The organism is Hymenobacter antarcticus (assembly GCF_039539545.1).
GTDB lineage: Bacteria > Bacteroidota > Bacteroidia > Cytophagales > Hymenobacteraceae > Hymenobacter > Hymenobacter antarcticus.
Genome location: NZ_BAABDI010000011.1, coordinates 1 through 56855 on the forward strand (window position 1 = coordinate 1; position 56855 = coordinate 56855).

A 56855-nucleotide genomic window follows, 5' to 3' on the forward strand; every position below is an offset into this window, starting at 1 on the left:
GACCCCGGCCCAGGCCACGGCCGCCGTGCGCGACCACTGGGCCATTGAAAACAAGCTCCACTGGCACCTGGACGTGACGCTGGGCGAAGACGCCCACCGCTTGCGCCAGGCCCAGGCCGTGGAAAACCTGGCCCTCGTGCGCAAAATGGCGCTTAACCTGCTGCAACAGGACCCCACACGGGTCAGCATCAAGAAAAAACGAAAGCGGCTCGGATGGAACGATGCCTATTTAGAAGAGCTGCTGACCCAGATTTGCCACCAACTCGCATAGTGCGGTTAGTCTGTTGTTGACATGTATCCTTGTCCCTTTTGAGTATAGATTTTCTTCGCTCATGCCACTCAACAGTGTTAAGAAGGTGTTGGTATGCAATGTAATTTCCATTACATTTCGCTAGCAAATCGCTGAAGCTTACTATTGGCTCTTTCATAAGCTCCTATTGTGCAAGAGAACGAGCATATTCTAACTCGAAACCTAAGCTATATAAACCATAATTCCCAAGCCAAAGCTAAGCTCTGACTTGGGAATTAAAATTTTACAGCGAAAAGCCTAAACTGGACTACCAGCTCGACTTGGTCACGCCGGGAATTTTCCCGGCGAGCGCCATTTCGCGGAAACGCACGCGGCTGATGCCAAACTTGCGCATGTAGCCGCGGGGGCGGCCGTCAATCATGTCGCGGTTGTGCAGGCGCACGGGCGAAGCGTTTTTGGGCAGCTTGTCGAGACCTTCGTAGTCGCCGGCAGCTTTCAGAGCCTTGCGCTTCTCAGCGTAGCGGGCCACGGTGGCAATGCGCTTGCGCTCCCGTGCTTTGATGGATTCTTTAGCCATGAGTTCGGGAGATTAAGCTTCTTTTTTAGCGTTAGCGAAAGGCATACCGAACGCCTTGAGCAGCTCGTAGCTCTGCTCGTCGTTCTCGGCGCTGGTCACGAACGTGATGTCCATGCCCGAGATGCCTTTGATTTTGTCAATCGAGATTTCGGGGAAGATGATTTGCTCCTTCACGCCAAGCGTGTAGTTGCCACGACCATCGAAACCTTTGTCGTTGATGCCTTTGAAGTCACGTACGCGGGGCAGGGCCACCGTCAGCAGACGGTCCATGAACTCGTACATTTTCTCGCCGCGCAACGTCACTTTCGCACCGATAGGCATGCCTTCGCGGAGCTTAAAGTTCGACACCGATTTCTTGGCGATGGTGGCAATGGCTTTCTGGCCGGTGATAACCGTCAGCTCTTCCACGCCGTTGTCGACCAGTTTCTTGTCAGCTACCGCAGCGCCAATGCCGCGGTTGATGCAAATTTTGGTGACACGGGGTACCTGCATAACGCTCTTGAACTGGAATTTCTCCTGGAGCGCGGGTACGATGTCTTTTCTATAAATGTCTTTGAGACGGGCCATGATGCGGGGGGCTGCTTAAGCCGTTTTGGCAGTGGCACGCTTGGCCTTAGCAGGCGCAGCCGGAGCTGCGGCCGCTGCGGCGCCTTTGCGCACCCGCTCACCGGTGGTGGGGTTGATAGCCTGCACGTTGCTCACGTGCATGGGCGCCTCCATCTTGGTGATGCCGCCCTGGGGCGATTTGGCGCTCGGCTTGTTGTGTTTCGTCACCAGGTTCAACCCTTCAACGGTTACGCGCTGGGTTACCCGGTTTACCGACACGATTTTGCCGGTTTTGCCCTTTTCGTCGCCAGCAATCACCTTCACGGTATCGCCCGACTTTACGTGCAGCTGCACGGGGTCTGCTTTCTTGATAGCCATGGCTTAGAGTACTTCGGGTGCTAGGGATACGATTTTCATGAACTGACGCTCGCGCAGCTCACGGGCCACGGGGCCGAAGATGCGCGTGCCGCGGGGCTCGTCGTTGTTGTTGAGCAACACGGCGGCGTTGTCGTCGAAGCGGATGTACGAACCGTCTTTACGACGAATCTCCTTCTTCACACGCACCACTACAGCCTTGCTCACGGTGCCTTTCTTGGCGTTGCCGGAAGGGATAGCCGACTTAATGGCTACCACAATCTTGTCGCCAACGCTGGCGTACTTCTTGCCCGTGCCACCCAAAACGCGGATGCAGAGGACTTCCTTGGCGCCGCTGTTATCGGCCACCGTCAGGCGGGATTCTTGCTGTATCATCGAATTAGATTATTTAGCGCGTTCAACAATTTCCACCAGGCGCCACCGCTTGGTTTTGCTCAGCGGACGGGTGCTCATGATGAGCACCGTATCGCCTTCGCCGCACTCGTTTTTCTCGTCGTGGGCGTGGAATTTCGTGGTTTTGGTCACGAACTTGCCGTACTTGGGGTGCTTCTGTTTCTGCACCACAGCCACGGTGATGGACTTGTCCATCTTGCTGCTCGTCACCTTGCCGGTGATTTCTTTGCGCATGTTGCGCGAAGCTTCATCAGCAGCGGTTTGGTCTTGGGTTGTTACGTCGGTTGCCATCGGAATTAAGCGGGGTTAGCGGCCTGCTCGTTGTTCCGACGAGTCTGCTCGGTGAGCAAGCGGGCGACGTTTTTACGGTTGGCCTTGAGGCGGGCGGGGTTTTCGAGGGGCGAAATCGCATGGGCGAAACGCAGCTGCTGGCCCGTAGCCTGCTCGGTTTTAATTTGCTCTTTCAGCGCGTCGGCGGAAAGGCCTTTGTTATCGGTCTTGTTCTTCATGACTTAGGCGGCGTCCGTGTAGTCGCGGCGAACCACGAATGAGGTACGAACCGGCAGCTTCTGAGCCGCGAGACGCAGCGACTCTTTGGCTACTTCCAGCGTAACGCCGTCCGACTCGAACATGATTTGACCCGGCTTCACGCAGGCTACCCAATACTCGGGCGAACCTTTACCCTTACCCATCCGCACTTCAGCAGGCTTCTTGGTAATGGGTTTGTCGGGGAAAATGCGAATCCATACTTGCCCTTCGCGTTTCATGGCGCGGGTCATTGCAATACGGGCAGCCTCAATTTGGCGAGCCGTAATCCAAGACACTTCCAGCGACTTGATAGCGAACGAACCGAAGTCTATGGAGCTGCCGCGGTAGGCGAGGCCTGTCACGCGACCCTTTTGCATCTTGCGATACTTGGTCCTTTTCGGTTGTAACATTTTATTGAAATTTTAAAGAATTCAGAAGAGAATAGAACGTCAAAACCAGAACGTCATGCTGAGCTTGCCGAAGCATCTCTACCACGAGAGTAATCAAGCTGATTCAACGAAGCGGTAGAGATGCTTCGGCAAGCTCAGCATGACGTTCTTTTATTTGAGAACGTTCATTTGAAATGGTCTAGCGACGCGGGCCGCGAGCGGCACCACCGGCAGCGCCACCACCAGTGGCGGGGCCATTGCGGCGGGGACCAGCGTTGTCGCCACGGGGGGCACCACCGCCGGCGTTACCGCCACGGTCGTTGCCACCACGGCCACCGGCACCACCAGCACCACCGTCACGACGCGGGCCGCGGTCGCCTTCACGACGCTCGCCACGGGGGCCACGGTCGTCACGACGTCCACCGGCATCGCCACCGGGGTTGGTGAGCTGCTGGTTGGGCGAGAGGTCGGGCTTGCCGAACACCTCACCGCGCATTACCCACACCTTGATGCCGATTTTGCCATACACAGTCTGAGCTTCCGACAAAGCGTAATCGATATCGGCGCGCAGCGTGTGCAGCGGCGTACGACCTTCTTTGTACTGCTCCGAACGGGCAATCTCCGCACCGCCGAGACGGCCACCGCACTGAATCTTGATGCCTTCAGCACCAACACGCATCGCAGCCTGAATCGACATTTTCATGGCGCGACGGAAGGAGATACGAGCGGCCAGCTGCTGGGCGATGCTCTCGCCGACCAGCTTGGCATCCAACTCCGGACGTTTGATTTCGAAGATGTTGATTTGAACGTCTTTGCTGGTGATTTGCTTCAGCTCGTCCTTAATCTTGTCAACCTCCTGGCCGCCTTTACCAATTACCACCCCCGGACGAGCCGTGTTGATGGTGATGGTGATGCGCTTCAGGGTGCGCTCAATCACAATGCGGCTGATGCCGCCTTTCTGAATGCGAGCGTTGATGTACTTGCGGATTTTCTCGTCCTCCACCAATTTCTCGGCGAAGTCCTTGCCGCCGTACCAGTTCGAGTCCCAGCCTTTGATGACTCCCAAGCGGAAGCCAACCGGATTTACTTTCTGTCCCATATTAACTTAGGATTTGGCGTCGGCCTTAGGGGTTTCTTCAGTGGCGGCGGCTGCTTTAGCGCCTTTGCTGCCGAGCTTCTCCACTTTCGTGTCAATTTTCAGCGTCACGTGGTTGCTGCGCTTGCGGATGCGGTGGCCACGACCCTGGGGGGCGGGGCGCAGGCGCTTCAGCTGGCGTCCTTCGTCCACGAAGATTTCGCTGATGTAGAGGTTTGCGTCCTCAATCCGCTCTTCTTCGTTGTGCTGCTGCCAGTTGGCCAGGGCCGAAAGGAGCAGTTTCTCAATCTTCTCGGCGCCGATATTGGCTTCGAAGCGCAACAGGCCGAGGGCCTGGGTCACTTTTTTGCCGCGCACGAGGTCGGCCACCAGACGCATCTTGCGAGGCGAGGTCGGCACATTGCGGAGTTTTGCTACTGCTTCCATCTTAGCGCTTGCCTTTATCTTTTTTGGCGACGTGACCACGGAAGTTACGCGTCGGGGCAAATTCGCCCAACTTGTGTCCTACCATGTTCTCGGTCACATACACCGGGATGAACTTATTGCCGTTGTGAACAGCGAATGTGTGGCCAACGAAATCCGGGGAAATCATCGAGCGGCGCGACCAGGTCTTTACCACCGATTTCTTACCCGCCGTTTCGAGTGCCGTGACTTTCTTTTCCAGCCGGAAGTCAATGTACGGCCCTTTTTTGAGTGAACGTGCCATATATTACTTCTTGCCTTTGCGGCTCACAATCAGGTTCTCCGAATACTTGTTCTTGTTACGGGTCTTCTGGCCCTTAGCCAAAATGCCGTTACGGCTACGCGGGTGACCACCCGACGATTTGCCTTCGCCACCACCCATGGGGTGGTCGACAGGGTTCATGGCCACACCACGAACGCGGGGACGACGACCAGCCCAACGATTCCGGCCGGCTTTGCCCATGCGGACGTTCATGTGGTCACCATTGGAAACGGTACCAACCGTGGCCATGCAGGTAACGAGTACCATGCGCATTTCGCCGGAAGGCAATTTCAACGTGGCGTACTTCTCTTCGCGGGCTACGATTTGGGCGTAGGTACCGGCCGAGCGAGCCATGGCCGCGCCCTGGCCGGGCTGCAGCTCAATGTTGTGAAGGATGGTACCGAGGGGAATCTCGCGGAGCGGCAAGGTATTGCCAACTTCGGGAGCTACACCCGTGCCCGATACGACCGTCGTGCCAACCTGCATGCCGGCGGGCGCGATGATGTAGCGCTTTTCGCCGTCAGCGTAGCTGAGCAGAGCGATGCGGGCGGTACGGTTGGGGTCATACTCGATGGTCTTCACCGTGGCGGGCACACCGGCCTTGTCACGCTTAAAGTCCACGATACGATACTGGGTTTTATGACCACCGCCGATGTAGCGGTTGGACATTTTACCGGAAGAGTTCCGGCCACCCGATTTGGGGAGGGAAGTCATCAATGACTTCTCCGGGGTCGACGAGGTAATCTCGTCGAACGCCGGCGCAACGCGGAAGCGTTGCCCTGGGGTTGTTGGTCTGAGTTTTTTAAGTGCCATTACTAGCTAGTTGTGCTTTTGCGGCGGAAGAATTGAGGCGAAGCCTAGAGGTTGCTATAGAAGTCGATTACATCGCCTTCTTTAACGGTCACAATGGCTTTTTTGCCGTGGGCACGACGACCGGAAACCTGGCCGCCTTTGGTGCCTTTCGACTTCATTTTGCCAATCGTGCGCATCGTGTTGATGTCGGTAATCGTTACGCCGTACAGCGTTTCGATGTCCTTCTTGATTTGCACTTTGTTGGCGGTGCGCTCTACTTCAAAAGTGTAGCGACCTTTCTCGTTGAGGCCGGTGGCCTTTTCAGTGACGATGGGGCGTTTCAGCGTGCTCATTATTCGGCGGTGCTATAGAGTTCAACCAATGAAGCCATGCCGTCTTCCGAAATCAGCAGCGTGTCCGTGTTCAGCAGGTCGTGGGTGTTGAGGCCGATAGGCGTCGACACTTTCACTTTCTGCAGGTTGCGGGCGCTGAGGATGACGTTCTTGTTTACCTCAGCGGTAACAAGCATGGTCTTTTTGCCATTGTTCAGCTTGAGGCCGTCGAGGATGGCAACGAAGTCCTTGGTGCGGGGAGCATCCATGGCAATGTTCTCCACGAGGGAGATTTTGCCATCCTTCGCCAGGCTCGACAAAGCCGAGAGGCGAGCTACGCGCTTGGTCTTCTTGTTCAGCTTGAAGTTGTAGTCGCGGGGCTGCGGACCGAACATCCGGCCACCACCTACGAACACACCCGACTTCATGCTGCCGGCGCGGGCACCGCCCGTACCTTTTTGCTTCTTCAGTTTCTTCGTGGTGCCGTGCACCTCGTTGCGCTGCTTGGACTTGTGCGTGCCCTGGCGCTGGTTGGCCAGGTACTGCTTCACGTCCAGGTACATCACGTGCTCGTTTACTTCGAGACCGAAGATGGCGTCAGACAGGGTCACCTTGCGGCCGGTGTCTTCGCCTTTGAGGCTGTATACTGCGAGTTCCATTGGTTCGTCTATTTCTCGATTACCACGTAAGAATTCTTAGCACCGGGAATCGAGCCGCTCACCAGAATCAGGTTCTTGTCGCCTACTACGCGCATCACCTTCAGGTTCTGCACTTTCACGCGGTCGTTGCCCATCCGGCCACCCATGCGCATTCCTTTGAATACGCGCGAAGGCCAGGAGCACGCACCGATAGAACCGGGGTGACGCAGGCGGTTGTGCTGACCGTGGGTCTGGCCACCAACACCCTGGAAGTTGTAACGCTTCACAACGCCCTGGAAACCCTTGCCTTTGGAGGTACCAACGACGTCCACAAACTCGCCTTCGGCGAAAAGGGTAGCGTCGATGATTGCGCCCGCGGCGTAGGTCGATTCGGCGTCGAGGCGGAATTCAACCAGTTTTTTCTTGGGGGTAGTACCAGCTTTCGTGAAGTGACCAACCAAGGCTTTGGTGGTGTTCTTCACTTTCTTCTCGCCGTACCCAATTTGAATGGCGGTGTAGCCGTCATTCGCGATAGTCTTAACCTGCGTCACTACGCACGGACCCGCTTCAATGAGCGTGCAGGGAATGTTTTTCCCATCCGGAGTGAAGAGGCTTGTCATACCGATTTTCTTACCGATGATGCCAGGCATTCTGTTAATGATTAAATGACACAAAAAGAAAACGACCGAGTGCCGTTTTCGCTAAGGGAGTGCAAAGATAGGAAAAAAGCCTCGGGAATCACAAGAGAGGTTGGAAATATTTTCTCAGTGAGGCTGTTAGCTCGCCGTTCTGACGTAGGGCCTCACCCCCGACCCCTCTCCGCAGGAGAGGGGAGCCAGACGCTACTAGGCGGGCCGCCAGGTCGGGTCGGGGTCGTCGCTGGGCAATGAGCCTTGCAACGCCAGTAGCAGGAAGAAGACCACGAAAGCCAAGCCTATCTGCGTTTCCAGCGTGTACTCCACTAAGAAGGAAAGGCTAATGCTCACATATTGAGCCAGCAGCAGCGGCGCGTGTTTGCGGCGGGCCCACCATGCGGGATAGAACATGCCGATGCAGAATACTAGCAAGCCGAGCGCGCCGTAGGCAGCCAGGTTATAGAGGTACTGATTATGGGGCTGGATGTAGAATTTGGCGCCCATCTCGGGGTAGAGCATGGCGTAGCGCTTGGCCATTTCGCCTTCCAGGTCAGGCTTCCCCACTCCTACTAGCTTGTTGTCGTTCCACACCGCCAAGGCAGCCTTATAGGAATACACCCGCGCGGCAATGGAGTAATTCTTGCCCTCTGCGCTATTGGTTTGCTTAACCTTGCCGACGTCTTCCTGCGTGTTATAGGCCTTGTTGCGAAATGTAGGGAAAGCGACGAAGCTGAGCACCGGCAGCAATACCAACACTGCCGCCAGCGCCCCCGCCTGTTTCCATTGCCGCTTGCGAAGCACCAGCCACAGGATGGCCAAGCCGCCCAAGGCGTAGAAGGTCATTTCCCCGCTGCGCACCGCAAGCAGGTGTAGGAAAAGGGCAAGTACTACAATGCCCCCAATCACCCAACGGCGCCATACAACCTGCACGGCATTGTGCGCCAGCAACAGCGCGCCGGCCGCGATGGCTAGGGTGATGATGAGACTGAAGCGGATGTGGTCCGGCTCTGTAGGCATCACCTTGGAGTGGAGGTAGCTTTCGTTGATTTCGCGGGCGTGCAGCAGGTAGTTGATGGTAGCACCGGCAGCAGCCAGCACCGTCATACCTATCAGCAGCAGCCACAGCCACCGCAGGTAGCGACTTGGCATTGCCGGAAGCAGCCAGAAACCCAACGGCAACGAGAGAAACGGCAGTTGCAGCACTACGTCCCGGCTGTAATCACCCATGTTAGCGGCATCCGTGTTGAAGCCTTGGAAAAGGTGCAGCAGGAACAATAGAAATAAGCTTCCAAACACCGGCCACAAGCTCCGGTTGGCCACCCGGCGGTACACCGCTGAATACACCAGCCCTGTCAAGGCAATGCCCGCCATCCCAATACTGGGTAATACCCGAAACCAGTTGGCGATGAAAATGCCGACGATAATGCAGCCGCAGAAGAACAAGGCGGCCCGGTGTAGGCGAGCTAAGGTGAAAGTGGATTGCATCAGAGTCATTTTCTTATGCGAACAACTCCAAATCCTCCCTCATCCATTTGCATGGTCTACCAGCGAAATGGTCCCGCAGTCTATCTTCTACATGGTTTGCATCCCACACTGCGCATCTCTCAAGTCCCTCACATGCTTCTTTTGAAGCTGGCCGAATCTCTCCACTATTCGGATAGTAGAGTTCGAATCTATCCAGGTGTAATGCGTCTTGAATGAATTTTGTCGGCAGTATTTGTAATGACTGCGGCAATGGTTCAGAACCGATTTTCACCCAACGTCCCGAAGAAACGACATCGTTGTAAACTGCTATGATGAACAGGATAGGCTTATTAGTTATTTTACTAATGTCCTTTTCCTGTTTGGTCACATGAATATCATAAAATGCAAAGCTTGCGAAATCTAGTATTCTCCCGTATGAAAAATGACCTTCGCCTAAGTCGATTTCGATAATGCTTCCTACCGTCCGTCTTTGTCTCGCCATTTCAATATCGATTCGATTAAAGCTTTTTCTGTCATCCCTAGTGCCGCAAGTTCTAAAGAAAAAGCCCCACAGCATTCCTGCAGTGGGGCTTTGACTCAATTAACACTGAAATCGAATCCTCAGACTTTGATTTCTACGTCAACGCCGCTGGGCAATTCCAGCTTCATCAGGGCATCCACAGTCTTCGACGAGGTCGAGAAGATGTCCACGAGGCGCTTGTAGGTGCAAAGCTGGAACTGCTCCCGGCTCTTCTTGTTCACGTGGGGCGAGCGCAACACGGTGAACTTCTCCTTTTGGGTCGGCAAAGGAATCGGGCCGCTTACGATGGCACCGGTGGCCTTCACTGCTTTCACGATTTTCTCGGCCGATTTGTCTACGAGGTTGTGGTCGTAGGACTTCAGCTTAATGCGGATTTTCTGGTTCATTGGGGGTTTTGGTCCGATTGACCAAGTTAGTGACCGGTATTATTTACTTCCTTTTACTTTGGCGATGATGGCTTCGGCCATGTTGGTCGGCACCTGCTCGTAGTGCGAGAACGTGAGCGAAGCCGAAGCCCGACCCGACGAAATCGTACGGAGTGCAGTTACGTAGCCGAACAGCTCCGACAGCGGCACGTCGGCCTTAATCAGCTGGGCACCGCCTTTGGTGTCCATGCCTTTCATCAGACCACGACGACGGTTCAAGTCACCGGTAACGGGACCCGTGTACTCGTCGGGGCACACTACTTCCACGCTCATGATGGGCTCGAGCAATTTCGGGCCAGCCTGGCGGGCAGCTTCGCGGAAACCACCACGGGCGGCAAGTTCGAACGACAGGGCGTCCGAGTCAACGTCGTGGAAAGAACCGTGATAGAGACGCACTTTCATGCCCTCAATCGGGAAGCCGGCCAACGGACCTTGCTTCATGGCTTCTTCAAAACCCTTCTGAATCGGGGCAATGAATTCGCGCGGGATAACACCGCCCACAATGGCGTTGTCAAACTCGAAGCCGGGCTTTTCCGGGTCGGTCTCTTTCGGACCGAGCTCAAACACGATGTCGCCGAATTTACCACGGCCACCGGTCTGCTTCTTGTAGGTTTCGCGGTGGTCGACTTTCTTGGTAAGAACCTCCTTGTATGCCACCATTGGGGCACCTTGGTTGATTTCCACTTTGAATTCGCGACGCATGCGGTCGATGATGATTTCCAAGTGCAGCTCGCCCATGCCGCGCAACACCGTCTGACCGGTCTCGGGGTCGGTGTTTACTTTCAGCGTGGGGTCTTCCTCGATGAGCTTGGCGATGGCCATACCCATTTTGTCAACGTCGGCCTGCGTTTTCGGCTCGATAGCGTAGCCAATTACCGGCTCGGGGAAGCTCATCGACTCAAGGACGATGGGGTGCTTCTCTTCGCTCAGCGTATCGCCGGTACGGATGTCTTTAAAACCAACGCCGGCGGCAATGTCGCCCGCCTGGATTTTGTCAATCGGGTTCTGCTTGTTGGAGTGCATCTGCATCAGGCGCGAGATACGCTCCTTCTTACCGGTGCGGTTGTTGAGCACGTACGAGCCAGCATCCAGCACGCCGCTGTAGCAGCGGAAGAAGCACAGACGGCCTACGAACGGGTCAGTAGCAATTTTGAATGCCAGCGCGGTGAACGGCTCCGAGTTGTCGGGGTGACGCACGATTTCCGCGCCGCTGTCCGGGTCGGTACCGATGATGGCGGGCATGTCGAGGGGCGACGGCAGGTAAGCCATAACGGCATCCAGCATGGTCTGCACACCCTTGTTTTTGAAGGCCGAACCGCACAACACTGGTGAGAACTTCATGTCGATTACCGCCTGGCGGATAACGACCATCATTTCCTCTTTGGTGATGGAGTCGGGGTTGTCGAAGAATTTCTCCAGCAACGCGTCATCATACTCAGCCACGCTCTCAACGAGCTTCTGGCGCCATTCGGCAACGGTTTCTACCAAGTCCTCGGGCACGGGGATTTCGCTGTATGACTTGCCTTCGGTGGCATCGTCCCACACAATGGCTTTGCCGGTGAGCAGGTCAACTACGCCTTTGAAGGTATCCTCAGCGCCAATCGGAATCTGGAGGGGAACGGGGTTAGCACCCAGCTTCTCCTTGATTTCGTTAACAGCTTTGAAGAAGTCGGCACCCGCGCGGTCCATCTTGTTCACGAAGCAGATACGGGGCACGCTGTACTTGTCAGCCTGACGCCATACCGTCTCCGACTGCGGCTCAACACCCGACACGGCGCAGAACAGGGCCACGGCACCGTCCAGCACGCGCAGCGAGCGCTCCACTTCCACCGTAAAGTCTACGTGACCGGGGGTGTCAATGAGGTTGATTTTGTAGAGCTTGGTATCCTCCGTTGGGTCACCCTTAACGTCGGTAGGATAGTTCCAGAACGTAGTGGTAGCAGCCGAGGTAATCGTGATGCCGCGCTCCTGCTCCTGCTCCATCCAGTCCATCGTGGCGGCACCATCGTGCACTTCCCCGATTTTGTGGGTTTTACCCGTGTAATACAGAATACGCTCCGACGTCGTGGTCTTACCGGCGTCGATATGCGCCATAATCCCGATGTTGCGGAGGTATTGTAGTTCTTTGTTGACGGCCATTTTACAATGAGTGAGTTAGTGAATGAGCGAATGAGTGAATGAGGTAAATAGTTCAGCTTGTAAACCATTCACTCATTCACTCATTCGCTCATTCGCACTTGTTTAGAAACGGAAGTGCGAGAAGGCTTTGTTAGCCTCGGCCATGCGGTGGGTATCGTCTTTTTTCTTGACGGCAGCACCTTCACCTTTGGCGGCAGCAATGATTTCGCCAGCCAGCTTGTCCTTCATGGTCTTTTCACCACGACGACGGGCGTACTGAATCATCCACTTGGCACCCACCGAAATGCGGCGGTCGGCGCGCACTTCAATCGGAACCTGGAAGGTAGCACCACCTACGCGGCGGCTTTTCACTTCCACGGTGGGCATCACGTTGTTCAACGCTTTGCGCCACATTTCGAGGCCACTCTCCTTGGTGCGCTGCTCCACGAGGTCGCAGGCGTCATAGAAGATGGTGTATGCCAGGTTTTTCTTACCGTCGTACATCATGTAGTTCACAAAGCGGGTTACCAGCGTCTCCTTGTACTTAGGGTCCGGCAGCAAGATGCGCTTTTTTGGTTTTGACTTTCTCATGAGTTTATTTAGTTGTCAGTTGTTAGTTGCTAGTTGTCAGTTGCTTGGAGGCCCTAAATGGCCTGACAACTGACAACTAGCAACTGACAACTAATAAATTACTTTTTCTTCTTAGCGGGTGCACCCTTCGCTGCTGCGGCGGGCTGACCGGGCTTCGGACGCTTGGCACCGTACTTGGAACGACGCTGGGTCCGGCCGCTTACACCGGCGGTGTCCAGGGCGCCACGGATAATGTGGTAGCGAACACCTGGCAAGTCTTTAACCCGGCCGCCACGAATCAGCACGATGCTGTGTTCCTGGAGGTTGTGGCCTTCACCGGGGATGTATGCGTTTACTTCCTTACCATTGGTAAGGCGCACACGGGCCACTTTGCGCATAGCCGAGTTCGGCTTCTTAGGCGTGGTGGTATACACGCGAGTGCATACGCCCCGACGCTGCGGGCACGAATCAAGGGCGGGCGACTTCGACTTGGTAGTCAAAGCCTCACGGCCTTTCCGTACTAACTGATTGATGGTTGGCATTTAAGGAATGGTTTGTTTGGAGCCGTTTGCCCCTAAAATTTGGCTTGCAAAGGTATGATTATTTCGCCGCAATAGCAAACAGGGTGAGGAGGTTAATTTTCTGATTCCCTGCTGACGCCCTCCGAGCTAACCTCACCCCCGGCCCCTCTCCAAAAGAGAGGGGAGCCTGACGACCTCATGCGCCGAACCGGTGCCCCCTCTCTTTTGGAGAGGGGGTCAGGGGGTAAGGTTGACGCAAGGACAATAAAAAGCGCCTCCACTGAAAATGAAGGCGCTTTCGCAGCTACAGCTTCTATTTAAGCCTACGCCTCCCCTACCGCGCCACCGAAGTTCATCGGGTAGCTCGGGGCTTCATTCTGCATCTTGATGGGGCCGAAGGCGGCTTCAAACCGCTCAATGTTCTCGGTGAGGGCTTGCAGCAGGCGCTTGGCGTGCTCGGGCGTGACGACGATACGCGCCTTCACCTTGGCTTTCGGCAGGCCGGGCATCATGCGGATGAAGTCAATCACGAACTCGCTGTTGCTGTGCGCAATCATGGCGAGGTTGGCGTATTCGCCCTCGGCCATGGCTTCGGAAAGCTCGATGTTGATGGCGTTCGGGTCCGGGTTTTGGTCGTTTGGTTGCATATGGTGGTTATTAGAACATCAACCCGGAACGTCATGCTGAGCTTGCCGAAGCATCTTTACCGCTTCGTTGTTAGCCCTGCCACGTTTCTAAATCAATGTCAGTCCAATCAGGATTTAGGGTGTTGATTAAGGCGTCTTTCTTGGCCCTCGTCCAGCCTTTCAATTGCTTTTCACGAGCAATGGCTTGTGTTGCAACAGGCGAAAGCTCAAAGTAAACCAACAAATCGGCTTGGTAGCGCCCGGTGAATTTGCTGGCATCGCCATTGCCAGCGCGGTGCTCATACAAGCGCCGGCTGAGGTCGTTGGTTACACCGATGTATAGAACCGTACGGCCGGTGTTGGTGAGCATGTAAACGTACATGAGGGATGTCAATGGAACTACGCAAAAGAACGTCATGCTGAGTTTGCCGAAGCATCTTTACCGCGCAACGCAATTATTTACTATTGCGGTAAAGATGCTTCGGCTACGCTCAGCATGACGTTCTGGATTGACGTTCTGGATTGACATTCTCAATAACAGAAAAAGCCGACCGGGTTACCCCAGTCGGCTTTTCCATTACAAACCTACGGCAGATTACTCAGCCGACACTTCGCGCTTGCCAGCACGGCTGGGGCGCTTGGCGGGAACGGCGGCTTCGGCAGCTTGCGCGGCTTGAGCAGCCTCCATCTCCTCTTTCGAGCCGACAATCTGGCGGGTGTATTCGCGCAGACCGGTACCGGCCGGGATGAGGTGACCGACGATTACGTTCTCCTTCAGGCCCAGCAGCTGGTCGGCCTTGCCACGGATGGCGGCTTCGCTCAGCACCTTGGTAGTCTCCTGGAAGGAAGCGGCCGAGATGAACGAGGCAGTGCCCAGCGAGGCCTGCGTGATGCCTTGCAGCGTGGGGCGCGAAACCGAAGGCTGCGCGTCGCGCACTTGCACGAGGGCAAGGTCGCGACGTTTCAGGCTGCTGTTCTCGTCGCGGAGGCGACGGGCCGTCACAATCTGACCGGGCTTCATGTTGCTCGAATCACCGGCTTCGGTCACCACTTTCATGTCGATAATCATGTCGTTCTCGGCCATGAAAATGATTTTATCAATCACCTGATTTTCGAGGAACGACGTGTCACCAGCGTCCAGAATCACAACTTTCTGCATCATCTGGCGAACAACCACCTCGATGTGCTTATCGTTGATTTTCACGCCCTGCAAGCGGTACACTTCCTGAATCTCGTTCACGAGGTACTCCTGCACGGCACCGGGGCCCTGAATGCTCAGGATGTCGGAAGGCGTGATGGCACCATCCGACAGCGGCATGCCGGCGCGGATGAAGTCGTTATCCTGCACCAGAATGTGCTTCGACAGCGGCACCATGTACTTCTTCTTGACCCCGTCTTTCGACTCAACGTAGATTTCCCGGTTACCGCGCTTCACGGTGCCGTAGGTTACTACGCCGTCGATTTCCGATACCACGGCGGGGTTCGACGGGTTCCGGGCTTCGAAAAGCTCCGTTACCCGTGGCAGACCACCGGTAATGTCGCGGGTTTTGCCCACCGAACGCGGAATCTTGGCGAGGATGTGACCAGCCTTAATTTTGTCGTTGTTCTCCACGTTCAAGTGCGAGCCCACGGGGATGCTGTAGCCCTTCTGACCTTCAACATCGCCCTTTTTGCCGGGACGGATAATGATGGACGGGTTCTGGTCCTTCGCCTTCGACTCGATGATAACCTTCTCGCGGTGACCGGTCTGTTCGTCCGATTCCTCGCGGAAAGTAATGCCTTCGGTGATGGCGTCGAACTGCACCGTACCATCAAACTCGGCCAGAATGACGGCGTTGTAGGGGTCCCAGTTGTTGAGTTCCGCACCTTTTTCCACTTCCTGACCTTCCTTCACGAGCATGAATGAGCCGTAGGGAACGTGGTTAGAAGTGAAGACGCGACCGGTGCCTTTCTCCACGATGCGAACTTCGCCCGAGCGGCCCATTACCACGGCACCCTTCACGCCCTCGGCGGTAGTGGTAGTCACGATACGAACGTCTTCGAACTCCACCACACCAGCGAATTTGGCTTTGATGTTCGACTCCACGGCAATGTTGGAAGCCGTACCACCTACGTGGAAGGTCCGCAGGGTCAGCTGCGTGCCGGGCTCACCAATCGACTGAGCGGCGATAACACCGACCGCCTCACCGCGCTGCACCATACGGCCCGAAGCCAGGTTGCGGCCGTAGCACTTGGCGCAAATACCGCGCTTGCTTTCGCAAGTCAGCACCGAGCGAATTTCCACCGATTCAATGCTCGTAGCATCGATGCGGCGGGTGGTGTCTTCCTTGATTTCGGAACCCGAAGTCAGGAGCACCTCCCCGGTCAGCGGGTCGATGATGTCGTGCACCGTTACGCGACCCAGGATACGCTCAGCCAGGGGCTCCACGATGTCCTCGTTGTCTTTCAACGCGAAGGTTTCGATACCGCGCAGCGTACCGCAGTCCGGCTCGTTCACGATTACGTCCTGCGAAACGTCCACCAGACGACGGGTCAGATAGCCGGCGTCAGCCGTCTTCAATGCCGTGTCGGCCAGACCTTTACGGGCACCGTGCGTCGAGATAAAGTACTCAATTACGTCCAGGCCTTCTTTGAAGTTCGACAGAATCGGGTTTTCGATAATCTCACCAATCGAGCCTTGCAGCGACTTCTGGGGCTTGGCCATCAGACCACGCATACCACCCAGCTGACGAATCTGCTCGCGCGAGCCACGGGCTCCCGAGTGCATCATCATGTAGATGGAGTTGAAGCCCTGGTTTTCGCGCTCCAAACGACCCATCAGCGTTTCCGTGATTTGGTTGTTGATACGCGTCCAGATGTCAATAACCTGGTTGTAACGCTCGTTGTCGGTAATCAGACCCATCTGGTAGTTCTGAGTAACGGCCTTCACGTCGTTCTGGGCTTGCAGAATCAGCTCATCCTTCTCTTTCGGAATCTGGATATCACCCAGACCCATGCTCAAGCCACCTTTGTAGGCCGACTGGAAGCCGAGGGTCTTGATGTCATCGAGGAATTGAGCCGTGCGAGCCATGCCCGTGCGCTTAAATACCGTCGAGATGATTTGCTGGAGCTTCTTCTTGGTCAGCAGCTCGTCGATAAAGCCTACTTCCTCGGGAATCATCTGGTTGAACAGCACGCGGCCGGCCACAGTGTCCACGATTTTGGTGACCAAATCGTCGTTCTCGTCGCGAATCTGCGTCCGTACCTTAATGTAGGCGTGCTTCGAGAGCTGGCCTTCATTCAGAGCAATAACAACCTCTTCGTCCGAGTAGAACACCCGGCCTTCGCCCTGAATCTTCTCATCGTCGGTGCTACGCTTGCCTTTGGTCACGTAGTACAGACCCAGAACCATGTCCTGCGACGGCACCGCGATGGGCGCGCCGTTGGCCGGGTTCAGGATGTTGTGCGAAGCCAGCATGAGCATCGAAGCTTCCAGGATTGCAGCCGGCCCGAGGGGCACGTGCACCGCCATCTGGTCACCGTCGAAGTCAGCGTTGAAGGCCGTACAAACGAGGGGGTGCAACTGGATAGCCTTGCCCTCGATGAGGCGCGGCTGGAACGCCTGGATACCCAGACGGTGAAGCGTAGGAGCCCGGTTGAGCAACACGGGGTGGCCTTTCAGCACGTTCTCCAGGATGTCCCAAACCACGGCGTCCTTGCGGTCCACGATTTTCTTAGCCGATTTCACCGTCTTCACGATGCCGCGCTCGATGAGCTTGCGGATAATGAACGGCTTGAACAGCTCGGCCGCCATGTTCTTGGGCAGGCCGCACTCGTGCAGTTTCAGCTCAGGACCCACGACGATTACCGAACGACCCGAATAGTCGACACGCTTACCGAGCAGGTTCTGACGGAAACGGCCCTGCTTGCCTTTCAGCATGTCGGACAGCGACTTCAGGGCGCGGTTGCCTTCGGCGCGCACGGCGTTCACCTTACGCGAGTTGTCGAACAGCGAGTCAACGGCTTCCTGCAGCATCCGCTTCTCGTTCCGCAGAATCACCTCGGGCGCTTTGATTTCAATCAGGCGCTTGAGACGGTTGTTGCGAATGATAACGCGACGGTACAGGTCGTTCAGGTCGGAGGTGGCGAAACGGCCACCGTCGAGCGGAACGAGGGGACGCAATTCCGGGGGAATCACCGGTACCATGCGGATTACCATCCACTCGGGGCGATTCTCCACGCGGGTCGCCGCATCACGGAAAGCTTCCACTACACGCAGACGCTTCAACGCTTCAGCCTTACGCTGCTGCGAGGTTTCGTGGGCGGCGGAATCACGCAGCGAGTAGCTCAACTCATCCAAATTGATGCGCTCCAGCAGCATGTGCAGGGCATCGGCACCCATGCGGGCGATGAACTTGTTGGGGTCCTCGTTGGGCAGCATCTGGTTCTCCCGGGGAAGCTTGTCGATGATGTCCAGATACTCGTCTTCGGTGAGGAAGTCGAGAATCTGCACGCCTTCTTCAGCCAGGGTGCCGGGCTGAACCACGACGTACCGCTCGTAATAGATAATCTGGTCGAGCTTCTTGGTGGGCAGGCCCAGCAGGTAGCCGATTTTGTTGGGCAGCGACTTGAAGTACCAGATGTGCGCAACGGGCACCACCAGTTCGATGTGGCCCATGCGCTCACGACGCACCTTCTTTTCAGTCACCTCCACGCCGCAACGGTCGCAGATAATGCCCTTGTAGCGAATGCGCTTGTACTTACCGCAGTGGCATTCCCAGTCCTTCACAGGGCCGAAAATCCGCTCGCAGAACAAGCCACCCATCTCGGGCTTGTACGTGCGGTAGTTGATGGTTTCAGGCTTCACCACTTCGCCGGTGCTGCGCTCCAAAATTGCTTCGGGCGAGGCCAGCGAAATAGTGACTTTGGAGAAGTCCTGAACTATTTTCTTGTTTTTTGCGAAAGCCATTTGATTGGGGTTAAGCTAGTAGCTGTTGGCTTTGAGCTGCTTGGCGCCTCATTCTTCGCCAGAAGAATGCAAGAGTTCCAAACAGTTTGACTCTTAGAAAAGTGCCTTTGCGAAACAGATAGGTATGTTGAGCAAAAGCACTTTCAAAAGGTCTATTTATTACATCTGACGGCGGGGCGGAACGGGGAGAAGGCCTTCGATTAAGTTGCTTAGGGAATTTTGATGCTGAACTGACCATATCTCGGAACAGCTTCCCCAGCTTCTTTCATCGAAGCGTTTTCTCACCTTTCGTTACCAGAGCCGCTCAATTAGCGCCTCCTGTTGCCTGCCGGCGGCCTTTTAGTTATCAGCTGTTTGTTGTCAGTTGTTAGTTTCAAACGAGCCTAACAACTGACAACAAACAGCTGATAACCAATTACTCCATCGTGATTTCAAGTGCCAGACCACGGAGTTCGTGGAGCAACACGTTGAACGACTCGGGGATATTCGGCTTGGGCAGAATGTCACCTTTTACAATGGCTTCATATGCCTTCGCGCGGCCCACCACGTCATCCGACTTCACAGTCAGGATTTCCTGGAGCACGTTGGAAGCACCAAAGGCTTCCAATGCCCACACCTCCATCTCGCCGAAGCGCTGGCCACCGAACTGCGCCTTACCACCCAGCGGCTGCTGCGTGATGAGCGAGTATGGCCCAATGGAACGAGCGTGCATCTTGTCGTCCACCAAGTGACCAAGCTTGAGCATATAAATCACGCCCACGGTTACCGGCTGGTCGAAACGGTCGCCCGTCAGGCCATCGTGCAGGTAAGCCCGGCCCCAATCGGGCAGGTTGGCAGCGGTCAGCTCGTGCGCCACTTCGTCTTCGGTAGCACCGTCGAAAATCGGGGTAGCATAGGTGCGACCCAATTTCAGACCGGCCCAGCCGAGTACGGTTTCGTAAATCTGACCGATGTTCATCCGGCTTGGTACACCAAGCGGGTTCAGCACGATATCCATCGGCGTGCCGTCGGGCAGGAAGGGCATGTCCTCATCGCGCACGATGCGGGCTACTACACCCTTGTTACCGTGGCGGCCGGCCATTTTATCACCCACCTTCAGCTTGCGCTTCTTGGCGATGTAAACTTTGGCTAGCTGCACGATGCCGGCGGGCAGCTCATCCCCTACTTCCAAGGTAAAGCGCTGACGCTTAAACTTCGCAGTGATGGTGTTGCGGCGCTTGGCGTAATTACGCACCAGCGTCAGCACCAGGCCATTCACGCGGGCGTCAGCCGTCCAACCTTCCAGAATCAGGTCCTTAAACAGGTTCACCTCTTCCGGAACGGCGTAGTTGCTTTCGTCCTTGTAAGGATTCTTCTCGGGGAACATCCCCTCGTTGATGTTCTTACGGTTGAACTTAACGCCCTTGGAAATCATCTCCTCGCCGAAGCGGTGTTTGATACCCTGGCTCGTCTTGCCTTCCAGCAGCTGCACCAGCTTATCAACCATGATGGCCTTCACGCCGCGCAGCTCCTGCGCGTAGGTCGCCTTCAGGTCTTCCACTTCCTTCTTCGACTTGGCCCGCAGGTTTTTGTCTTTCTTCGGACGCGAAAACAGCTTGGTGCCGATAACCACACCCTGCAAGGAGGGCGGCGCTTTCAGCGAGGCATCCTTCACATCGCCGGCCTTATCACCGAAGATGGCGCGGAGCAGCTTCTCTTCCGGAGTGGGGTCCGTCTCACCTTTCGGCGTGATTTTACCAATCAGAATGTCGCCTTCTTTCACCTCCGCGCCGAGGCGGATGATGCCGTTGTCATCGAGGTTACGCACGGCTTCTTCGCTCACGTTCGGAATTTCCGAGGTCAACTCTTCTTCGCCGCGCTTAGTCTCGCGCACTTCCAGCTCAAACTCCTCAATGTGAATCGAGGTGAAAATGTCGTCACGAACCACGCGCTCCGAGATGACAATGGCATCCTCGAAGTTGTAACCCTGCCACGGCATAAAGGCCACCTGCATGTTACGGCCCAAGGCGAGTTCGCCCTGATTGGTGCCGTAGCCTTCGCAGAGGGCCTGGCCTTTGGTCACCCGCTCGCCGCGCTTCACGAGCGGCGTCAGGTTGAGGCAGGTGTCCTGGTTGGTGCGACGGAACTTGATGAGGTCGTAGGTAATCCGCTCCGCGTCGAAGCTCACCATGATGTCGTCGTCCGTGAGGTCGTACTTCACCACAATTTTGTTGGCGTCCACGTAGTCAATCACGCCTTCGCCTTCCGACATAATCAGGGTACGCGAGTCGCTGGCAATCCGTGCTTCCAGACCCGTGCCCACAATCGGAGCCTCAGGACGGAGCAGCGGCACTGCCTGGCGCTGCATGTTCGAGCCCATCAGGGCCCGGTTGGCGTCATCGTGCTCCAGGAACGGAATCAGCGAAGCCGCGACCGATACAATCTGGTTCGGGGCCACGTCCATGTAGGAGTACTCCGACGGGTTCACCACCGGGAAGTCACCTTCAAAACGGCCTTTCACCAGCTCCTGAGTCAGGTTGCCCTTCTCATCGAGCAGGGAGTTGGCCTGGGCGATGTGGTGGGTATCCTCTTCTTCAGCAGTCAGGAACTTCACGTTCGTGCTCATGTCCACCTTGCCGCCTTTTACGTCGCGGTAAGGGGTTTCGATGAAGCCCATGGCATTTACGCGGGCGTGCACGCACAGCGACGAAATCAGACCAATGTTTGGTCCTTCCGGCGTTTCAATCGTGCAAAGACGACCATAGTGGGTGTAGTGAACGTCACGTACTTCGAAACCCGCGCGCTCCCGCGACAGACCTCCCGGCCCGAGTGCCGATACGCGACGCTTGTGCGTCACCTCAGCCAGCGGGTTGGTCTGGTCCATGAACTGCGACAGCTGGTTCGTACCGAAGAACGAGTTGATAACACTGGACAGCGTCCGGGCATTAATCAGGTCCACCGGCTTGAAATCCTCGTTGTCCCGCACGTTCATGCGCTCCTTGATGGTACGCGCCATACGGGCTAGGCCCACGCCGAACTGGGCGTAAAGCTGCTCGCCCACGGTGCGCACCCGGCGGTTGCTCAAGTGGTCAATGTCATCGACGATGGCCTTCGAGTTAATCAGGCCAATCAGGTACTTCACGATGAGAACGATGTCCTCAGTGGTCAGTACCCGCGACTCCTGCGCCATATCAATCTGGAGCTTCTTGTTAATCCGGTAGCGGCCCACCTCACCGAGGTCGTAGCGCTTATCCGAGAAAAACAGCTTCTGGATGATATCACGAGCAGTTTCTTCGTCGGGAGCCTCCGTATTCCGGAGTTGACGGTAAATTTGCTCAACGGCTTCCTTCTCCGAGTTGGAGTTGTCTTTCTGCAGCGTGTTGTAGATAATCGCGAAATCCGCGATGTTCACATTCTCGCGGTGCAGAATCACCGACTTCACGCCGGCCTCCAGGATTACGTCGATATCAGCTTCCTCAATCATGGAGTCACGCTCCAGCAACACCTCGTTGCGGTCGATGGAAACCACTTCGCCGGTATCCTCGTCCACGAAGTCTTCCGTCCAGGTGCGCAGCACCCGGGCCGCCAGCTTGCGACCAACGGCTTTCTTGAGGTTTTTCTTATCAGCCTTCACTTCCTCCGACAGCCCGAACAGGTCGAGAATGTCTTTGTCGGTGCCATAACCGATTGCGCGAAGTAGCGTCGTCACCGGGAATTTCTTCTTCCGGTCGATGTACGCGTACATCACGTTGTTCACGTCCGTAGCGAATTCAATCCACGAACCTTTGAACGGAATAATCCGGGCCGAATACAGCTTGGTACCGTTCGTGTGCTTGCTCTGGGCGAAGAATACGCCCGGCGAGCGGTGCAGCTGCGATACAATAACGCGCTCGGCGCCGTTGATAACGAACGAACCCTTCACAGTCATGTAAGGGATGTTCCCGAGGAACACCTCCTGCTCAATCGTCTCGAAGTCCTCGTTGTCCTTATCATTGCAAATCAAACGCAGCTTGGCCTTCAGCGGAACCGAATAGGTCAAACCACGGTCGATGCACTCGTCGACCGAATATTTCGGCGGGTCAACGTGATAGTCGATAAAGTTGAGTACGAAGTTTTCGCGCGAGTCCGAAATCGGGAAGTTCTCGGCGAACACTTTGAACAATCCTTCGTTAGAACGACGCTCAGCAGCGGTTTCCAACTGAAAGAATTCCTGGAACGAGCGAACCTGCACGTCCAGAAAGTCCGGGTACTCGATAACCTTCTTAATCTTGGCGAAATTGATTCGCTCGGCGGCCGTTTTCTTCAGGGCGGCCGTCTTTGCTTTCGGTGTAGCCAATGCGATGGGGATTAAAAGATGGACACAGAAGCGTAAAAAGGAGGCCAGGGTGGCGGCCCGTCAACAACACGGGCCAGGCCCGCACTCCTTAACAAACTGATAACAGTATAGTTAGCTGACGCAAAGAAGCGCGAACTGGTTGGCTCGCGCTTTTGACACGCTACAAACAGGAAAAGACCTGGCTAAGTTGCCAGGTCTATCCTTATTCGAAGCGGGTCCGGAGATGCTTCAGGAGCAGAAATTACTTAACCTCTACTTCAGCACCGGCTTCCTCGAGCTGCTTTTTCAGCGACTCAGCCTCGTCCTTGGTTACGCCTTCTTTCACGGCCTTGGGAGCACCGTCAACCAGTTCTTTGGCTTCTTTCAGGCCCAGACCGGTCAGGTCCTTCACCAGCTTCACAACAGCGAGTTTAGCGCCGCCGGCAGCCTTCAGGATAACGTCGAACGACGTCTTCTCCTCGGGAGCCTCGTCAGCAGCAGCAGCGCCACCACCGGCCATCATTACGGGAGCAGCAGCAGCGGGCTCGATGCCGTACTCGTCCTTCAGGATGGTTGCCAATTCGTTTACTTCTTTCACCGTCAGGTTTACAAGCTGCTCAGCGAATGCTTTCAAATCTGCCATTTCTGTAGATTGTTAAAAAAATGTGTTGTTGAAAATTTATTGTTGAAGTCGAAAAAGAAGATTGGCGCTTAGGCGGCCTCTTTTTCGGAAAGCGTTTTGAGGATACCGGCCAGTTTGTTGCCGCCGCTCTGAAGAGCCGAGATAACATTTTTGGCGGGCGACTGCAGCAAACCGATAAGCTCGCCGAGCAATTCCTGCTTGCCTTTGAGGGTCGTGAGACCTTCGAGCTGGTCGGAGCCGATGTAGATGCTGGCATCCACATAAGCGCCTTTCAGCACAGGCTTGGGGGTAACGTTGCGGCCGTAGGCCTGCGATTTGTAGAAGTCACGCAGCAGTTTGGCAGGAGCCGAGCCGCTCTCCGAGGAGAACAATACGCCCGACTGGCCTTTCAGTGCGGCATCCATCTCCGAGGTGTCGTGGCCCAAAGTGTCCAGCGCTTTCCGGATAAAGGTGTTTTTGTACACCTTGTATTCCATCCCGCGGTTGAAGCACAGACGACGAAACTCGTTGATTTTCGCTACCGACATCACCGAAGCATCGACAATGTAGAACGAGTTGTGCGATTGAATCTTTCCGCTCAACTCATCCACGAGGGTTTGTTTTTCTTCCCGAGTCATGTTTGGTTGGTTTAATTAGCTAGCGGAATTTACCTGGCTGTCCACCGGAACGGCGGGCGACATCGTGCTGCTGAGCGTGATGCTCTTGATGTAGGTGCCTTTCGACGAAGAAGGCTTCAGGCGACCCAACGTCTGGATAATCTCCAGGGCGTTTTCGGCCAGCATCTTCTCATCAAACGATACTTTACCCACCGAGCAGTGAATGATACCGGTTTTGTCAACTTTGAAGTCGATTTTACCAGCTTTCACTTCCTGCACAGCCTTGGCTACGTCGGTCGTTACGGTGCCCGACTTCGGGTTCGGCATCAGACCACGGGGACCGAGTACACGGCCCAGGCGACCTACCTTAGCCATTACGGCGGGCATGGTGATGATTACGTCGATGTCGGTCCAACCTTTTTCGATTTTGGCGATATAGTCGTCCAAACCCACGAAGTCGGCGCCGGCGGCCAGGGCTTCGGCCTCCTTGTCGGGAGTAACCAGGGCCAGAACGCGAACGGTTTTGCCGGTGCCGTGGGGCAGGGTGGCCACGCCACGAACCATCTGGTCCGCTTTGCGAGGGTCCACGCCGAGGCGAACGTCAATATCTACCGAAGCATCAAATTTGGTGTAGGTAATGTCCTTCACCACGATTGCGGCTTCCACGAGGCTGCGCATTTGCGTCAGGTCGTGTTTGGCAAGGGCTTCCTTGCGCTTTTTGCTTACTTGTGCCATGTGTCGTTTCTCCGTTTAATTATTCAGCAAAAGGAGAAGTGCCACTAACGGTAATACCCATGCTGCGGGCCGTACCAGCTACCGACCTCATAGCTGCTTCCACCTTGAAGGCGTTCAGGTCAGCCATTTTAGTTTCGGCGATGGTGCGAACCTGGTCCCAGGTTACCGAGCCAACCTTGTTCCGGTTCGGCTCTTTCGAACCGCTCGTCAACTTAGCAGCTTCCATGAGCAACACCGGAGCCGGTGCCGTTTTCACCACGAAGTCGAACGACTTGTCGGTATACATGGTGATTAGTACAGGACAAACCTGGCCGGCTTTATCTTGGGTGCGAGCATTGAACTGCTTGCAAAACTCCATGATGTTCAAGCCTTTGCTACCAAGTGCAGGTCCTACCGGCGGCGAAGGATTCGCTGAGCCTCCCTTTATCTGCAAGCGCAGATAACCTCTGATTTCTTTGGCCATTTGATTGGATAGTCTGGGGCGCCTACGTCGTAACTCGTGCTAGCCTCAGTTTAGTAAACTCCTGTTTGGAAGCCCCGCCGACTCGGAGCAATTAATCGGCGTGGTTGTTTTGATTATGAATCAGCTAGAACGTCATGCTGAGCGAAGCCGAAGCATCTCGCGTGTGTTACTAACTAAATCGTCAGACAGTGCGAGCGAGATGCCTCGGCTTCGCTCGGCATGACGTTCTACACTTCTTTTTCTACTTGGGTGTAGCTGAGTTCTACCGGCTGCGAGCGGCCAAAGATTTTCACTACTACATTGAGCTTCTTACGTTCTTCAAACACTTCATCAACGTTGCCGGAGAAGCCATTGAAGGGACCATCTACTACTTTCACGAGTTCGCCTACTACGTAAGGTTTGTCGAGAGTAGCGGTGGTCTGCTGCTCAGCTTCGTCCACAATGCCGAGGATGCGATTCACCTCGGTGATGTGCAGCGGAACGGGCTTATTGTTCGAAGCGTCTTTCTTGTCTTTATCGCCGAGGAAACCAATTACACCAGGCGTGCTGGTGATGATGTGGTCAACTTCGCCATGGCCGAGGTCGGCGTGGATGATGATGTAGCCGGGGTAGAGGTTCCGCTCGCGAACGCGCTTCTTGCCGTTGCGCATCTCAAACACCTTCTCCACCGGAATCAATACCTGCGGAACAAGCTCGGTCAGGTTGTGCCGGCCGAGCTCAGTTTCGAGGTAGTTTTTGGCTTTCTTTTCCTGGCCGCTCACCGAGCGCACCACGTACCATTTCAATTCGCCCATCTTGACTGTTGATTAGCGAAACGAGTTGTAAAACGCTTTAAGCACCGACTCAAAGCTGATATCCATAACGCCTACCACTACGGCAAACACGAGCGAACCAATCAGCACGAGGCCGGCGCTTTTCTGCAGCTCGGTCGTGGAGGGCCACGTTACGTTGTAACGCATTTCCTCGATGGTGGCGCGGAAATAATTGCTCAGTTTGTCCATTGGGTGAAAGAAAAACAGCATCGCTGCTGATAACGACATGGAGCGGGCCAACTGGCCCTAATTGCACGAGTGGAGAGATTCGAACTCCCGTCAAGGGTTTTGGAGACCCGTATGCTACCGCTGCACCACACTCGTGTAAAGACACTTCCCGCCAACGCATTTCGTCAAAGGGAGTGCAAAGGTAAGAGAAACAGTGGAGAAAACAAATATCCCATTCTGTTTCAGCGTAAAAAAGCCGCCCCCGAAGAGTCGAGAGCGGCTTTTTTTAGTGATTAAGCCGGAGCTTAGTCGAGAACTTCGGTTACCTGACCGGCACCTACCGTACGGCCACCCTCACGGATAGCGAAACGGAGGCCTTTCTCCATAGCCACCTTGGCGATAAGCTCCACCGTGATGGTGATGTTGTCGCCGGGCATTACCATTTCAACGCCCTCGGGGAGGGTGATGATGCCGGTAACGTCGGTGGTACGCAGGTAGAACTGCGGACGGTAATTGTTGAAGAACGGCGTGTGACGGCCACCTTCCTCTTTCGAGAGAACGTAGACTTCAGCCTTGAACTTCTGGTGAGGAGTTACCGAACCGGGCTTGCAGATAACCATGCCGCGACGGATGGCTTCTTTCTCAATACCGCGGAGCAGCAGACCTACGTTGTCACCAGCTTCGCCACGGTCGAGGATTTTGCGGAACATTTCCACACCCGTAACCGTCGACTTCAGGCCGGCAACTGCACCCATACCGAGGATGTCAACTTGCTCACCCGAGTTGATGATGCCGCGCTCGATACGACCGGTGGCAACAGTGCCACGGCCCGTAATCGAGAACACGTCCTCAACAGGCATCAGGAAGGGCAGGTCGGTGAGACGAGCAGGAATCGGAATGAACGAGTCAACCGCGTCCATCAATTCTTCGATTTTGGGAACCCAGTTGGCATCGCCGTTCAGGCCGCCGAGGGCCGAACCCTGGATAACCGGAATGTTGTCGCCGTCGAAGTCGTAGAACGAGAGCAGCTCACGGATTTCCATTTCCACCAGCTCGAGGAGCTCGGGGTCATCGACCATGTCTACTTTGTTCATGAACACCACCAGCTGAGGCACACCTACCTGACGGGCGAGCAGGATGTGCTCACGGGTCTGGGGCATCGGGCCGTCGGTGGCAGCTACCACGAGGATAGCACCGTCCATCTGGGCAGCACCGGTTACCATGTTTTTCACATAGTCGGCGTGACCGGGGCAGTCAACGTGAGCGTAGTGACGGAGCACCGTCGAGTACTCTACGTGCGAGGTGTTGATGGTGATACCACGCTCTTTCTCTTCGGGGGCGTTGTCAATCGAACCGAAATCGCGCTTTTCAGCCAGGCCCTTGCCGGCCAGCACCTGCGTGATAGCAGCAGTCAGGGTGGTCTTGCCGTGGTCGACGTGGCCGATGGTACCGATGTTTACGTGCGGCTTGGACCGGTCGAAATTTTCTTTAGCCATTGTAAAGAGTAAAAAAGAGGTGGTGAAGTGAATTTGAAGGATAAATGCGACCCTACAACAAGAAAGCGAGACTCAGCCCCTAATACTAGAAAACTGTGCGTCGCTTACCTGAGAGAACCGCGCCCACAACCCGATGATATGGCCTGTAGGACTTGTGTTGTAATCTGAGCCATTTATGGGATTTGAACCCATGACCTCTTCCTTACCAAGGAAGTGCTCTACCACTGAGCTAAAACGGCTTATTCTTTCAATTAACATTTATCAGTTAACATTTAACAGATGTTCATCGGGCAGCCTGACGGTCTGTTAGATGTTAACTGATAAATGTTAAAATGAGCGGGAGACGAGGTTCGAACCCGCGACCTGCAGCTTGGAAGGCTGCCGCTCTACCAGCTGAGCTACTCCCGCAGTTGGCCTTCAAAAAGTGGGGAGAGAAGGATTCGAACCTTCGAAAGTTTACACTAACAGAGTTACAGTCTGTCCCATTTGGCCGCTCTGGAACCTCCCCAATTTGATGCTGACCGGCCGATTGCCGGAAAGCGGACCCTCATGATGCGACGGCTACCGAAGTAGTATTGTTTCGTAAGGAGTCGCAAAATTAGGGCTTTTCTGACACAAGGCAAGCGTTGGGGCAAAAAAAGGCAATTCTTTTTTTGCCCAAAATCGGCATCATGCTCTTATATAAGGTTATAAGCAGCTTTGAGGCGGTCATCGGTTTCCTTGTCGCGGATGTTTTGCAGCACGGCTTTGAGCGCAGGCATGGTGGGCAGCAACAGGACCAGGCCGCGGTAGGCCCCCAGCCGCACCTCGTAGCGCGGGGCCGTGCGGGCGTATTCTTCCAGCATTTTGAGGCCCTTGTCGCGCTCCACGGGTGGGATATGGGTCATGAGGGTGCCGAAGGACTGGAAGTAGGCGTAGAGGTCGGCTTCGGCTACATCGGGCAGGCGGCGCAGGAACCAGGGGTACTGGTCGAGGCCACCGTTGAGGGAATAGTAGTTGGCGATGGAAACAAGGAGTGGGCTGCTGGTGGTGTTGTCGATGGCCGCTACCTGCTTGCGGGTATTGATTTCAGGCTTTTTGGCCAATACTTCGATGGCCGCGGCCGCGACCAGCACGGAACTGTCGCCCACGGCGGCCCCGTAGATGGGACCGAAATTGCCCTCGTGTAAAGTGGCCAGGGTTTTGATGGCCTGGGCCCGGACGCGGGAATTGGGGTCGGTGGTGGCGAGGCGCTGAATGTCTTTGCGCATGCCTTCGGGCTCGGGGCCTCGGTAGCGGCGAAGGTGGTCGAGAGCGAGGCGGCGTGTGTTCCAGAATTTGTCGTTGAGGGCATTGCGCAGCAGGCTGCTCACGGCCAGTTCGGCCGTTTTGTTTTGGAGCAGGTCCAAGACTTCGGATTTTTGCTGGTAGCCCCGGGCGTGGTAGTATTGGAATAGCAGCTCGTCGGTGGTGCGGGACTCATCGAGTTGGGCCAGCAGCTGGCTTTCGTTATCGAATTTGACCAGCACCGGTTTCTGGCTGGCGGGCAGCTGGAAGGTCTGGTCGGCTTTGGTGACGGTGATGCGGTGCTCGGTGGGCTGGTTGCTGCCGGTCCAGACGGCGACGGTGACGGGCAGGCGATAGACGGGCTGAAACAGGGTATCCTGGGTTTGCTGCACGCGCAGCGACACCTGACCGTTGGTGTAGGTGTGCGTGATGCGCAGCTCGGGGTGGCCGCGCTGCATGAACCACTGGTTGAAGAACCACATCAGGTCTTCGCCGGTGGTTTCTTCGAAAGCCGTGCGCAGCTTGGAGATTTCGACGGCCGAGAGCTTGTTCTGGGTGAGGTAGCGATTGAGAGAAGCGAAGAAAGCGTCATCGCCAACGTACTTGCGCAGCATGTGCAGCACGCGCCCGCCCTTGTCGTAGGAGTGGCGGTCGAGCATGTCCTCCCGGTTCACGTAGCGGTAGCGGATGAGGGGCTCGCGCTTACTGTTGGCTTCTTCGAGGTAGTTATTGATTTTGATTTCCTGCACCAGGCCGGCCTCATCGGCCCCGTACTTGTGCTCGGCCCAGAGGAATTCAGAGTAATCGGCAAATGACTCGTTCAGGGGCAGGTTGGCCCAGGACTCGCACGTCACGTAATCCCCAAACCACTGATGGAACAGTTCGTGCACAATGACGAACTCGCTGGTCTGGAAATTGGCGTCGCGCAAATCGCGGCGAGAGCTTTGCACGAAACTGCCGAAGGTTGACGCAGTGGTGTTTTCCATGGCCCCGCTCACGTAGTCACGCACCACGATTTGCGAATACTTCTCCCAGGGGTATTCCACGCCCAGCTTTTTGGAGAAGAAATCCAGCATTTCGGGCGTACGGCCGAATACGGCCCGGGCGGTGGCGGCGTACTGGGGTTCGACGTAATAATCGACGGGCTTGCCGTGCCAGGAATCGCTAACCAGGGCAAAGTCCCCCACCACCATGGTGGCCAGGTAGGGCGCATGCGGCTGGCTCAGCTTCCAGGTATCGGTACGGGTGCCGTCAGAATTGGCGTGCGAGGCCGTGAGCAGGCCGTTGGAGAGCGTTTTGAACTGCTTCTCTACGGTCATGCTGATTTCCTGGGTCATCCGCTGGTTGGGCTTGTCGATGGTGGGAAACCAGCAGGAGCTGGACTCCGTCTCGCCCTGCGTCCAGATTTGGCGGGGCTTGTTCTTTTCGAGCCCCAACGGGTTGATGAAGTAGAGGCCTTTGTCGGAAGTGATGGCGCTGGAGCCGCCTTGGGGCAGCTCGTTGGGCTTGGCCACGTACACGATGCGCACCTGGTAGGACGTGCTGCGCGGGTACTGCTGGCCGAGGGCGATGACGAGCTTGCGACGGTTGTAATTGTAGTTGAGGCCCTTGTTTTTCTTGTCGCCAACCAGCTCTACTTTCTGAATGTCGAACCCTTTGGCATCGAGCACTACTTCCGACTGCGGGTAGAAATGCGAGCGCAGCGTGAGGATAGCCGTGCCCAGCAAGTGCTGCTTCTTGTAGTCGAAGCGGACGTCCAGCCTGGTGTCGAGCACATCAGTCAGAATGGTGGCAGCGGGCTGCACCGGGGCATCCGACGGCAGCCACGAAGGCACCACAATGCTGGCCGCCGCCGGCGCGGGAGCAGGCAGCACCACGGCTTTTTTATGCACGGGGGTTTTAGCCGAATGCTTGGGCGCAACCTGAGCAACGGCCACTAAATGAACGAATAATAATAGGCTGGTAAGGCCCGGAACCAGATACTTCATGCCAACAACAACGGGCGAAAAACGCCTCAATTTCCGAATTAATTTGAGATTTGGGCTACCTTTAACCCCGGCTCTCGCCCCACCCTATCCGCTCCAGATGATTCAAATAAGCACCAGCCCCGGCCAACTCTGGGAAGTTGACTACCGCGCCGCCGATTCTATCGACCTCAACGGCGAGCCTTTTGCCTGGGACATCGCCGATTTGGGGCAGGGCCGCTTTCATGTGCTGCACGAAGGTCGTTCTTATAATGCAGAAGTTGTAGAAGCCGACTACACCACAAAAAGTATCGTGCTTAAAATAAATGGTCAGCGGGTGGAGCTGGCTGCTAAGGACCGGTTCGACCTGCTGCTAGAGCGCCTGGGCATGAGCAATGCCGCCGTCGCCAAAGTCAACGAGCTGAAAGCCCCCATGCCGGGCCTCATCGTTGATATTCGGGTGGAGATTGGGCAGGAGGTGCTCAAAGGCGACGCGCTGCTAGTGCTGGAAGCCATGAAAATGGAGAATATTCTGAAAGCGCCGGCCGATGGCACCGTGGCCACTATTAAAGTGGTGCTGCGCGACAACGTGCAGAAAGGGCAGGTGCTGGTGCAGTTCGCCTGATTTTTAGAATCTTGTATTTTCCGTCATTTCCCATTGCACCATTTATGACTACCGAAGAAAGATTCAAGCAACTGGAAGAGGTGATGGTCGAAATGCTGCGCAAGCAAGACCGCACGGTGGAAGAACTCGCTCGCGTGCGCGAAGGGCAAAGCGAGTTGAATACTAAAGTAGTGCGCGTAGAAAACCGCATCGAACGCGTGGAAGGCAAGTTGGAAGACGTTAGCCGAAACGTATTGGAGTTGCGCCGGGATACAGAGAAATTTCAGCAGGAAACAACAGCTGGCTTGACTCAAATTATAGATTTAATCCGCGGCCTTAAATAAAGGGTTTGCCTGAAAACCAAAAAAAATTGAAATACCACCGTATCCTCCTCAAGCTCAGCGGCGAAGCGCTGATGGGCCAGCAACAGTACGGCATCGATGCCGAGCGGCTGATGCAATACGCCTCCGAAATTAAGTCGGTGGCGGCGACCGGTGTGCAGGTAGCCGTGGTGATTGGCGGCGGCAACATTTACCGCGGTGTGCAGGCCGAAGCCTTTGGCCTCGACCGCGTGCAGGGCGACTACATGGGCATGCTGGCCACGGTCATCAACTCCATGGCCCTGCAAAGCGCCCTGGAGAAGCTCGAAGTGAGCACACGCCTGCTTTCGGGCCTCACCATTCAGCGGGTGTGCGAGCCGTATATCCGGCGGCGCGCGGTGCGGCACCTGGAAAAGGGCCGCGTGGTGATTTTCGGGGCCGGTATTGGCTCGCCCTACTTCACCACCGATTCGGCGGCTTCGCTGCGGGCCATTGAGATTGAGGCCGACGTGGTGCTGAAAGGTACCCGCGTAGATGGCATCTACACGGCCGACCCGGAGAAGGACCCCACCGCCACGCGCTACCCCGAAATCACCTTCGACGAGGTGCTGAGCAAGAATCTGAACGTGATGGACATGACGGCCTTCACGCTGTGCAAGGAGAATAACCTGCCCATCATCGTATTCGACATGAACACGCCGGGCAACCTGGAGCGCCTGCTGAACGGCGAGCCGATGGGCACGCTGGTGAGCGCGGCCGGTGCCGGTGTCGGCCGCGATGGCCGCAAGGCTACGCCCGCCCCGAAGCAGAGCCTGTTGCAGCCGGTGGTGGGCGACCAGCCGGAGCAAGCGTAAGGCAGTTAAAAGTTAAAAGTTGAGAGTTAAAAGGCATATGATATTCGTTTAGCGACGAATTTTGCCCCTCTCAGCTTTTCCTTTAACTCTTCACTTTTAACTTTTAACTCTCTTCAAATGGACGAAGAAATTCAGTTTTACCTCGACGAGCTTGCGGAATCGATGAGCAAGGCCCTGGCCCACGTAAACGTGGAAATGAGCCGCATCCGGGCTGGCAAGGCTTCGCCGGCTATGCTCGACGGCCTGCGCGTGGATTACTACGGCACCCCTACTCCCATCGGCCAGATTGCGACAGTGACGGCTCCTGATGCCCGCTCGCTGCTCATCAAACCCTGGGAGAAAAACATGGTGAGCGAGGTAGCCAAGGCCATCAAAAACAGCGACCTGGGCCTGAACCCGGTGTCGGATGCCGATGGCGTGCGCCTCAACATCCCGGCCATGACCGAGGAACGCCGCCGCGAGCTGGCGAAACAAGCCAAAAACGAATCGGAAGCGGGTAAGGTGCGGGTTCGTGGCATTCGCAAGGACGTGAATGAGTCGCTGCGCAAGCTGCTGAAAGAAGGCGCATCGGAAGATGCGGTGAAGAGCGCCGAAGAAAAAGTGCAGAAAACCACCGACTCTTTTATTGCCGAGGTTGAAAAAACCCTCAGCAAGAAGGAAACGGAGATTATGACCATCTGATTTGGTCTTGTTGAAAAAGAAAGAGCCCGGCGAGTTATCGTCGGGCTCTTTTTCTGTTCGGGAAGTTACCGCAGAGGGACGCGGAGGAAAACCGCGGAGGTACGCGGAGCCGTTCTAGCGTAGCAGGGCAGCTTCGACGGCGGCGGGCACCAAGTAGCGGATGGACTTGCCGGTACGCAGGCTTTCGCGGATGTAGGTAGCAGAAATATCCAGCAGGGGCGCGGCTATGACCTGGACGCGGGGGCATTGCGCTAAATCGGGCAGGGTGCTGTTGGGGCGGGGATAGACGTAGATATCGACCTCGGCCAGCAGCCGGGCCGATTCCTGCCAGCGCGGCAGGCCGGGCACATTGTCGGCCCCCATCAGGAGCACGAACTCGTGGCCGGGGTGGCGCTGGCGCAGGGCATCGAGCGTGGCGATGGTGTAGCTGGGGCGCGGCAAGCCGAATTCAATGTCTTCGGCGCGCAGGCGGGGGTTGCCGGCAATGGCCAGCTGCACCAGGTGCAGCCGCTGCGCATCGGGCAGCAGGTCGGCCACGGCTTTGAAGGGGCTGTGGGGCGACACTACGAACCAGACCTCGGCCAGGTCGGTGCGGGTGGCGAAATGCTCGGCCAGAATGAGATGGCCGACGTGCACCGGATTGAAGGACCCGAACAGCAGGCCGATGCGGGTTGTCATCCTGAGCGGAGCGAAGAACCTTATCACAGTGGAATAACAAACCAAGCGGTGCGAACGTGATAAGGTCCTTCGCTCCGCTCAGGATGACAGCTACACGATGGCCGGCTCGGCGCTGATGAACTGCCGTACCAGATGCTCGGCGTGGGCGGTGGCTTCGTCGAGGTCGTCGTTGACGACGGTCACGTCGAACCGGTCCTCAAACGCGAGCTCGAAGTTGGCTTTATACACCCGCGAAGAAATGCTGGATTGCGAGTCGGTGGCACGGGCCTGCAGGCGCTGCTCCAGAACTTCGATGGACGGCGGGCGGACAAAAATCGCCAGGGCACGGTCTTTGTAAAACTCTTTGATGCTGAGGCCGCCTTTCACATCGACATCAAGAATGGCGTGCTTGCCACTCTCCCAGATGCGGTCAATTTCGGACTTCAGCGTGCCGTAAAAAGCACCTTCGTACACTTCCTCCCACTCCACAAATTCGTCGTGCCGAATCTTGTCCTGAAAGTCCTGTACGGAAATGAAGTGGTAGTCTTTGCCGTTGGCTTCGGTACGGCCGCGGCGGTCGCGGGTACAGGCCGAGATGGAAAAGCTGAGTTCCGGCAGCCGCTGCATGAGCCGATGCACGATGGTGGTTTTGCCCGCGCCCGAGGGCGCCGAGAAAACAATGATTTTGCCTTGCATCACGCAAAGCTAGCCAGTCGCAACCGGTATCAGGCCATTTGGGCCCCTACCCGAGCCAAAATGGCTTCGTGCAAGCTAGCCGGGATGGGCCGGCGGGATACGCGCTGGTTCAAAAAATTAATAAAAACGCGCTGCTTCTTGATGTCGTCGAAGCAAGGCGAGCAGTCCGACGCGTTGTCGTAGAGGAAGTCTTCGTCTGCGGCATCCACGGGCTGGCCTTCGATGAGTTGTTCTAGTACAGTGTTCACTCGTTCACAGTCGGGGCCATTGTCGAGGGGAATGGCAACGGGAGCCGACGTATTGGTTTGTGTAGTAGCAGATTGGTTCATAAGTGAAAATGCGTGAAACTCGTGGAAGACAACGGTGAGCCGAGCCATCGGTGTGGCCCCCTGCTGGGGAGGTTAATTATTATCGAGGCCGGTTAGTTCCGCATCGTCTTCTATTGCTTCATTGCCATATCCCATTGACTGGGCGTATCGCTCGAGCTTATCCTTGAGGAAATTACGGGCCCGGTGCAGGCGTGACCGTACCGTACCTATCGGAATATCAAGCACTTTGGCCATTTCCTCGTAGGTAAAACCCTCGAGGTCACAGAGGATAATGACGGTGCGAAAATCGACCGGCAAAGAATTTAGCGCACTGGCCACTTCATCGCCAATCAGGTCGCGGGTCGACTGCTGGCGCATGTCGGACGACGAGGCTCCGATTTCGCCCTCCGCTTCTACATCGTCGGGGTTATAATAGCCCTCAATCTCGCTGTAATCAACCTTTGCGGGCTGCTTGCTCTTCTTGCGAAAGTCGTTGATGAACGAATTCTTAAGAATGCGGAAAAGCCACGCCTTGGCGTTGGTGCCGGGTTCGAAATACTCAAAAAAGCGGTATGCCTTGAGGTAGGTTTCCTGCACCAGGTCGTTGGCGTCGTCCTCATCGAGGGTGAGGCGGTAGGCAAAGTTGTAGAGCGGGTCGAGCACCGGCATGAGCTCGGCCTGAAAGCGCCGGTCTTTCTCCTCTTTGCTCAGTTTTACCCGTTCGGGGGAATCGCTCATACAGGTGGGCGGGGGAAATTGCAGGTCGAAACCTACGAAATATTGAGGAATTAGAAGATGTCTGGCTTAATCAGCTACTCGGAGGTGGTGGGTAGCTGGGTTGCCGGGTTGCCTCAGGGCGCTGCTGTGTGCCAGGCGGCTACCCGGCGGCGAACCGTCAAAAGTAGCTGTATGGCACGCTTTATATTGCCCGATGTACGGATTGCAATGCAGAGTAGGTTGCGCAACCAGACCAGCGGTAGCTACCTAACCGGGCAAATTCCCGCTTGTTCGCTAGTTAGAGGGCATTTATTCTTTGCCGGGCAAAGGCTCCCAGGCCAGCACGCGGGCCGCCACGGCGAGGGGTTCGATGGCCCGAATGCAGGTACAGGCGGCCGGCTGGGCGCGGCAATCGGCACAATCAGGTTTGTCAAAAACCATGTAATCGGCGTGCGGGCCCAGCGGCCCCCAGCGGCCGGGGTGCATGGGCCGGATGGGCGGATACAGGCCCAGCGCGTGCCGCCCCAGCGCGGCGGCCAGGTGCAGCGGGCCGGTGCTGCCGGCTACCAGCCCATCGGCGGCGGCAATGAAGGCGATGAACTGCGGCAGGCTGAGCTGGCCGGTGAGGTCGGCGGCCAGGAAAGCCGCATTCGCCTGCCGCCAGTGGGCCAGCTCCTCCCCTTCTGCCGCCGTGCCGGTAACGAATACGCGGTGGCCGGCCTGGTGCAGCAGCCGGGCAAGGTGCACGAAATTATCGAGGCCCCATTCGCGGGCGCTGCCCCGGCTGCGCGGATGCAGGATTACGTTGAGCTGGCCCGGCTGGCGCTCCTGAAGCAGCAGCTGGAACGGCGCGGGAAGCGGCTGGGCAGGTTGCAGGCGCACCAAGCTAGCTACTTCCGAAAGTGGCATTTCTGGCGCGGCCCCGAGCGGCTGGAGCAGCTTCAGGTTCAGCTGGGCTTCGTGCAGGGGCGAATGGCGGCGGCTGAGGGCTACGAGCCGGTTGCAGGTGAGCCAGTGCGGCCAGCGGTTGCGGGTACCGATGCGGATGGGAATCCGGGCCTTTTGGGCGAGGCGGGCGAGGGTTTTGTTGGGAAAAACGTGGATGATGGCGGCGGCTTCACAGGCTCGCAGCATGGCCACTTGTTCAGCCTCGGGCTGTTTCAGCAGGTCGTCGAGGTTCAGGAAATCATCGACCCACGGGCAGGCGGCGGCCACCGGAGCGGTGTAGGTGCGGCCGATGAGGACGACCCGGCAGCCGGGAAACAGCTGCCTGAGCCGGCCGCACACCGGCAGGGTCAGCACCACGTCGCCAATGGCATCGGTGCGCGACACGAGGAAGGTTTGACGAATTTCCGGGCTCATGCTTCGGCGCGTTCGGTGCGGGTTTTCAGCTTGGCGAATTTCAGGAATACGCCCCAGGCCGAGATGCCGGCGATGCACAGGCCCGCGAAGCCGTCGAGCAGGCCCAGCCGGAATACGTAGCCGTGCGTGAATTTCCAGAGTGGCTTGAGCAGCAGGTGAAACAGCGTGACGCGGGTACGGCCGCGCAGGGCCAGCTCCTGGGCCGTGATGCTGGTGAACTTGTTGAGCTGGCTGACGTGCTGCGCGATGGAATGGTAGCTGTAGTGCAGGGCGTGGCCGGCGAGCTGGCCAGTGGTCTGACCGGGGTCAACCTCGAATTTCTCGTGCAGGAGCAAGCCGGTCCAGCGGCCCAGGCGGCGGTCGTAGAGGCGCAGCTTACGGTCGGGGTACCAGCCGCCGTGGCGCACCCAGTGGCCGCAGTAGTTGGTGAGGCGGGCCAGCGAGTAGGCCGCGTGCTGCCAGTCGGCCCGGGCGGCGCGGATGGCCTGGCGCAGCTCATCGGTCAGCACTTCGTCGGCATCGAGCTGGAGAACGTGGTCGAATTGCGCTTGCGCGGTGGCGTAGTTTTTCTGCTCCACGTAGCCGGCGAAGGCGTGCTGAATAACGCGCACGCCGTGCTGCCGGCAGATGTCCACGGTGGTATCGGTGGAGAAGGAATCGACCACTACCACGTCATCGGCCACGTCGCCCAGCGCCTGGAGGCAACGGCCAATGTTGGCGGCTTCGTTGAAGGTGATGATGACGACGGAGAGGGAAACCACGCGGAAAAAAACCAGCTTAAAGGCCGGCCCGAGGCAAAGGTAAGCCGACAGCCGGGCCAGTCAATTTACACGCCGCTCCCACGGAACTTGCGGATTTGTCGTAGCAATTGCACCCTTTGCCCGTGTGCCAAACCACACTCGGTGCGTAACTTGCGGCCAAATTCGTTTCCCCAAACATGAAAAAAACGCTTTTACCCGGCCTGTTGGCCGCTGCCCTGCTTTCGCTCACCCTGCCCTCGTGCGGCCCCTCGGTGGCGGAGGACGAGGATAATGTGGCCACCGCCACCCTGCCGCCCCTGCCTGCCGCTCCTGACACCACCAAAGGGGCCAAGCAGCCCGAGCAGTCCCGCGAGCTGAACGCGGTGAACGCCGTTGAAGACATCAAAAAAATGCAGCCCCAGATGTAGACCACGGATTAGCCCGGATTTTAGCGGATTTCACGAATTTTGTGGATGCGTAAAATGGGGCTTCCCTGCTTTTGATTCATTGGGCCGTTACTGCTGAGGCGGTGGCGGCCCAATTTCTTTTTCTTCCGATTTGACTATTATGGAAACCAACATTGTGCTGCGCCGCGGCGTCGAAACGGACCTGCCGCAGGTGCTGGCCCTCATTCAGGAGCTGGCCGAATATGAGCGGGCCCCGGAAGCCGTGACCAATACCCTGGCCGCCATGCAGCGCGACGGGTTTGGCCCGGACCCCATTTTCGGCTTTTTCGTGCTGGAAGACGCGGCGCAGAAAATCACCGGGCTGGCCCTGTTCTACACCGCCTACTCCACCTGGAAGGGCCGGATGCTCTACCTGGAGGACCTGGTGGTGACCGAGGCGGCGCGGCGCGGCGGCTTCGGCCGGCTGTTGTTTGATGCCGTGGTGGCCGAGGCCCGCGCCACCGGCGCCGTGCGCCTCAAGTGGCAGGTGCTGGACTGGAATGAGCCGGCCATTGCCTTCTACAAAAAACTGGGGGCCACTATCGAGGATGAGTGGCTCAATGGCAACCTCGACGAGGCCCAGCTGGCCCACTACCACGCGGCCCCGGCGGCCGTGGCCGTGGCGGAGGCGACCACCGGGCGGCATTTGTAGGAGTTGGCGCTGCCGGTAGTGCCCCGGCTAGAGGCGCACAAAATTCCGCTGCCCGGTGCGGCCCTGCGCATCCAGCCAGTGAAGTACGTAGAAGCCCGGCACCAAGCCGGCTACGCTTAGCGTGAGCACATTGAGGCCCGTGGTGGTGGTTAGGCTGCTGGCTCGTACCGAACGCCCCAGCGCATCATAAATTCGAAAAACCACTGCGCCATCGGCGGCGGCGGGATATTGCAGGCGCAGGAAATCGTCGGTGACAGGGTTAGGGAAAATGCTGGCGCTGGCATTGGCTCCTTCGGTGCTCAGCAAAATGGGCGCGGTGTTGTCGAGCGAGCCATCGGGGCGGCGCAGGCGCAGGCGGTAGTAGAGCAGGCCGCTGGCTGGGCGCGGGTCCACCAGCTGGTACTGGCCGGTGGGGGCGCGCGGGGCCACCGTGGCCAGCGGCTCCCAGGTGGTGGTGTCGCCGCTCTGGCTGCGCTCCACCACAAAGCCGTTCAGGAAACATTCGTCGCGGGTGACCCAGGAAACGGTGGTACCGGAGGCCGGCTCGTAGCGGGCGGTGAAGGCCGTGAGCGGGGCAGGCAGCAGAGCGGGCCCGCCGCAGCCCAGGTTGCGGAAGCTGCGCCCCCGCAGTACCTGCCGGCCCCCGGCCACGTCGCTGGCGAGGTTGAGGCTGCGGGTATTCTGGCCGCGCCCGATGGCGAAGTGCATGACCGCGCCGGGCAGGTTGAGGTGCGATAGCTGCTGGGCGTGCCCCAGCTCGTGCACGGCCACCGACTCAAAATCGAGCTGCGGGGTGATGGGCGGCGCGGGGCCGAACTGAAAATTGGCCGCATCGTCGAACTGCATGTCGATTTCCTTCACCCAGAACACCAGCTCGCCATTGGGGGCGAAGCAGCCGCGGTAGTGGGTGATGGTGCGGCCCAGCACGCGGTCGGGCAGCTCAGGGCCGTTGTCGAAGGCAATTACGTTCTGGCCGTCTTCGACGATGTTATTGGTGGGATTGGGGCTGCCGACTTCCCAGTTCATGCCCGTTTGGCAGCGCCAGGTGGCCAGGGCCCGCTGCCAGGCGGCGGGCGGCGCGGGGCTGAGCGTGAAGTTGGGGGCGAAGCGGAACGTGAGGCCGCCCGTGGTATTCAGGGCAATGTGGTTGGGGCGCTGGAGGAGGTTGCCCGTGGTGCTTTCCACATTGGTGAGGGCATAAACGACGGTGAGCGAGCCGGCGCTTTCCACCGTCAGCTGGTCGGAAGCGGTGACGCGTACCTGGCCCGAACCGGCGGGCCGGCCACCCGATGAAGAAGGCACCCGCACCTGAATGCGGGCATTGGTCCAAGTGAGGTAGTCGGCATCGCGGGCTTTCACGCGGGTAGCCCCGCCATCGTCGGCGTTCTTGAACTCAACAAACCCGCTGCCCCGGCTGCTGCCGAAACCGTCGCCATCGATGGTGAGCACGGCCCCGGTACCGGCAGTGAGCGAGAGCGGCGAAAAACCCGTGATGGACGGAGCCAGCGTGCCGCGCTGGGCGAGGCCGGCAGCGGCCAGCGCCGGATTGGCCCGCAATTCTCGGCGCGCCTGGCCGGTGAGCCGGGTAATTTCCTGGTAAAACGCGGCACCGAGGGTCGGGTAGGTACGGAAGGGCTCGGCGGCGGTGCCCTCGGCGGGGTTGAATTCGATGAAGCCCTGCTGGCTGGCCACGGGCGTGAGCGCGGCGGGGCCAGCTCCGGGCCAGGGCACGGGCATCAGGAAAAAGACGCCCTGCTGGCCCGGCCGCAGCTGTAAGGTATTGGTGAGCACCTGCTGGTCGAGGCCCAGCCGGCCGCCTTCGGTGATAACGCGCAGGTTGGTGGTATCGGCTACCGCGCCCTTCAGCAGGGAAAACACCCGCAGCCGGTGCCGGGTGAACAGCCGCTGGTGCGCCGCATCCCAGAAGCTTCGCGCATCGAGCACCTCGGCCTCGACCACCAGCGCCGACTGCTGGGCGCGGCGGGCGGGCTCAATGGGTAGCAGCAGGCAATGCGTATCGGCCCCCTGGGCCTGGGCAGCGCCGGCTCCGGCCAGACCAGCGGCCAGCGTTACGGCCAAGGCCAACCCCAGCCCACGACCGGCAACACGAAAATAAAGTACGGCTGAACGCATAGTCTGAGCGAAGAAACGGTTACTCTCTGAAGATACGGAAAACGTGGGGCGACGACTTACGAGCGGCGGACTCCGTTCTGTTTTCGCACCGATTAAATTATTTCATCCCGGCTGGGGCGGGCTGGGGCTGCCGGGTGGGGGCGGCAGCGGCCAGCACGGGCCAGCCATCGGCGTAGGTCAGGGCATCGAGCAGCAGCACGCGGCGCGAGTAGCCCTCCGAATCGTCGATGGCATCGAAGGTAGGTTGGCGGGGGTCGATGGCGTGGTAAGCCAGCCAGTCGTGCCCGGCGGCGTCGGTCACCACGCAGTTGTGGCCGGGGGCGAGCCAGTGCGGGTTGGCCGCGAGCAGGGCGGCGTGGGGGTTGGCCAGGGCCGCGGCCTGCGTCTCGAAGGGGCCGGTGGCGTGGCGGGCGCGGGCCACCAGCACGGCGTAGTGGGCGTGCGGGCCGCAGCAGTTGTCCCCCGAAAAAAACAGGTAGTACCAGCCACTATGGTAATGCACCCAGGCCCCCTCAATGAGGCGGTGGTAGTCGGCGGGGTCGTCGGAATCGCTGGGCTGCACCACGGCCCGCGCCGCGCTGCCGGGCCGGAAACGTAGCCGGTCATCGGCCAGCTCGCGCACCCAGATGGGCCCGAAGCCCGAGCCCCAGTACAGCAGCCGCTGGCCGGTGGCGGGGTCGTCGAAGGCCATGGGGTCGATGCAGGTGAAGCCGGGGCCGGCCAGCAGTGGCTGCCCGCTGTCGCGAAACGGACCGGCGGGGCCATCGGCCACGGCCACGGCCAGGCTAAAGGTATCGGCCCCATCGGGCCGGGCCGAGTAGTAGAGGAAGTAGCGCCCGCCGTGCTCGCTCACGTGCGGGGCCCAGATTTTCTGGCTGGTCCGGGCCCAGTGGGGCTTTTCGGGTAGCCCTTCGCCGAGGTGTTCCCACTGCACGAGGTTGCGGGAGCGGGCTACCTGCAGGTTGATAATGACACCGGCGCGCTTGGTTTGGGTACCATAGGCGTAGTACCAGCCATCGGCCGCGCGGATGATGGTGGGGTCCGGAAAATTCTCGTCGATGATGGGGTTGGTGTACACGAGCGACAGGGGGTGAAGGAGCAACCGGGAAAACGGCGACAACTACGCCCCTAGCGCGGTTCACAAGTCAGTGTACATTTTTGAAAAAAGTTAAAAGTTGAGAGTTAAGAGTTAAAACCTAATCCGTCTGATTTTTAACTTTTAACTCTCAACTTTTAACTCAGTACATGGACCTGGAAACCGCTGTAATGAGCGAAAAACGGCCGCCATATTAGCTTACTTCAGCACGGGGTCATACAGGACGGGCCGCTGCTGCTGCAACCAGATATAGGCCGAGGCCACGTCGTCGAAGGTACCCACCCGGGGCCGGTCGATGGCGTGCACGATGTCTTCGGTGGTTTGGCGGGCTACCAGGTCGCGGGGCAGCACCCAGGCGATGAAGTGCAGGCCGGCCGCCAGCATATCCTCCAGCCACTGCACCCCCCACTGCGTGAGCTGCACCGTGGTGCGGGTGATGCTGGAATTATCGTTGAGAATTTTGGTGCAGGGCCACACCTGAATGGTTTCGAGCATCCGGCGGCAGGTGGCCCGCGATAAATCCTGGTCGTACTCACCCCGCCAATCCACATATAGCCATTCATTCAGGGCGTCGTGACCAATAAAAAGCTCGGGGGAATCAATAATAACCTGCAACTGCATGTACTGAAATACGCAAAGCACTTCAATCGACACGGATTGAGAATGCTGATATAATGAGGAAATACTGCTAAGGTACCAAATGATGCGGAAGAACCGAATTTCTTTTCAACTGGCAACCGGCGCTAGCTTTGTGGTTCGGCTAGCCAAATTCCGGGCTAAATCATTCCCAAACGTGCCGTTTCCCCTTATTCCACTTGCCCATCATGCGTACCCACCTGATTGCCCTGCTGCTACTATTGTGCCTACCCTTTAGCGGACGGGCCTGGGGCGTGCTGGGCCACCGGGCGATAGCCCGCATTGCCGAAAACCACCTTTCGGCCACCGCCAAGCGGGAAATCGGCCGTATTCTGGGCCCCGAAACCCTGCCGCTGGTCAGCACCTGGCCCGATGAGCTGCGCTCCGACCCGCAGTTCAGCAACACCGCGCCCTGGCACTACCTGAACGTGCCCGTGGGGCTCGACTTCGCGGCTTTCGTGCAGCAGCTGAACAACCCCGCCCTGGCCGCGCCAGCCGCGCCCACCAACGCCTACACGGCCCTGCTGCAAGTGCGCAAAGACCTGAAAGACCCCAAAAAGACCACCGACGAGAAGCGCGTGGCCCTCAAATTTCTGGTGCACCTGGTGGGCGACGTGCACCAGCCCCTGCACGTAGGCCATGCCGAGGACAAGGGCGGCAACGACATCAAAGTGAACTGGCGCAGCAAGGACGAAACTAACCTGCACAGCGTGTGGGACGGCGCGCTGGTGGAGTATTCCGGCTTCTCGTTCACGGAAATGGCCGCCGCCTACGACCACGCCACCCCCGCCCAGCTCAAGCAGTGGCAGAAGGACGACCTGACCACCTGGCTCTTCGAGTCCTACCAGCTCTGCCCGCCCGCCTACGCCGCCGCCGCCACCAATCCCAAGTTCGACTGGCACTTCTACCCCACCTTCGGCCCCACCGTGGAGCAGCAGATTCTCAAAGCCGGCATCCGCCTGGCCGGTGTGCTGAACGAGGCGTTCGAGAAGTAGACGTTTTGCCCGCGTTACTGCGGGCGGCCTGAACCAAAAGAAGCCCCAGTTGCATGCGCGACCGGGGCTCTTTTGTGTTTCGCAAATTCAAACCAACTCTCTCTACCCCATTAAGGCCGGCCGCTTCGCGAACCACGGCTGCGCCTGTTCCAGCTGCCCGGCCAGCCGAAACAGCACGTCCTCCCCGCCCAATGGGGCGATAAACTGCACGCCGCAGGGCAGGCCGTCGGCGGTCCAGTGCAGGGGCACCGACATGGCGGGCTGGCCCGTGAGGTTGGCCACCTGGGTGTAGGGCGTTTTTTCGAGGCTTTGCTCGGCCAGCTTCTCCACGATGCCGGAGCGGCGAATGAGGCCCCCGAGGCCGAAGGTGTTCACCACGCGCAGCAGGGTTTGCTCGAAGGGGTTGGGCTGAAGCTCGCCGATGCGCACGGGCGGCGTGGCCAGCGTGGGCGTAAGGAGCAGGTCGTAGGTTTCGTGGAAGCGGCCCATGCGGCGGGCGCTGTCGTTCCAGGTGTGGCGGGCGGCGGCAAAGTCGGCGGCGGTGTAGGTGCGGCCCAGCAGGCCCAGCAGCCAGGTGGTGGGCTCCACGTCGCGGGGCCGGGCGGGGCGGCCCAGATGCCGGGCCAGGGCGGCGATGCTGGCCCCGGTTTCGCCAAAATACAGCATCAGAAAAGCCGTGGCCACGGCCCGGCCATCGAAGGGCAGCGGCACTTCCACTACGTCGTGGCCCAGGCTTTCGAGCAGCCTGGCGGCTTCGCGCACGGCCGTGGCGCACTCCGGGTGCAGGGCACTGCCCAGCGGGTGCCCCAGGCTGAAGCCGATGCGCAGGCGGCCGGGCGGGCGGCCCGCTTCTTCCAGATAAGGCCGCGCCGGACTGGGCAAAAAGTACGGCGCGCCCGCATCGGGCCCCTGCGTGGCATCGAGCAGGGCGGCGCTGTCGCGCACCGACCGGCTGAGGACGTGCTCCACGGCCGCGCCCTGCCACTTTTCGCCCTGCTCGGGGCCGGTGGGTACCCGGCCCCGGCTGGGTTTCAGGCCAAACAGCCCGCAGCAGGCGGCCGGAATGCGGATGGAGCCGCCCCCATCGCCGGCCCCGGCCACGGGCACGATGCCCGCCGCCACGGCCGCCGCCGCCCCGCCGCTGCTACCGCCGGGCGTGTGGCCCAGGTGCCAGGGGTTGCGGGCGGGGCCGTGCAAGGCGGGCTCGGTCACGCCCATCAGGGCAAACTCGGGGGTGTTGGTTTTGCCCACTATATTGAGGCCCGTGGCCTGCCAGCGGCGCACCAGCTCGGCATCTTCGGTGGGCACGAAATTGCGTAGCGCCCGGCTGCCCGAGGTGTGCGGGGCCCCGGTGTAGTGCGCCCCGAAGTCCTTCAGCAGAAAGGGCACGCCGCCGAACGGGCCGGCCGGCAGCCCGGCCGCGGCGCGCCGCCGGGCCTGCTCGTACAGCGGGTACACCACGGCGTTGAGTCGCGGGTTCACGGCCTCGGCGCGGGCAATGGCGGCGGCGCACAGGTCGGCGGGCGTGAGCTGGCCCATACGCACGAGCGCAGCCATGGCCAGCCCGTCGAGCTGGTCGTATTCGGCGGGTGAAATCATGGCTTAAAAGTAGGGATACGCAGGCGGCCAACTCCAAACGGGCTTCGGCTTCGTAGGTAGCCACCGGCAGCGAAAGTTTTCCCAACAAATCGTTACCTTCCCGTGATTTAAAAGCACGAAACCGAGAAGCCCAAACTGCTCATGGTGACGCCCATTTTCCGAATTTCCGACTACCAGCAGGCCGTGGCCTTCTATGTTGACTGGCTGGGGTTTCGGATTGATTGGGAAGAGCGGCCCGCCAACGGCCCGCTCTACATGCAGGTATCGCGCGGCAACATCGTACTGCATCTCACCGGCTACGAGCCCGGCAGCTGCTCCGGCTGTTCCATGGCCATGGCCGAAGTCAACGGCCTGTTTGCCCTGCACCGCACCCTGCTGCAACGCAACCCGCCCTGCCCCCCGCCCAACCTGGAACGCACCACCTGGAACAACAAAGTGATGCAGACCCAGGTCACCGACCCCTTCGGCAACTGCCTGGTATTTGTAGAGGTCTGCGCGTAGGCGCGGCCGGCGCACCGGCTCAGCAAGGGGGCTCAGAGCAACTTCGCTTTTGGGGTACTGAGTTAAGAGTTAAGAGTTAAGAGTTAAGAGTTAAAAAAAATCAGATACAATGCGTTTTAACTTTTAACTTTCACCTTTTAACTTTCTTTCAGGGCTGGATAAAATACGCGGCGCGCGCGGCACTCCGCAGGGATGGGTGGGCGTTGCGCGCCGGTGCCCCACTGGCCGCCACCAGGCCAGTAGCCGGAGAGTCCGTGGTAGTACGGAGGGCGAAATACCAACTAGTGGGTATTGCTGCCCTCCCGGGGAGCGGCTTCATTTGTAGGGGCGAGACTTCGCCCCCGGCGCTGGTTGGCTGCGCCTGGCCCAAGAGCTGGCCGCGGTGGCTGCTGCCGTATGAAGAACAACTACTGGGTTGGCCATGTACTGCTGGTGCTGCTCGGGCTGGGGCAGGCCACCGGCGGCCGGGCGCAGCAGGCTCCGCCCCGCAACCCCCGCCTCGACTCGCTCGAAGCGCGCCTGCCCCAGCTCACGCAGGCCGATACCAACCGCGTGAACACCCTGAACGAGCTGATTTGGGAAAACCGCGACAGCCACCCCGCCCGCGCCCAGCAGCTGGCCACCGAGGCCCTGGCGCTGGGCCAGCACCTGCGGTTTCGGCGCGGCATCGCCAAAACCTACATTCTGCGCGGCATCATCTACGCTACTACGGGCCGGTTTGAGGCTTCGATTGCTGACTTTGAGCAGTGCCGCCGGCAGCGGGCCGCGCTGGGCGACTGGCAGGGCGTGGCCGGAGCCATCAACAACATTGGGGAGGCCCAGGCCGGCCTGGGGCGCTACCGCGCGGCGGTGGCCAGCTACGTAGCTGCCCTGCGCCTGGAGCAGCGCTACGGCACCCCCGAGCGCATCGCGGCTGACCTGGCCAACCTCGGGACCGTGTATTTCCAAATGGGCCAGTACGGCCGGGCCCTGGCTTACCAGCAGCACTATCTGCGCCTGCCCGGCCGCGTGTCCGACGCCCACAACGACGCCCTGGCCTACCAAATGATGGGCGAGAGCTTTGAAAAGCTGGCCCGGTCCGACTCGGCGCTGCACTACTTTGGGCGGGCGGCCAGCACCAGCCACGGCCACGGCAACCCGCGCGGCGAAGCGCAGGCCCAGCTAGGGTTGGGCCGGGTGCTGGCCGCCCGCCGGCAGTACCCGGCCGCCGCGGCCCGCCTGGGCCAGGCCCTGGCCCAGGCCCGGCAGGTAGAGGACCAGCCCACGGCCGCCGCCAGCCTGAACGCGCTGGGCCGGCTGGCCCTAAGCCAGCAGCAGCCGGCCGCCGCCCGGCAGCAGTTTGGCGAAGCCTACACGCTGAGCCGGCGGCTGAAAGCCCGCGAAGCCACCCGCGAAGCCCTGGCCGGACTGGCTGCCAGCGCCCGCCAGCTGGCCAACTACCGGGCCGCCGCCGACTACGGCCAGCAGCTGGCCACCCTCCGAGACTCGCTACTGACGGAGGCCAGCACCCGGCAGATTGCCGAGCTGCACATCAGCTACGAGTCGGAGCAGCAGGCGGCCGAAAACCGGCTGCAAGCCGCGCAGCTGCGCACGCAGCAGCAGATTATCCGGCGGCGCAACGTGCAGCTGGGGGCCGGGCTGGCCACGGCCCTGCTGGGGGCCGGGCTCGCCTACCTCCTCTACGGGCGGCACCGGCTGCGCCAGCGCCTGGCGCACGAGCAGGAGCGCCAGCTCCTGCAACAGCAGCGCACCACCGCCGTGCTCGAAGCCGAGGAGAACGAGCGCCGCCGCATCGGCGCCGACCTGCACGACGGCGTGGGGCAGCTCATCACCGCCGCCCGCCTCAACCTCAATGCCCTGGACCGCGACCTGGCCACGGCCGCGCCCGCCACCCTGCACCTGCTGCTCGACAACGCGCTGAGCGTGCTCGACGAGTCGTTTCGGGAGGTGCGAAGCATTTCGCACAACCTCATGCCCAATGCCTTGCTGAAGCTGGGCCTGGTAGCGGCCGTGCGCGATTTCCTGAGCAAAATGGTGTCGGATGACGGCCTGCGGGCCGATGTGCAGCTCTTCGGCCTGGAAGAGCGCCTGCCGCCGATGGTGGAAAGCGTACTGTTCCGGGCCATTCAGGAGCTGGCCCAGAACATTGTGAAGCATGCCCGGGCCAGCGTCATCACCCTGCAGATTGTGCGCGGCGACAACGAGCTGACCGTGATGGTGGAGGACAATGGCGTAGGGTTCGACCCGCAGGCCCCCCGGCCCGGGGCCGGCATTGGCTTGTCCAACATCGAAACGCGGCTGGCCTACCTCGGCGGGCAAGCGTATTTCGACGCGGCTCCCGGCCGGGGCACCATTGTGACGCTGACCGTGCCGCTGGCGGCCGCCGCGCCGTAGAACCGAGGACCCCAAATTTTCAATTCGGCCCGTGCGCGCAGTCAGCGTTGGTCGTTCGCCCGGGCCGAATTGAAAATTCGGGGTACTTGGGCAATGTTTCTTGCTTTACAGCACGATAAGCTTTTCGCGCAGGGCGTACTGCACCAGTCCCACGGCCGACTTGCAGCCGGTTTTGGTGAAGATATTTTTCCGATGCGTTTCGACGGTGCGCTCGCTGATATTGAGCTGGTCGGCAATGTCGAGGTTTGATTTTTCCCGGGCGATGAGCTGGAGAATCTCGGTTTCGCGCGGCGTGAGCCGGGCGGCCTGCACGTTGGCGGGCTGGGCCTGGCGCGGCAGCTGGTCGAGGAGCAGGCTGGCTACTTCGGGGCTGAAGTAGGTGTTGCCGGCCGCCACGCGCCGGATGGCCGTGACCAGCTCGGGGCCCAGCAGGTTTTTGAGCAGGTAGCCCACGCCGCCCGCGGCCAGCACTTCCTGCACGCTGGCCACGTCGTAGGCCATGCTCAGCGCCAGCACCCGCACCCGCGGAAACTGCTCCCGGATATGCCCAATGAGCTCGATGCCCGGCATGATGGGCATGTGCAGGTCGACGAGGGCCACGCCGATGCCGGGATGAGCGCGGAGCTGCGCCAGCGCTTCGGGGCCCGAGGTGGCCGTGGCTATTACCCGCACGCCACCGTTGGGCCGCAGCAGGGTGCGCACACCTTCCAGCACCAGGCGGTGGTCGTCGACCAGCAGCACACATATATCGTCAGTAACAACTTGCTCCATGAGACAGACACAGGGGTGACCGAGAACAGCACATCGGCTTGAAAGTTGGCCCGCAGTGCGCACCGCAAGCGTGACGCTGCGTGTATCGTAACCACCAACGGGCTTCCAGGGCCCAGCTTACTGCAAATATGCATAAAATCAGATAGCAATAAGCACAAGCTCCGCAAGCGGCGGCCGATGGCGGCCGGGCGCGCCGGCACAAGCGGTGTATCCGTGCTGGCACGGAGGTGAGGACGCGCAAAAATACCCGCCGGCACGGATTGTACCGTGCTAAGAATAAAAGGAGTTTTGCAGTGCCCTACCCGTGGCTTGCCGGGGTGGGGCCGGGTATTCCAATTGGTTTAGGCCGGGGGGTGTCCATCGCATTCGTCACTTCATCATTCTCACCTCTTTTTTCATGAAAAACCTCTCCGCTTCCCTTCTCTTCGTGCTGCTGGCGCTGGCCGGCCAGCTATCGGCCCAAACCATCCGCCGGGTGAACAACAACGGCATCACCGGCACCAACATCTACGTCGACCTCACGGCGGCCCAGACGGCGGCCAGCAACGGCGACATCATTCAGGTGGAGCCCTCCACCACCGTGTACCCGGCCTTCACCTGCACCAAGCAGCTTACCATTGTGGGGCCGGGCTATTTCCTGGCCGAAAACCAGCCGCCGGCCTTGCAGGCCAGCGTCATTCCGGCTACCATCAGCTCCATCAACTTTAACCCCGGCAGCGCGGGCACCAACGTGTCGGGCCTGAGCAGCAACACCACCTGGTACATCAACGCCAACAACATCACGGTGCAGCGGTGCTACCTCACGGGCTACATCTACCTGGCCTTCGGCTCGAACACCAGCGGAGCCGTGCTGCGCCAGAACTACTTCTACGGGGTGCAGGAGTCGAGTGTGAGCACCAACTCGCTTATCACCAACAACATCATGTTTGCCGGCGGCACCACCATCAACGCAGTGGGGGCCACGGGCGAATTCGCGAACAACTCCTGCCTCGGCTCGCCGGTGAGCCTGAACAACTTCACGGTGCGCAACAACTACTTCAACAGCACCTTCACGCCCACGGCCAACACCAACTGGGCCTACAATTTCTTCACCAGCTCCACGCTGCCCACGCTGGGCACGGCCAGCAATAACACCGCCAACGTGCCGGCCGCCTCGGTATTTACCCAAACCACGGGCGCGGGGCAGCACGATGCCTGGTACAAGCTGAAAACCGGCACGAACCCCGCCGTGGGCGCCGGCCAGGGCGGCATCGACATCGGGGCCACGGGCAGCGCCACCGGCTACGGCTACAAGTTTGGTGGGCAGCCGGCTATTCCGGCCATCTACCAGCTCAACCAGAGCGTGACGGGTAACAACCTGAACGTGACCCTGGGCACCCGCTCGAACAACTAAGGCCCGGTTCTGCTCATGCAACGCTATTCTTCTTCGCCCCCCGGCCCCGCCGGCGGGCGGCTGCGCGCCGGCTGGCTCCGGGTGGTGGCCCTGCTGCTGCTGCTCCTGCTGGGAGCCACCGTGCGGCGCGGCCACGGCCAGACCATTGCCCGCGCCGAGTACTTCCTCGACGCCGACCCCGGCCTGGGGGCGGCGACGGCCTTCGTGCTGCCGGCCACCCCGGCGGCCGACCTGCCCGGCCTGTCGGCCACGGCAAACATCAGCAGCCTGAGCACTGGCTTCCACCAGCTGGGCGTGCGCTCGCAGGATGCCAACGGCACCTGGAGCCTGACCAGTCGCCGGGCGTTTTATTACGAGCCGCTGGCCGCCAGCACCCTGCCCAACATCACGAAGGCCGAGTATTTCCTCGACACCGACCCCGGCTTTGGGGCGGCGACGGATGTTGCGATTGCCACGCCCGCCGCCGACGTGAGCGGGCTGGCCTTCACGCCCAACCTCAGCAGCCTGAGCACTGGCTTCCACCAGCTGGGCGTGCGCACCCGCGACGCCAACGGCACCTGGAGCCTGACCAGCCGCCGGGCATTTTATTACGAGCCGCTGGCCGCCAGCACCCTGCCCAACATCACCAGAGTCGAGTATTTCCTGGATGCCGACCCCGGCTTTGGCAGCGCCACCGACCTACCCGTGACGGCCGCCCCCAACCTGAGCGGCGTGGCCGTGACGGTGCCACTGGGCAGCCTGAGCGCCGGTTTCCACACGCTGAGCGTGCGCAGCCGGGATGCCGCCGGCAAGTGGAGCCTGACCAGCGTACGGGCGTTTTACTACGAGACGAGCCTGGCTGCCGCGCCCAACGTGAACAAAATCGAGTACTACTTCGATGCCGACCCTGGCTTTGGCAGCGCTACCGACGTGCCGGTACCCACGCCGGCCCCGGACCTGGCCAGTTTTAGCTTTGTGGCCGATGCCAGCGCCCTCGCCGATGGCGCGCACCGCGTATTTTTCCGCACCCGCGATGCCAACGGCAAGTGGAGCCTGGTGAGCAGCCGCAGCTTCGTGAAGAACGGCTGCGCCAGCTCGGCCAACCTGGCGGCGGGCCTGCCCGGTGCCAGCTACGGCATTGGGGGCTCGGTGGGCAACGCGCCGGAGCTGGCCTTCAACACCGACCCGGCTGCGCCGACTATCGGCAACGCGCCCTACATCTACAGCAACAGCTACATTCAGGCCGATTTGGGCACGCCCCAGACCCTGACCGAGATACGAGCCAAATTCACGGCCCCCACCCTCACCAACCTCACCCTGCTGGTGCAGACCGCCCCGGCCGTGGGCGGGCCCTACACCACGGTGGACACCTACACGGCCACGCTGGCCGCCAACGCCACCAACGCGGTGGTGCGCACGCTGGCCACGCCCGCCACGGGCGTGCGGGCGCTGCGCCTGCTGCTGCAAAACTCGGCCAGCACTTACGTGATAACCAGCGGCGCGGGCGCGTACTACTTCAACTGCGCCGGGCCCATCATCACCGGTTTCACGCCCACGGGCGGCGGGCCGGGCACTGCGGTTACCCTCACCGGCACCAACCTGAGCGGGGCCACGGCCGTGACGTTTAACGGGGTGGCGGCCAGTGCGGCCACCATCAGCGGCAACACGGCCACGGGCCTGACCGTGACGGCCCCGGCCGGGGGCAGCACCGGGCCCATCTGCGTGACCACGCCGGCGGGCACGGCCTGTTCGAGCGCGAGCTACGCCTACCCGCCCACCATTGCCACGGGCACGGTATCGCCGGCGGCGTTTTGCAGCAGCACGCTCATTCAGGTGCCGTTCACGACGAACACGGCCAGCTATGGCGCGGGCAACAGCTTCCGGTTTCAGCTTTCGGATGCCAGCGGCAACTTCACAGCCGGCTCGCGGCTGTACGGCAACCTGATTAGCAGCAGCGCAAGCGGCGGCGTGCTGCGCGATTCGGTGGCCCTGCGCACGCCCGCCGGCACCGGCTACCGGGTGCGGGTGGTAGCTTCGAACCCCGCCACCACGGGCACCGACAACGGGACGAACCTGACGATTTATGGTACGCCCGCGGCCACCGCCAGCAGCAACTCGCCGGTGGCATTTGGCGGCACCATTCAGCTGGTGGCCCAGCCCACGGGGCAGACCGGGATGGGCAGCTACGCCTGGTACGTCCAGTACACCAGCGGCGGTGGCACGGCTTTCGTGGGCGTCGGCCAGACCCTGAGCCTGCCCAACGCCCAGCCCAACCAGAGCGGCAAATACTTCGTGTATGTGAGCAGTCCGAACGACTGCCGGGACTCGGCCAGCGTGCGGGTGCTGGTGCAGCCCAACGCGGTGCCGGTGCTGGCCATGAGCCAGTTCGCCTTCAGCGGCTGCGCGGGCGCGACGTTCAATGCCGGCTTCTCGGTGACGGGCAACAACTTCGCCAACGGTAATACCATTTCGGCCCAATTGTCGGATGCCGGCGGCTCGTTTGCCGCGCCCACGGTCATTGGCTCGGCGGCCTTCACGGGCCAGGGCTCGGGGGCGATTTCGGCCACCCTGCCCACCAATACGCCCACCGGCAGCGGCTACCGCATCCGCCTCGTGGGCTCGAACCCGGCCGTGACCAGCACCACCGACAACGGCTCGAACCTGACCATCACGACCCAGCCCGGCGCCACGGCCAGCAGCAACTCGCCGGTGGCATTCGGCGGCAGCATTCAGCTCACGGCCGCCACGGTGGCCGGCGCGTCGTATTTCTGGACCGGCCCCGGCTTCTCGTCGGGCAGCCAGAACCCGACCATTCCGAACGCCACGCCGGCCAACAGCGGCACTTACACGCTCTTCGTGACCGTGAACGGCTGCCAGAGCCCCGGCGCACCTACTTCCGTGACGGTGAACCCCTCGGCGCAGCCCATCCTGGCTGTTTCGCAGTTTGGCGGCTCGCTGTGCCCCGGCACGGGTCTGAACATCGGCTTTTCGGTGACGGGCAACGGGTTTGGCGCGGGCAACACCATCACGGCGCAGCTTTCCGATGCCAGCGGCTCGTTCGCGGCTCCGGTGGCCATTGGGTCGGTGGCTTTCACCGGACAGGGTGGCGGCACGATTTCGACGGTGGTGCCGCAGGGCACGGCGGCGGGCGCGGGCTACCGCATCCGGCTGGTGGGCTCGAACCCGAGCGTGACCAGCACGACGGATAACGGCGCGAACCTGACCGTGCCCACCACCCTGGTGGCCACGGCCGGCAGCAACTCGCCCATCGCCTCGGGCGGCACCTTGCAGCTGAGCGCCGGCCCCAACGGCGCGGCCACTTACCAGTGGTACGTGAACTACACCAGCGGCGGCACGGCCTTCATCAGCAACCAGCAAAACCCCACCTTCAACGGCGTGACCCCGGCTTCGTCGGGCTTCTACTACGTGTACGTGACGCAGGGCGGCTGCACCGATTCGGCCTCCGTGCGGGTACTGGTGAGCCCGCCCGCCACGACTACGCTCACGCTGAACCCGTTCTCCGGGCAGTTTTGCGCGGGCAATCTGTACGCGGTGACCTACGCCGTGGGCGGCGCGGGCCTGAGCAACGGCACCATCACGGCGCAGCTCTCGGACGCGGGCGGCTCCTTTGCCGCACCGGTGGTGCTGGGCAGCGTGAACTTCAACGGGACGACGAGCGGCCAGAGCATCGGCTTCGGCATTCCGCCCGGCACGGTGGCGGGCACCGGCTACCGGATTCGGGTGGTGAGCACCAACCCCAGCCTGACCAGCGCCGACAATGGCTCGAACCTGACCATCAGCAACCTGACCACCGTGGTGGCCGGCTCCAACTCGCCGGTAGCTTCGGGGGGGCTGATTCAGTTCAGCAGCAGCGGGGTGCCAGTGGGCGCTACCATCGGCTGGGCCGGCCCCAACGGCTTCAGCAGCAGCCAGGCCAGCCCGAGCATTGCCAACGCCAACGCGGCCAACGCGGGCACCTACAGCTTCACGGCGAGCCTGAACGGCTGCTCGGTGACGCGCTCGGTGCAGGTGGTGGTGGGTGCGCCAACCATCGTTATTGCCACGGGCACGGTGAGCGGCTCGCTCTGCCCCGGCTCGCCCATTGCAGTGCCATATTCGGTGACGACGGGCAGCGTGAACGGCGGCAACACCTTCACGGTGCAGCTGTCGGATGCCAGCGGCTCGTTTGCCTCGCCGGTTAGCATCGGCGCGGTAGCGAGTGCGGCGGCCAGCGGCACGATTGCGGCAATTATTCCCCTCAGCACCCCGGCCGGCAGCGGCTACCGGGTGCGCGTGGTGGCCGACAACCCGGCCGCCGTGGGCTCCGACAACGGCTCGAACCTGACCGTGGGCACCCTCACCTTCGCCTGGACGGGCGGCCTGAGCGCCGACTGGTTCGACGGCCGCAACTGGAGCTGCGGGCAGGTGCCCACCGCCACCAGCGTGGTGCTGATTCCGACCGGCCTCGGCACCTACCCGGTGGTGGGCAGCGGCACGGCCCAGGCCCTGAACCTGACCGTGCAGACCGGCGCAACCCTCACGCTGAGCGCCACGGCGGGCTTTGCGCTCTACGGCAACGCGGTGTATAACGGGACCTGCTTCGCCACCCGCACCAGCACCTGGACGTTTGCCGGCAGCGGCACCCAGACGGTGAGCGGCAGCACGCCGCTGCAATTCGGCAACGTCGTCATCAACCCCGGCGTGACGGTGCAGGCGGCCAACGTGCTGTGCGTGTACGGCAACTGGACCAACAACGGCACCTTCCTGAACGGCGGCAGCAGCTACGGCGTGGTCTTCAACGGGCCCACCGGCTTCACGCAGCTCATCGGCGGCAGCTCGGTCACGACCTTCTACAACGTGACCATCGACCCGAATACGAGCGTGAGCCTGGGCCTGAATGTGGTGTTCGCCGGCAACCTGGTGGTGAACGGCGGCTTCGCGGCCGGCGGCTACGCGGTGGTGTTCAGCGGCACCACGGCCCAGACCATCGGCGGCGCGGGCACGACGACCTTCTCCGGCATCACCATCAGCAACACCGTGGGCCTGACGCTGGTGAGCAACATCACCGTGCTGGGCAACTGGATTAACAACGGCCTGTTCTTCGGCGGCTCGTACTCGGTGATTTTCGGCGGCACGGTGGCCCAGCTTATCGGCGGCACGCAGGTCACGAACTTCTACAACGTGACGTTCCAGAACCCCGTTTCCGTGACCCTGACGCAGAATATCTACGTGCTGGGCGGCTTCGCGAACTCGGGCGTGTTCTACGGCTATCAGGTAATTGGGGGCGTCACGACGGGCTACTTCGTGCGCTTCGGCGGCAGCATAGCCCAGGTGATTAACGCCAACGCGACCACCTACTTCTACCACTTCTACGCCGACAACGCGGCCGGCGTGAGCCTGGCCACCAACATCTACATCGCCGGCAACTACTACCTGTACGCGGGCAGCTTCAGCCCCGGCACCTTCACGGTGTACTTCAACGGCACCGAAGGCCCCGGCTTCGTGCAGACGGTGGGCGGCTACACGGCCTTCAGCTTCTACGGCTGGAACATCGGGAGCGGCGCGTACGTGCGCCTGCTCCAGAACGTGACCTGGCTGGGCAGCTTCGCCAACGCGGGCACCTTCTACGGCTACAACCTGGTGGGCGGCGTGTACACGGGCTACACCGCCAGCTTCGGCGGCACGGGCGCGCAGGTCATCGGCGGCGGCGGGATTTACGAGTTCTGGCACGTCACCTGGAACAACCTGGCGGGCATCACGCTCAACCAGAACATCAGCGTGTGGGGCAACTGGCTGAACAACGGCGGCTACCTGGCCAACGGCTACCTGGTCAATTTCCTGGGCAACGTAGCCCAGACCATCGGCGGCGCGGTGAATACCGTTTTCCACCACGTCACCATCACCAACGCGGTGTCGGTGGCGCTGTTGCAACCCATTACCGTATTCGGCAACTGGGCCGGCGCGGGCGTGTTTCTCGGCAACGGCTACCTCGTGTATTTCAACGGCACGGCGGCCCAAACCATCTTCGCCGGGCTGAATACGCGCTTCTTCGACCTGCGCTTCAGCAACCCGACCACCGTCACGCTGCTCTCGAACATCTACCTGGCCGGCAACTGGACGCACGACGGCGGCTTCGTGGCCAACGGTTTCCGGGTGTTCTTCGGCGGCACGGGCGCTACGCAAATCATTGCGGGCACCGTCCTCACTCAGTTCCACCACCTCGCCATTCTGAATGGGGCGCAGGTGCAGTTGGGTCGCATCGTCAGCATCCTCGGCGACTGGACGAACAACGGCAGCTTCCTGCACGGCAACTTCACGGTGACGTTCAGCGGTAGCATCGCCCAGCTAATCGGCGGCAGCACGCCCACGATTTTCTACGGCCTCACCTTTGCCAAT

General features: G+C 59.6%; 55 protein-coding genes and 4 tRNA genes (1 of these 59 running past the window's edge). 12 read left to right on the plus strand and 47 right to left on the minus strand.

Annotated features, from left to right (window positions below; all coding sequences use genetic code 11):
• The coding region (locus ABD819_RS09425) for an ISAs1 family transposase (RefSeq protein ID WP_345123482.1) at positions 1-271 on the plus strand (271 nt) is incomplete at its 5' end.
• Between the two features lie 286 nt (positions 272-557).
• On the opposite strand, the gene rpsN is transcribed toward ABD819_RS09425, so the two are convergent.
• From rpsN to ABD819_RS09605, 36 genes are all read right to left on the minus strand, one after another.
• The gene (rpsN, locus tag ABD819_RS09430) at positions 558-827 is read right to left on the minus strand and encodes a 30S ribosomal protein S14 (RefSeq protein ID WP_035567891.1); all 270 of its coding nucleotides are present in this window, start codon (positions 825-827) and stop codon (positions 558-560) included.
• Positions 828-839: 12 nt separating this feature from the next.
• Positions 840-1394: a 50S ribosomal protein L5 gene (gene rplE / locus ABD819_RS09435; RefSeq protein ID WP_345123484.1), complete on the minus strand. Its 555-nt coding sequence runs from the start codon at positions 1392-1394 to the stop codon at positions 840-842.
• A gap of 15 nt (positions 1395-1409) precedes the next feature.
• Complete coding sequence (rplX, locus tag ABD819_RS09440; protein WP_345123486.1) at positions 1410-1751, minus strand: 50S ribosomal protein L24; 342 nt, start codon at positions 1749-1751, stop codon at positions 1410-1412.
• A 3-nt stretch (positions 1752-1754) separates the two neighbouring features.
• A complete protein-coding gene (gene rplN / locus ABD819_RS09445) occupies positions 1755-2123 on the minus strand; it encodes a 50S ribosomal protein L14 (protein ID WP_188561967.1) in 369 nt (122 codons plus the stop codon).
• A 9-nt stretch (positions 2124-2132) separates the two neighbouring features.
• Positions 2133-2432 (minus strand): 30S ribosomal protein S17, encoded by a 300-nt coding sequence (gene rpsQ, locus ABD819_RS09450; RefSeq protein ID WP_188561966.1) that lies wholly within the window; start codon positions 2430-2432, stop codon positions 2133-2135.
• Positions 2433-2437: 5 nt separating this feature from the next.
• On the minus strand, positions 2438-2650 hold the full coding sequence (gene rpmC, locus ABD819_RS09455) for a 50S ribosomal protein L29 (protein WP_188561965.1): 213 nt from the start codon (positions 2648-2650) through the stop codon (positions 2438-2440).
• A gap of 3 nt (positions 2651-2653) precedes the next feature.
• On the minus strand, positions 2654-3079 hold the full coding sequence (rplP, locus tag ABD819_RS09460; protein WP_345123492.1) for a 50S ribosomal protein L16: 426 nt from the start codon (positions 3077-3079) through the stop codon (positions 2654-2656).
• Between the two features lie 178 nt (positions 3080-3257).
• Positions 3258-4157, minus strand: coding sequence for a 30S ribosomal protein S3 (rpsC, locus tag ABD819_RS09465; protein ID WP_345123494.1), 900 nt, complete (start codon positions 4155-4157; stop codon positions 3258-3260).
• A 6-nt stretch (positions 4158-4163) separates the two neighbouring features.
• Positions 4164-4580: a 50S ribosomal protein L22 gene (gene rplV, locus ABD819_RS09470; RefSeq protein ID WP_345123496.1), complete on the minus strand. Its 417-nt coding sequence runs from the start codon at positions 4578-4580 to the stop codon at positions 4164-4166.
• Position 4581: 1 nt separating this feature from the next.
• Positions 4582-4860 (minus strand): 30S ribosomal protein S19, encoded by a 279-nt coding sequence (gene rpsS / locus ABD819_RS09475; RefSeq protein WP_068191730.1) that lies wholly within the window; start codon positions 4858-4860, stop codon positions 4582-4584.
• Positions 4861-4863: 3 nt separating this feature from the next.
• Positions 4864-5691, minus strand: coding sequence for a 50S ribosomal protein L2 (rplB, locus tag ABD819_RS09480; protein ID WP_345123498.1), 828 nt, complete (start codon positions 5689-5691; stop codon positions 4864-4866).
• Between the two features lie 44 nt (positions 5692-5735).
• The gene (rplW, locus tag ABD819_RS09485; RefSeq protein WP_345123500.1) at positions 5736-6023 is read right to left on the minus strand and encodes a 50S ribosomal protein L23; all 288 of its coding nucleotides are present in this window, start codon (positions 6021-6023) and stop codon (positions 5736-5738) included.
• Complete coding sequence (rplD, locus tag ABD819_RS09490) at positions 6023-6661, minus strand: 50S ribosomal protein L4 (protein WP_345123502.1); 639 nt, start codon at positions 6659-6661, stop codon at positions 6023-6025. The genes rplW and rplD overlap by 1 nt, the downstream gene beginning before the upstream one ends.
• Before the next feature lie 8 nt (positions 6662-6669).
• Positions 6670-7290 carry a 50S ribosomal protein L3 gene (rplC, locus tag ABD819_RS09495; protein WP_188561958.1) on the minus strand — a complete coding sequence of 207 codons (621 nt, stop codon included), beginning with the start codon at positions 7288-7290 and terminating at the stop codon, positions 6670-6672.
• A 195-nt stretch (positions 7291-7485) separates the two neighbouring features.
• Positions 7486-8760: an O-antigen ligase family protein gene (locus tag ABD819_RS09500; RefSeq protein WP_345123508.1), complete on the minus strand. Its 1275-nt coding sequence runs from the start codon at positions 8758-8760 to the stop codon at positions 7486-7488.
• Between the two features lie 13 nt (positions 8761-8773).
• On the minus strand, positions 8774-9316 hold the full coding sequence (locus tag ABD819_RS09505) for an immunity 26/phosphotriesterase HocA family protein (protein WP_345123510.1): 543 nt from the start codon (positions 9314-9316) through the stop codon (positions 8774-8776).
• A 44-nt stretch (positions 9317-9360) separates the two neighbouring features.
• Positions 9361-9666, minus strand: coding sequence for a 30S ribosomal protein S10 (rpsJ, locus tag ABD819_RS09510; protein ID WP_035567915.1), 306 nt, complete (start codon positions 9664-9666; stop codon positions 9361-9363).
• A 39-nt stretch (positions 9667-9705) separates the two neighbouring features.
• Positions 9706-11844, minus strand: a complete 2139-nt coding sequence (gene fusA, locus ABD819_RS09515) for an elongation factor G (RefSeq protein WP_345123512.1) — start codon at positions 11842-11844, stop codon at positions 9706-9708.
• Positions 11845-11946: 102 nt separating this feature from the next.
• Positions 11947-12414, minus strand: a complete 468-nt coding sequence (gene rpsG, locus ABD819_RS09520) for a 30S ribosomal protein S7 (protein WP_035567919.1) — start codon at positions 12412-12414, stop codon at positions 11947-11949.
• 98 nt (positions 12415-12512) lie between these two features.
• Positions 12513-12935, minus strand: a complete 423-nt coding sequence (rpsL, locus tag ABD819_RS09525) for a 30S ribosomal protein S12 (protein WP_035567920.1) — start codon at positions 12933-12935, stop codon at positions 12513-12515.
• Between the two features lie 302 nt (positions 12936-13237).
• Positions 13238-13561, minus strand: a complete 324-nt coding sequence (locus tag ABD819_RS09530) for a DUF3467 domain-containing protein (protein WP_345123516.1) — start codon at positions 13559-13561, stop codon at positions 13238-13240.
• 70 nt (positions 13562-13631) lie between these two features.
• Positions 13632-13910: a GIY-YIG nuclease family protein gene (locus ABD819_RS09535; RefSeq protein ID WP_345123518.1), complete on the minus strand. Its 279-nt coding sequence runs from the start codon at positions 13908-13910 to the stop codon at positions 13632-13634.
• Between the two features lie 225 nt (positions 13911-14135).
• The gene (gene rpoC / locus ABD819_RS09540; protein ID WP_345123521.1) at positions 14136-18488 is read right to left on the minus strand and encodes a DNA-directed RNA polymerase subunit beta'; all 4353 of its coding nucleotides are present in this window, start codon (positions 18486-18488) and stop codon (positions 14136-14138) included.
• A 415-nt stretch (positions 18489-18903) separates the two neighbouring features.
• Positions 18904-22773 carry a DNA-directed RNA polymerase subunit beta gene (gene rpoB / locus ABD819_RS09545; protein ID WP_345123735.1) on the minus strand — a complete coding sequence of 1290 codons (3870 nt, stop codon included), beginning with the start codon at positions 22771-22773 and terminating at the stop codon, positions 18904-18906.
• Positions 22774-23044: 271 nt separating this feature from the next.
• Positions 23045-23425 carry a 50S ribosomal protein L7/L12 gene (gene rplL / locus ABD819_RS09550; RefSeq protein WP_216679900.1) on the minus strand — a complete coding sequence of 127 codons (381 nt, stop codon included), beginning with the start codon at positions 23423-23425 and terminating at the stop codon, positions 23045-23047.
• A 68-nt stretch (positions 23426-23493) separates the two neighbouring features.
• Positions 23494-24042 (minus strand): 50S ribosomal protein L10, encoded by a 549-nt coding sequence (gene rplJ, locus ABD819_RS09555; RefSeq protein ID WP_345123527.1) that lies wholly within the window; start codon positions 24040-24042, stop codon positions 23494-23496.
• A gap of 15 nt (positions 24043-24057) precedes the next feature.
• A complete protein-coding gene (gene rplA, locus ABD819_RS09560; protein WP_345123529.1) occupies positions 24058-24756 on the minus strand; it encodes a 50S ribosomal protein L1 in 699 nt (232 codons plus the stop codon).
• A 19-nt stretch (positions 24757-24775) separates the two neighbouring features.
• Complete coding sequence (gene rplK, locus ABD819_RS09565) at positions 24776-25219, minus strand: 50S ribosomal protein L11 (protein WP_345123531.1); 444 nt, start codon at positions 25217-25219, stop codon at positions 24776-24778.
• A 227-nt stretch (positions 25220-25446) separates the two neighbouring features.
• Positions 25447-26013: a transcription termination/antitermination protein NusG gene (gene nusG, locus ABD819_RS09570; protein WP_345123533.1), complete on the minus strand. Its 567-nt coding sequence runs from the start codon at positions 26011-26013 to the stop codon at positions 25447-25449.
• A gap of 12 nt (positions 26014-26025) precedes the next feature.
• A complete protein-coding gene (gene secE, locus ABD819_RS09575; RefSeq protein ID WP_345123535.1) occupies positions 26026-26220 on the minus strand; it encodes a preprotein translocase subunit SecE in 195 nt (64 codons plus the stop codon).
• A gap of 64 nt (positions 26221-26284) precedes the next feature.
• Positions 26285-26355, minus strand: a tRNA-Trp gene (locus ABD819_RS09580).
• A 149-nt stretch (positions 26356-26504) separates the two neighbouring features.
• The gene (tuf, locus tag ABD819_RS09585) at positions 26505-27695 is read right to left on the minus strand and encodes an elongation factor Tu (RefSeq protein WP_345123537.1); all 1191 of its coding nucleotides are present in this window, start codon (positions 27693-27695) and stop codon (positions 26505-26507) included.
• 167 nt (positions 27696-27862) lie between these two features.
• A tRNA-Thr gene (locus ABD819_RS09590) sits at positions 27863-27934 on the minus strand.
• A 96-nt stretch (positions 27935-28030) separates the two neighbouring features.
• Positions 28031-28103: transfer RNA gene (locus ABD819_RS09595), tRNA-Gly, on the minus strand.
• Positions 28104-28120: 17 nt separating this feature from the next.
• Positions 28121-28203, minus strand: a tRNA-Tyr gene (locus ABD819_RS09600).
• A 169-nt stretch (positions 28204-28372) separates the two neighbouring features.
• The gene (locus ABD819_RS09605; RefSeq protein WP_345123540.1) at positions 28373-30853 is read right to left on the minus strand and encodes a M1 family aminopeptidase; all 2481 of its coding nucleotides are present in this window, start codon (positions 30851-30853) and stop codon (positions 28373-28375) included.
• A gap of 193 nt (positions 30854-31046) precedes the next feature.
• On the opposite strand from ABD819_RS09605, the gene ABD819_RS09610 reads away from it, so the two are divergent.
• From ABD819_RS09610 to frr, 4 genes are all read left to right on the plus strand, one after another.
• Positions 31047-31550, plus strand: a complete 504-nt coding sequence (locus ABD819_RS09610) for an acyl-CoA carboxylase biotin carboxyl carrier protein subunit (RefSeq protein ID WP_345123542.1) — start codon at positions 31047-31049, stop codon at positions 31548-31550.
• Between the two features lie 44 nt (positions 31551-31594).
• A complete protein-coding gene (locus tag ABD819_RS09615; protein ID WP_345123544.1) occupies positions 31595-31873 on the plus strand; it encodes a hypothetical protein in 279 nt (92 codons plus the stop codon).
• Positions 31874-31899: 26 nt separating this feature from the next.
• Positions 31900-32703, plus strand: a complete 804-nt coding sequence (pyrH, locus tag ABD819_RS09620) for a UMP kinase (protein WP_345123546.1) — start codon at positions 31900-31902, stop codon at positions 32701-32703.
• A gap of 117 nt (positions 32704-32820) precedes the next feature.
• Complete coding sequence (gene frr / locus ABD819_RS09625) at positions 32821-33384, plus strand: ribosome recycling factor (RefSeq protein ID WP_345123548.1); 564 nt, start codon at positions 32821-32823, stop codon at positions 33382-33384.
• A 114-nt stretch (positions 33385-33498) separates the two neighbouring features.
• Here the strand turns inward: frr and nadD are convergent, their stop codons facing one another.
• The 6 genes from nadD to ABD819_RS09655 all read right to left on the minus strand — a co-directional run bounded on the left by nadD (position 33499) and on the right by ABD819_RS09655 (position 37885).
• A complete protein-coding gene (gene nadD / locus ABD819_RS09630) occupies positions 33499-34062 on the minus strand; it encodes a nicotinate (nicotinamide) nucleotide adenylyltransferase (RefSeq protein WP_345123550.1) in 564 nt (187 codons plus the stop codon).
• A gap of 90 nt (positions 34063-34152) precedes the next feature.
• Positions 34153-34737 carry a guanylate kinase gene (gene gmk, locus ABD819_RS09635; RefSeq protein ID WP_345123552.1) on the minus strand — a complete coding sequence of 195 codons (585 nt, stop codon included), beginning with the start codon at positions 34735-34737 and terminating at the stop codon, positions 34153-34155.
• 29 nt (positions 34738-34766) lie between these two features.
• Entirely contained in the window at positions 34767-35066 is a 300-nt protein-coding gene (locus ABD819_RS09640; RefSeq protein ID WP_345123555.1) for a hypothetical protein, read from the minus strand.
• A 72-nt stretch (positions 35067-35138) separates the two neighbouring features.
• Complete coding sequence (locus ABD819_RS09645) at positions 35139-35783, minus strand: sigma-70 family RNA polymerase sigma factor (RefSeq protein WP_345123557.1); 645 nt, start codon at positions 35781-35783, stop codon at positions 35139-35141.
• A 288-nt stretch (positions 35784-36071) separates the two neighbouring features.
• A complete protein-coding gene (locus ABD819_RS09650) occupies positions 36072-37124 on the minus strand; it encodes a glycosyltransferase family 9 protein (RefSeq protein ID WP_345123559.1) in 1053 nt (350 codons plus the stop codon).
• Positions 37121-37885, minus strand: coding sequence for a glycosyltransferase family 2 protein (locus tag ABD819_RS09655; RefSeq protein WP_345123561.1), 765 nt, complete (start codon positions 37883-37885; stop codon positions 37121-37123). The genes ABD819_RS09650 and ABD819_RS09655 overlap by 4 nt, the downstream gene beginning before the upstream one ends.
• A 176-nt stretch (positions 37886-38061) precedes the next feature.
• Here ABD819_RS09655 and ABD819_RS09660 point away from each other — a divergent pair, with 176 nt between their 5' ends.
• Positions 38062-38292 carry a hypothetical protein gene (locus ABD819_RS09660; RefSeq protein WP_345123563.1) on the plus strand — a complete coding sequence of 77 codons (231 nt, stop codon included), beginning with the start codon at positions 38062-38064 and terminating at the stop codon, positions 38290-38292.
• 139 nt (positions 38293-38431) lie between these two features.
• Positions 38432-38962 carry a GNAT family N-acetyltransferase gene (locus tag ABD819_RS09665; protein ID WP_345123565.1) on the plus strand — a complete coding sequence of 177 codons (531 nt, stop codon included), beginning with the start codon at positions 38432-38434 and terminating at the stop codon, positions 38960-38962.
• Between the two features lie 27 nt (positions 38963-38989).
• On the opposite strand, the gene ABD819_RS09670 is transcribed toward ABD819_RS09665, so the two are convergent.
• The 3 genes from ABD819_RS09670 to ABD819_RS09680 all read right to left on the minus strand — a co-directional run bounded on the left by ABD819_RS09670 (position 38990) and on the right by ABD819_RS09680 (position 42812).
• Complete coding sequence (locus ABD819_RS09670; protein WP_345123567.1) at positions 38990-41095, minus strand: T9SS type A sorting domain-containing protein; 2106 nt, start codon at positions 41093-41095, stop codon at positions 38990-38992.
• A 97-nt stretch (positions 41096-41192) separates the two neighbouring features.
• On the minus strand, positions 41193-42197 hold the full coding sequence (locus ABD819_RS09675; RefSeq protein WP_345123569.1) for a glycoside hydrolase family 43 protein: 1005 nt from the start codon (positions 42195-42197) through the stop codon (positions 41193-41195).
• 192 nt (positions 42198-42389) lie between these two features.
• Entirely contained in the window at positions 42390-42812 is a 423-nt protein-coding gene (locus ABD819_RS09680; RefSeq protein WP_345123571.1) for a hypothetical protein, read from the minus strand.
• Positions 42813-43015: 203 nt separating this feature from the next.
• Between ABD819_RS09680 and ABD819_RS09685 the strand changes: the two genes are divergently transcribed.
• A complete protein-coding gene (locus tag ABD819_RS09685) occupies positions 43016-43822 on the plus strand; it encodes a S1/P1 nuclease (RefSeq protein WP_345123573.1) in 807 nt (268 codons plus the stop codon).
• A gap of 102 nt (positions 43823-43924) precedes the next feature.
• Here the strand turns inward: ABD819_RS09685 and ABD819_RS09690 are convergent, their stop codons facing one another.
• Positions 43925-45421 (minus strand): amidase, encoded by a 1497-nt coding sequence (locus tag ABD819_RS09690; RefSeq protein ID WP_345123575.1) that lies wholly within the window; start codon positions 45419-45421, stop codon positions 43925-43927.
• A 141-nt stretch (positions 45422-45562) separates the two neighbouring features.
• Between ABD819_RS09690 and ABD819_RS09695 the strand changes: the two genes are divergently transcribed.
• Positions 45563-45922 (plus strand): glyoxalase superfamily protein, encoded by a 360-nt coding sequence (locus ABD819_RS09695; protein ID WP_345123577.1) that lies wholly within the window; start codon positions 45563-45565, stop codon positions 45920-45922.
• Between the two features lie 396 nt (positions 45923-46318).
• Positions 46319-48316 (plus strand): tetratricopeptide repeat-containing sensor histidine kinase, encoded by a 1998-nt coding sequence (locus ABD819_RS09700; RefSeq protein ID WP_345123579.1) that lies wholly within the window; start codon positions 46319-46321, stop codon positions 48314-48316.
• A gap of 105 nt (positions 48317-48421) precedes the next feature.
• Here the strand turns inward: ABD819_RS09700 and ABD819_RS09705 are convergent, their stop codons facing one another.
• The gene (locus ABD819_RS09705; protein ID WP_345123582.1) at positions 48422-49087 is read right to left on the minus strand and encodes a response regulator; all 666 of its coding nucleotides are present in this window, start codon (positions 49085-49087) and stop codon (positions 48422-48424) included.
• Positions 49088-49484: 397 nt separating this feature from the next.
• Between ABD819_RS09705 and ABD819_RS09710 the strand changes: the two genes are divergently transcribed.
• Together ABD819_RS09710 and ABD819_RS09715 are read left to right on the plus strand one after the other, a co-directional pair.
• Entirely contained in the window at positions 49485-50480 is a 996-nt protein-coding gene (locus ABD819_RS09710) for a hypothetical protein (RefSeq protein ID WP_345123584.1), read from the plus strand.
• Positions 50481-50495: 15 nt separating this feature from the next.
• A protein-coding gene (locus ABD819_RS09715; RefSeq protein ID WP_345123587.1) for a T9SS type A sorting domain-containing protein crosses the window boundary here: on the plus strand, positions 50496-56855 show its 5' portion. Its footprint extends 3222 nt past the window's final position; only the first 6360 of its 9582 coding nucleotides appear in the window; its start codon is at positions 50496-50498; the stop codon falls past the right edge of the window.

What these genes read in the sequence shown, in the direction of transcription:
- ABD819_RS09650 (WP_345123559.1), bottom strand. Translation starts at nt 37,124, where the DNA reads ATGAGCCCGGAAATTCGTCAAACCTTCCTCGTGTCGCGCACCGATGCC.
- rplK (WP_345123531.1), bottom strand. Translation starts at nt 25,219, where the DNA reads ATGGCCAAAGAAATCAGAGGTTATCTGCGCTTGCAGATAAAGGGAGGC.
- rpsC (WP_345123494.1), bottom strand. Translation starts at nt 4,157, where the DNA reads ATGGGACAGAAAGTAAATCCGGTTGGCTTCCGCTTGGGAGTCATCAAA.
- rplN (WP_188561967.1), bottom strand. Translation starts at nt 2,123, where the DNA reads ATGATACAGCAAGAATCCCGCCTGACGGTGGCCGATAACAGCGGCGCC.
- ABD819_RS09660 (WP_345123563.1), top strand. Translation starts at nt 38,062, where the DNA reads ATGAAAAAAACGCTTTTACCCGGCCTGTTGGCCGCTGCCCTGCTTTCG.
- rplA (WP_345123529.1), bottom strand. Translation starts at nt 24,756, where the DNA reads ATGGCACAAGTAAGCAAAAAGCGCAAGGAAGCCCTTGCCAAACACGAC.
- ABD819_RS09705 (WP_345123582.1), bottom strand. Translation starts at nt 49,087, where the DNA reads ATGGAGCAAGTTGTTACTGACGATATATGTGTGCTGCTGGTCGACGAC.
- ABD819_RS09680 (WP_345123571.1), bottom strand. Translation starts at nt 42,812, where the DNA reads ATGCAGTTGCAGGTTATTATTGATTCCCCCGAGCTTTTTATTGGTCAC.
- rplX (WP_345123486.1), bottom strand. Translation starts at nt 1,751, where the DNA reads ATGGCTATCAAGAAAGCAGACCCCGTGCAGCTGCACGTAAAGTCGGGC.
- rpoC (WP_345123521.1), bottom strand. Translation starts at nt 18,488, where the DNA reads ATGGCTTTCGCAAAAAACAAGAAAATAGTTCAGGACTTCTCCAAAGTC.
- rplC (WP_188561958.1), bottom strand. Translation starts at nt 7,290, where the DNA reads ATGCCTGGCATCATCGGTAAGAAAATCGGTATGACAAGCCTCTTCACT.
- gmk (WP_345123552.1), bottom strand. Translation starts at nt 34,737, where the DNA reads ATGCAAGGCAAAATCATTGTTTTCTCGGCGCCCTCGGGCGCGGGCAAA.
- ABD819_RS09500 (WP_345123508.1), bottom strand. Translation starts at nt 8,760, where the DNA reads ATGCAATCCACTTTCACCTTAGCTCGCCTACACCGGGCCGCCTTGTTC.
- nusG (WP_345123533.1), bottom strand. Translation starts at nt 26,013, where the DNA reads ATGGGCGAATTGAAATGGTACGTGGTGCGCTCGGTGAGCGGCCAGGAA.
- rpsG (WP_035567919.1), bottom strand. Translation starts at nt 12,414, where the DNA reads ATGAGAAAGTCAAAACCAAAAAAGCGCATCTTGCTGCCGGACCCTAAG.
- rplV (WP_345123496.1), bottom strand. Translation starts at nt 4,580, where the DNA reads ATGGAAGCAGTAGCAAAACTCCGCAATGTGCCGACCTCGCCTCGCAAG.
- rplW (WP_345123500.1), bottom strand. Translation starts at nt 6,023, where the DNA reads ATGAGCACGCTGAAACGCCCCATCGTCACTGAAAAGGCCACCGGCCTC.
- ABD819_RS09690 (WP_345123575.1), bottom strand. Translation starts at nt 45,421, where the DNA reads ATGATTTCACCCGCCGAATACGACCAGCTCGACGGGCTGGCCATGGCT.
- secE (WP_345123535.1), bottom strand. Translation starts at nt 26,220, where the DNA reads ATGGACAAACTGAGCAATTATTTCCGCGCCACCATCGAGGAAATGCGT.
- rplD (WP_345123502.1), bottom strand. Translation starts at nt 6,661, where the DNA reads ATGGAACTCGCAGTATACAGCCTCAAAGGCGAAGACACCGGCCGCAAG.
- ABD819_RS09615 (WP_345123544.1), top strand. Translation starts at nt 31,595, where the DNA reads ATGACTACCGAAGAAAGATTCAAGCAACTGGAAGAGGTGATGGTCGAA.
- rpsL (WP_035567920.1), bottom strand. Translation starts at nt 12,935, where the DNA reads ATGCCAACCATCAATCAGTTAGTACGGAAAGGCCGTGAGGCTTTGACT.
- ABD819_RS09640 (WP_345123555.1), bottom strand. Translation starts at nt 35,066, where the DNA reads ATGAACCAATCTGCTACTACACAAACCAATACGTCGGCTCCCGTTGCC.
- rpsS (WP_068191730.1), bottom strand. Translation starts at nt 4,860, where the DNA reads ATGGCACGTTCACTCAAAAAAGGGCCGTACATTGACTTCCGGCTGGAA.
- ABD819_RS09505 (WP_345123510.1), bottom strand. Translation starts at nt 9,316, where the DNA reads ATGCTGTGGGGCTTTTTCTTTAGAACTTGCGGCACTAGGGATGACAGA.
- rpsN (WP_035567891.1), bottom strand. Translation starts at nt 827, where the DNA reads ATGGCTAAAGAATCCATCAAAGCACGGGAGCGCAAGCGCATTGCCACC.
- ABD819_RS09530 (WP_345123516.1), bottom strand. Translation starts at nt 13,561, where the DNA reads ATGCAACCAAACGACCAAAACCCGGACCCGAACGCCATCAACATCGAG.
- ABD819_RS09610 (WP_345123542.1), top strand. Translation starts at nt 31,047, where the DNA reads ATGATTCAAATAAGCACCAGCCCCGGCCAACTCTGGGAAGTTGACTAC.
- rplE (WP_345123484.1), bottom strand. Translation starts at nt 1,394, where the DNA reads ATGGCCCGTCTCAAAGACATTTATAGAAAAGACATCGTACCCGCGCTC.
- ABD819_RS09645 (WP_345123557.1), bottom strand. Translation starts at nt 35,783, where the DNA reads ATGAGCGATTCCCCCGAACGGGTAAAACTGAGCAAAGAGGAGAAAGAC.
- ABD819_RS09685 (WP_345123573.1), top strand. Translation starts at nt 43,016, where the DNA reads ATGCGTACCCACCTGATTGCCCTGCTGCTACTATTGTGCCTACCCTTT.
- ABD819_RS09665 (WP_345123565.1), top strand. Translation starts at nt 38,432, where the DNA reads ATGGAAACCAACATTGTGCTGCGCCGCGGCGTCGAAACGGACCTGCCG.
- rpmC (WP_188561965.1), bottom strand. Translation starts at nt 2,650, where the DNA reads ATGAAGAACAAGACCGATAACAAAGGCCTTTCCGCCGACGCGCTGAAA.
- nadD (WP_345123550.1), bottom strand. Translation starts at nt 34,062, where the DNA reads ATGACAACCCGCATCGGCCTGCTGTTCGGGTCCTTCAATCCGGTGCAC.
- rplL (WP_216679900.1), bottom strand. Translation starts at nt 23,425, where the DNA reads ATGGCAGATTTGAAAGCATTCGCTGAGCAGCTTGTAAACCTGACGGTG.
- rplB (WP_345123498.1), bottom strand. Translation starts at nt 5,691, where the DNA reads ATGGCACTTAAAAAACTCAGACCAACAACCCCAGGGCAACGCTTCCGC.
- ABD819_RS09670 (WP_345123567.1), bottom strand. Translation starts at nt 41,095, where the DNA reads ATGCGTTCAGCCGTACTTTATTTTCGTGTTGCCGGTCGTGGGCTGGGG.
- ABD819_RS09700 (WP_345123579.1), top strand. Translation starts at nt 46,319, where the DNA reads ATGAAGAACAACTACTGGGTTGGCCATGTACTGCTGGTGCTGCTCGGG.
- frr (WP_345123548.1), top strand. Translation starts at nt 32,821, where the DNA reads ATGGACGAAGAAATTCAGTTTTACCTCGACGAGCTTGCGGAATCGATG.
- ABD819_RS09695 (WP_345123577.1), top strand. Translation starts at nt 45,563, where the DNA reads ATGGTGACGCCCATTTTCCGAATTTCCGACTACCAGCAGGCCGTGGCC.
- rpsQ (WP_188561966.1), bottom strand. Translation starts at nt 2,432, where the DNA reads ATGGCAACCGACGTAACAACCCAAGACCAAACCGCTGCTGATGAAGCT.
- rplJ (WP_345123527.1), bottom strand. Translation starts at nt 24,042, where the DNA reads ATGACTCGGGAAGAAAAACAAACCCTCGTGGATGAGTTGAGCGGAAAG.
- ABD819_RS09535 (WP_345123518.1), bottom strand. Translation starts at nt 13,910, where the DNA reads ATGCTCACCAACACCGGCCGTACGGTTCTATACATCGGTGTAACCAAC.
- ABD819_RS09710 (WP_345123584.1), top strand. Translation starts at nt 49,485, where the DNA reads ATGAAAAACCTCTCCGCTTCCCTTCTCTTCGTGCTGCTGGCGCTGGCC.
- tuf (WP_345123537.1), bottom strand. Translation starts at nt 27,695, where the DNA reads ATGGCTAAAGAAAATTTCGACCGGTCCAAGCCGCACGTAAACATCGGT.
- rpsJ (WP_035567915.1), bottom strand. Translation starts at nt 9,666, where the DNA reads ATGAACCAGAAAATCCGCATTAAGCTGAAGTCCTACGACCACAACCTC.
- fusA (WP_345123512.1), bottom strand. Translation starts at nt 11,844, where the DNA reads ATGGCCGTCAACAAAGAACTACAATACCTCCGCAACATCGGGATTATG.
- rplP (WP_345123492.1), bottom strand. Translation starts at nt 3,079, where the DNA reads ATGTTACAACCGAAAAGGACCAAGTATCGCAAGATGCAAAAGGGTCGC.